Genomic DNA, 57,671 nt, shown 5'->3' with positions numbered 1-57,671 from the left:
CGTTCGAACAATTTGATGCCGCAGCCGGTGTCCGGGGTGTCGTCGCGCAACATACGCGCGCGAATCGCATTGGCCCACGTCGATGCCCAGCGCTTGCTGCTCGAATCCTGTCGCGAGACTCGCCAGCCGGCGAACAATTTGACCTGCGGCGAGGCCGCAGCGCGTGCGCCGAGCAGCTTGGGAATATCGGCCGGGTCGTTCTGGCCGTCGCCATCGAGGGTGGCGATCCACCGCCCGCGCGCGGCCTTGGCCCCATTGCGGACCGCGGTGCTCTGCCCGCTCTGGCTGACATGGTGCAGTACGCGCAGTTCCGGGGTCGTGGCCTTCAGCCCTTCCAGCACCGCCAGGGTGTCGTCACGCGAATGATCATCCACGTAAACGATCTCGAAATCGATCATGCCGCGCAGCGCGGCGAGGATCTCGGCCACCAGCGGCGGCACATTGTCGCGCTCGTTGAACACCGGGACGACAACGGAAAGGGAAAGCTGATTCATGAGGACGGCAAAGTTCGGCAAGAAGTGCGAAGCGTGAAATGCAGACGCCGCCCGTCATGATCCGGCGTGCGGGCCGGGCCGTGGGCGCGGCTCAAGCGAATGCGCCGAAATAGTCCCGGCACCACTGCACCACCTGCGGCAAACCGGTTTCGATCGGGGTAGTGGGATCGAAGCCGAAAGCCGCCTGCGCACGCGCAGTATCGGCCATCGTCTCGATCATGTCGCCAGGCTGCATCGGTCGATACAGTTTTTCGACATGGCGGCCAGCCGCGGCTTCGATCACGCCGATGAAGTGCTCCAGTTCGACCGGCGTATGGTTGCCGAGGTTGAACACGCGATGCGGTACCGCCTCGCCGCAAGGATGATCGAGCGCGCCGAGCACGCCGGCGATAATGTCAGCGATGAAAGTGAAATCGCGACGCATGCGGCCATGGTTGAACACTTCGATCGGGCGCCCAGCCAGTACCGCGCGGCTGAACAACAGCGGCGCCATATCCGGTCGCCCCCACGGGCCATAGACGGTGAAGAAGCGCAATCCGGTCGCGCGCAGTCCATACAACTGCGCGTAGGTGTGCGCCATCAGTTCGTTGGCGGCCTTGGTCGCCGCGTACAGCGAACGTGGTTGATCGATGCGCTGATCCTCGGAGAACGGCGCAGTGGCCGAATCGCCGTACACCGAACTACTGGAGGCATAGACCAAGTGCTGTACACCGCGATGCCGACACAGTTCCAGCATGTTGACGAAACCGACCAGATTACTGTCAACGTAAACGTGTGGGTTTTGCAGCGAATAACGCACACCGGCCTGCGCGGCCAAATGCACCACGCGCTCGGGTCGCGTCTGCTCGAACAGCGCCGATAAGCCCTCGCGATCGGTCAGGTCGAGCGTGCGGATGTCGACCTGCGGACACAGCGCGGCGACGCGATCGCGCTTGAGCTGCGGATCGTAGTAATCGTTGTAGTTGTCCAGACCAATGACCGTCTCGCCACGCTCCGCCAGCGCGCGGCAGGTGTATGCGCCGACGAAGCCAGCCGCGCCTGTCACCAAGACCGTCATTGCGATCTCCGGCAATCCGCGCACGCCAAGCGGCCGCACGAAGACGGCGCATCACCCGTGGCGATGGCAGCGGCGCAAGGCATGGGCCGAGTCGGCGCTGGACTCAGGACACTTTGCCGCGCAGCCGTTCCAGCACACCATCGAGGGTGTCCAGATCGGTGTAGTGAATGACCAGCTTGCCCTTGCCGCCAGCACCATGCGCAATGGCGACCTTGGTCCCGAGCGATTCGGACAACTCGTTCTCCAACGAAGCGATGTCGGCCTGCGGCGCGGTGCGACCCGGTTTAGGCTTGCGGTTGCTCGGCACCTTGCCGGCGGCGAACTGCTGCGCACGATGCTCGACCTCGCGCACCGACCAACCTTGGTCGGCGGCGTCGGCCGCCAGACGGCTGGCCAGTTCCGGCGACAGCGTCAACAGCGCGCGTGCGTGGCCCATTTCCAGCCGCCGCGCCTCCAGCAGCACGCGAATGGCCGGCGGCAATTCCAACAGCCGCAGCAGATTGGACACCGAGGCACGCGAGCGACCCACCGCTTCGGCAGCCTCGGCATGGGTCAGGGAAAATTCGTCGATCAATCGGTGCAGCGCTTGCGCCTCTTCCAGCGGGTTGAGGTCCTCGCGCTGGATGTTCTCGATCAGCGCCATGGCGATGACGGTGCGGTCGTCGAGTTCGCGCACCACCACCGGCACTTCGCTCAGGCCGGCCAACTGCGAGGCGCGCCAGCGGCGTTCGCCGGCGACGATCTCGAAGGTTCCCGGCACCAGCTCGCGCGCCACGATCGGCTGGATCACGCCCTGCGCCTTGATCGATTCGGCCAGTTCCTGCAGCTTGGCCTGGTCCATCTCTTGGCGTGGTTGGTATTTACCCGGCTGCAATTGCCCCACCGGCAACCGGCGCAGACTATCGCCGGGTTGCAGTGTGTCGGCCGTGGGCGCCGACGCGGCGGTCGGCCCCAGCAGCGCCTCCAGGCCACGGCCAAGACCGCGCTTCTTGGCTCCGAGAGCAGGAGTCTTGACGCTCATCAAAACGTCTCCATCACCGGCACCGGCCGATTACGTTGATTGCGGCGGCGCACGACCTCGCCGGCCAGCCCCAGGTAAGCAACTCCGCCGCGCGAGGTGCGGTCGTAGCCGACGATGCTCTGGCCGTGGCTGGGCGCCTCGGCCAGGCGGACGTTGCGCGGCACGATGGTGCGGAACACCTTGTCGCCGAAGTGATTGGTCAGCTCCGCCGACACCGCGTTGGCGAGGTTGTTGCGCACGTCGAACATGGTGCGCAACACGCCTTCGATCTCCAAGCCGGGGTTGAGTTCGGCGCGCAGCGCCTCGATGGTTTCCAGCAACGCGGTCAGCCCCTCCAGCGCGTAGTACTCGCATTGCATCGGCACGATCACCGAATCGGCTGCGGTCAACGCGTTTAGGGTCAGTAGCGACAACGCCGGCGGGCAATCGATGAGGATGAAATCGTACTCCGCGCGCAGCGGGGTCAGCGCCGTCTTCAGCCGCTGCTCGCGCGCCGTCTGGTCCATCAGTTGGATCTCGGCAGCGGTGAGATCGATGTTGCCCGGCAGCAGGTCGAAGCCTTCTGGCGCGGTCACTCGGATCTGCGCAGCGGTGTGCTCGCCGAGCAGGACGTCGCAGGTGGAGGCTTCCAGCTCGCGCTTATCGATGCCGCTGCCCATCGTCGCGTTGCCCTGCGCGTCCAAGTCCACCAGCAGCACGCGTTGGGTCTGGCGCACGAGCGCGGCGGCCAGATTGACCGCAGTCGTGGTCTTGCCGACGCCGCCCTTCTGGTTGGCGATGGCGATGATGCGGGCCATGCGGGAGCCTCGTCGGCGATGGGAGATGACCGGGCATTATGCGGTCACATCCCCCAGGGCGGAAATCCGGGCCGGACACCAACACCGCTCAGCCGCGCTCGACCACCACCAGATGGCGGTCCTCGCCCAGACCCGGGACCTGTAGCCGGTGCACCGTCGGCGCCGTCCAGCCTGACGGCAGGGCGGCGATTTCCGCGTCCGGACGCACCCCCTTCATCGCCAGCAGGCGCCCGCCTGGGCGCAGCAGATGTCCACCAATGGCGACGATGCCGGCCAGGGTATCCAGCGCACGCGCGGTCAACAGGTCGTAGCCACCCGGCTCGTCCAGCGCCTCGGCGCGCGACTCGGCTACCCGTGCATTGTCCAGACCCAACTGGCGCACCGCTTCACGCAGAAAGCGCGCCTTCTTGCCGTTGCTCTCGACCAGGGTCACACGCAAACGTGGCAAGGCGATCGCCAGCGGCAGCCCCGGTAGACCCGGGCCGGTGCCCAGGTCGGCGAGCGCACCCTCGCCAACGAAGGGCTGCATCGCCAGGGAATCGAGCAGATGACGGGTCACCATGTCATGCGGATCGCGGATGGCGGTGAGATTGTAGGTGCGGTTCCAGCGCGCCAGCAGCGTCAGGTAGGCCAGCAATGGCGGCACCAGCGCGGCGGCGTCCAAGGCCTGCGCGCGCAGGCCCTGTTCGAGTGCAGCGCGAACGGATTCGGGAAGGGGAGCGTCGGTCATCGCCGGATTATCGCAGTTGCCGCCAGACATGCTGGCAAGCAACCACCATCATCGTGAGCGACAATACAAAGCTGGCTCCTGCTAATCGCGACAATCGACATGTCGAACTCCGGAAATACCCCCGCCAGCGACACGGCCACCGATCCTGGCCGCCGCCGTGTGCTGACGGGACTGGGACTGCTGGCGGCAACGCCACTGCTCAGCCCGTTTGCCCGTGCCAGTGGCGGCGAGGATCCATTCACCCTAGGCGTGGCGGCTGGCGATCCGCTGCCCGATGGCCTGGTGCTATGGACGCGGCTGGCACCGCAGCCGCTGGCCCCGGACGGCCAAGGCGGCTTGCACGCACCGGTACCCGTGCGCTGGAGCATCGCCACCGATGCGGGCATGACGCAGGTGGTCCAACGTGGCGTGGCGACGGCGCATCCGCGCTGGGGCCATTCCGTGCACGTGGAAGTGAGCGGGCTGCAACCGGGGCGGCCCTATTGGTATCGGTTCCAAGCGCTGGGCGCGCAGAGCCCGCTCGGCTGCGCGCGCACGGCACCGGCACCCGGCCGCCTGGACAGCGCACGCTTGGGCTTCGTGTCCTGCGCGCACTGGGAACAGGGCTACTTCAGCGCCTACCGCCATCTGGCCGCCGAGCAGCCGGATCTGGTGTTCTTCCTCGGCGACTACATCTACGAATACAGCCACAAGGGTGCGGCAGCGGCCAACGTGGTACGCGCGCATGGCAGCGGCGACTGCATGGATCTGGCCGGTTACCGCAACCGCTACGCGCTGTACCGCACCGACCCCGACCTACAAGCCCTGCACGCTGGCTCCGCCTGCGTGGCGACCTGGGACGACCACGAGGTACAGAACGACTACGCCAACCGTTGGTCGCAGGACCCCTCCATTTCCACAGCCAGCTTCCTGCGCCGCCGCGCCGCCGCCTACCAGGCCATGTACGAACACTTCCCGCTGCGCGCCCGACATCGCCCGCATGGGCCGGACATGCCGCTGTACCGTGCGTTGGACTATGGCGCGCTGGCGCGCTTCTTCGTCCTCGACGGTCGTCAATACCGCAGCAAACAACCCTGCCCGCTGCCCAACGGCTGGCGCGGCGGACACATCGCCGCAAGCGATTGCAAGGACATCGACGACCCGGCCCGCAGCATGCTCGGCGCGGCGCAGGAGCACTGGCTGTATGCCGGCTTCGCCCGTTCGCAGGCACGCTGGAACGTGATTGCGCAGGACCTGCTGGTCGCCCCGATCCTGCAACGCGACCGCGACAACAACCAACCCGGCCACTGGACCGATGGCTGGGATGGCTACCCGGCCACGCGCACGCGCATGCTGCAGGCGGTCGCGCGCAGCGGCATGCGCAATCCGGTGTTCTGGGGCGGGGACATCCATTCCTACTGGGTCACCGACCTCAAAGCCGACGCCAGCGACCCGCACTCGCCAACGCTGGCGACCGAATTCGTCGGCACCTCCGTCACCTCCGATGGCCCGTCCCCCGCATCGATCGCGCAGATGCTGAAGGACAACCCGGAAGTCCGCTATGCCGAGAGCCGTTACCGCGGCTACGTGTCGGTCTCTCTGAGTGCGACGCAGATGGAAACACGGCTGCAGACGATCTCCGACCGCCGCGACCGCGAAGCCACGGTCTCCACACTCAAGCGTTTCGTGGTCGAGGATGGCCGCGCCGGCGCGCTGGAGGCGTGATCCCCACGCGCCTCACCCAGTGATCGATCCTACATCACCGGCTTGATGCATCGAGCCGGCGCCAGGCCAGTGCGGCGCGGTAGCCAGGCAGCGCCTGCCATTCGTGTACGTGCCAGCAAGCAACCCTGCCCAGGGCAGGGTCACACCAGGCCAAGTGCAGTCCACCGGCGGCATCTTCGGCAAAACACAACCGATGCAAGCCAAACGCCAGACCATGGCCGTGCGCCTTCAGCAGCGCCTCCTTGGCGCACCACAGACGAAAGAACAGCGCCTCGCGCGCGGGTGCCGCCAGCGCCAGCAGCATCGCCGTCTCGTCCGGATGAAAGAACCGTTGCGCCACTTCGAGCAGACGCGGACGCGGACGCTGGCGCTCGATGTCCACGCCCAGCCGCACATCTGCCGCGACCGCCACCAGCAGGTAATCGCCGCTATGGCTCCAGCCGGTATCCACATGCGCCAGCGGCGCATGCAGGACGGGCCGTCCGCGCGCATCGCGGTGCAGCGGCAACTGCGCCGACGTCACCCCCAGTTCGGCGGCCAGCAGGGACCGCGCGGTCGCCTCACCAGAGGTACGTGGTGGGTGCGACCGCAGCCATAGCGCCACCGGACCGATACGGCAGTCCTGCCACGCTGCCGAGGTCGGCAATGGAATCGGTACGCTCACCTGGCACCCACAGGACACCAGCGCCCCTGCGCGCCAGCCCTGACGTTATACGGTCGCTTCACGGCGAGGCCCCTTAAATGCGTCATGCTCCACCGCTCCTGGTGCGGGCAGAACCGAGGAGTGTCACGCATGGGCATCATCATCTGGTTGATCGTTGGCGGCATCGTGGGCTGGCTGGCCAGCATCATCATGCGTCGCGATGCACAGCAGGGGATCATCATGAACATCGTGGTCGGCATCGTCGGCGCGTTGATCGCCGGCTGGGTGTTCGGCGGCGGGATCAACCAAGCGATCAATCTGTGGACGTTCCTGTATTCGTTGATCGGCGCGGTCATTCTGCTTGCGGTCGTCAATCTGGTCACCCGCGGCCGCGCACGCTGACGCATCACCGCGACACTACGCGCCAACGCCCGGTTCGCCGGGCGTTTTACGTTTTGCGGCCGCATGCGCATCGCATGGCAAGCGAACCGATGAGATTGCCAATCTGCGTGTCGGTCGTCGCCATGACCGGAGGCGATCATGCCTGCGTCGGCTCCAGCGCGATCCAGGCGGGCGCATGATCGCTGGGACGCTCCCAGGTCCGTGGTGTGCGATCGATACCAGCAGCACGTGTGCATGCCTTCAGCGCATCGGACACCAGAGTCAAATCGATACGTAGGCCGAGATCGCGGCGGAAGCCCGCCTGACGATAATCCCACCAACTGAAAATACCGCCATCGTCATGGTGCAGGCGAAAGCCATCATGCAAGCCCAGCTCGAACAACTTGCGCAGCGCGCTACGTTCGGCGGTGGAGGTGAGAATGTGGTCATCGCTCCACACCAGCGGATCGTGTACGTCGCGCGCGTCTGGCGCGATGTTGAAATCGCCCAGCACCAGCAAACGCGGATAGCGTTGCAGCTCGACGGCGAGCCAGGCATGCACGGCCTGCAGCCAGCGCAACTTGTAGCTGTACTTGTCGCTTCCCACATCCTGACCATTGACCACGTACAGGTTGACGATGCGCAGATCGCCCACGGTCGCGGCGATGGCGCGTTTCTGCTCGTCTTCCAGACCCGGCACACCGATCTGCACATCGCGCAGCGGCGTGCGCGACAAGATTGCCACGCCGTTGTAGGTCTTCTGTCCGGCAAATACGCTGCGATAACCGACTTCAACCAGCGCCGCATCGGGAAACTTGTGGTCCTCCAATTTGGTCTCCTGGATGCCCACCACATCTGGCGCGAACGCATCCAGCCACTGTTGCAAGTGCGGCAGGCGCACGTTGAGCGAGTTGACGTTCCAGGAGGCGATTTTCAAAGGAAATCCAAGACGAGGAGCCGGCCACTATTCTGACCGCAGCCGCCGCAACGGCCAAACGCGCAAGCGCCGGGCCGTTCAGTGCCGCGCGCAGCACTGTGCGAACAGCCCAGACGCCAGGCTTAGCGCCTGCTGGCGCTGCGCCTCGTTCAGCCCATCGAGCAGTTCCTCGGCATCGACCAACTGCTCCGGCGGCGGAAATGGCCGATCCGGCGCCTGCCGCGCGGCCAGCTCCCAAGCCGCAGCATACGGGGGGTCGGCCACTGTCAGCCAAGGCGAGGCCAGCAACTGTGCCAACGCATCGATCGACTGGCGATCACCGTTCAATGCGCGGTCTTCCAGTTGCCTGACCACATCCTCGGCATCGTGCTGGTCGGCGGCGGACAGCGGCTTGAGTTGCCCGTCTGCGGCGACCGCCCGCGCAGCCAGTTGCTCCACCCGCCGCTTCAGCAGGTAACGCTGCGCATCGGCGTCGCCGTGCACGGCGGCGGTACGCAGCATCGCCTCGGCCTGCGCGTCATCGATCTGGGCGACACCGCGACAGGCCACGCGCCGCCGCTGTTCCGCCAGACGGTCCGCCTTGGCGTCCTCGTTGTTGGCCTCATCGCTCCCTGGTGTCAGCATCGCGCTGGGGGCAGGCTCTTGCGCGCGCTGCCGGCAGTCCAGAGCCAGCAGCGCGGTGGCGTACAGACGTTGCGTTTGGCTCGCATCCGCCGGCAACCCCAGCGTGGCGGGCGTAGCAGCGGACACGGAGCCGGCTGCAGGCTCCAACGGTGCTCGCACCGCCGCCGCCGTCGTCGGCAACAACAGGACAGCCGCGAGCACAGCGGAGATCGCCGTCGCGACACCGACACCGAGCCATAACAGTGCAGGACGCGGCAACATCGGTCTACTCAGCGCGCGGCGGCGGCGGCGGCGTAGGCGGCGCGGTCAAACGCCATCGGCTGCGCCTGGCGCAACCGCTCCATGGCATCGGCGGCAGCCTGCTCGCGCAGCTGCAGTTCGATCTGCCCGCGCACCGTCTGGAAACGCGCAGCGGTCTTCGTCTCGAGGTAGATCAAATGGTAACCGTCGGTTCCGCGCACCGGCGCGGATACCTGATTCACCGCAAGCTGGTGGATCGGCGCGACGAACGCATCGGCCAAGTAACGACCAAAGGTCGGCGACAACTGCCCGCCATCGCCAGCGGTGGTGGCGTCGTCCGACTCGCGCATCGCCAGGGTGGCGAAATCGGCGCCGCCATCGAGCTGGCGTTTGAGCGCTTCGGCACGCTGCAGCGCCTGCGCATCGGTCAAGACATGTCCGGCTCGCGCACCGTTCTGTGGATGCAGTGCGACGAACAGGTGGCGCAGATCGTATTCGGTGTAGTCATCCGGATGCGCCGCGAACTGCTTGCGCAACATCGCTTCGTCGATCTTCGCATTGGTGACGAGCCGAGCCTGTGCGGCCTCAGCCAGGATCGCGTCGGCAGCCTGGCGCAGGCGCGCGGCCACAACTGGATCATCCTGCAGGTGTTGTTGCTTGGCCTGGTCCAGCAGGATGGCGCGGTCGGCAAAACGGCGGACGACGGATGGATTGTCGATGCCGGCGACGCCGCGCGCGCCTTGGCCTGCCAGGGCGCGGTATTCGCTGGCGGTGAACTGCTGTGCGCCCACCCGCAGCACTACCGGATCAGCGGCAGCGTGCTCGGCGACAGGCGCGGCGAGGGTGGCGAATGCGGTCAGCGCACAGACGGTCAGCGCGGCGGACTTGGCAAAGAAAACGGACATGCGCTTCTCCTGAAAATGGTCCACGCGCGGCGCCGGAGCGCCGCGGTCGGGGGAGGCGGTCGACCGGATGGTCGACCGCCCAGGTCATGCAAAGCAATCAGTCGTGCTTGCCACGCGCTTGCAGGTAGGCGATCGCTCCCTTCGGATCGTCGGTGGTGATCAGGCCGAAGGATTCCTGGTTGACGATGAAGTCGAGATCACCGCGGTTATCAGCGGTATCGCGGCCGCCCGGATAGGAGAAGTACAGGTCAGACAACTGATAGCAGCACGCACCTGTGTTCTTGAAGAACATCCCCTCGCGCGGACCGTCCGGAATCGTCTGGAACACGGACAGACGCGCACCGCTCTCGCGCACCAAATCGGCCTGCTTCTGCAGTAGACCGCCGAGCTGCTTGACGTCGATCTCAATCGGCTCTTTGGTATCCAACCAATCGGCGACGGCTTTGTCGACATCGATCTTCGCCAGCATGTTGGTCGTGAATATCGGGATGCCAACCATCGCGCTGCCATCGACTCTGTAAGCCGCGCGGCTCGGGTACAGGGTGGCGTTGACCTTGGTTGCCACGAAGCTGGGCGACGCCACCGAGAACGCGGCTTCGGCGTCATGCGACACTGCGCGGACCGCGTCAGCGGACTTGATATCGAACACGATCGGCGTATGCAGGCCGTGCTGCTTGTAGTAGGCGAACACGGCAGACACGCTTGGAACTGTATAGTTAGTCGTCGTCCTGCGGTCGGGGGTCAGCAGCAACAGACGCCTCACCACCGGCCACCGAACCATATTGACCCGCGGGTTGTCGCCCTCGTTGGTAATCGGGCTGTACTTGGTTTCGCCGACTCGTGAGGTCCAGATGTTGGTGGTGCGGCCGAGGTTATAGTCGTGCATCAACACTGGCACGCCGTCGCTGGTGATCTTGACGTCCAGCTCCATACCGTCCATGCACTGCGAGTCGGCGGCCTGCATCGAACCGAGCGAGTTTTCCGGCGTGTCGAGCATTCTCTCTCCTGCGGCGCGGCCCCATAGGCCGCGGTGGGCAAGCACGATGACGTCGCCGCTGCTGTCGGGGAACAAAATGTTGCTCATCTTGGTGCCGACGGTGTCGGTGCATTTAGCCAACGCCATCTGCGGCAGGGCCGCCATGACCACCAGGACGCCGAGCACACGGCAGGAACGCGCCAGGGGCGAGGGAACGAATGGGATCTTATTGGGTTGTGTCCGGTTCTGAGGGAAAGGAGAGACACGGGCACGAGCCGCTGTCAGGTCGACGCAGGCGGCAGCTCGTTTGCTGCGCTCCGCACGCACGTTTCGCGCAGGAGCCTGAGCCACCGTGATCGGCGGTGGCATCATAAAAAAACCTAACACCTCGCTATGAATTATTTATTTCCACAAGGAGACGCAAAAAAGAAAATGCTAATGGCCGCATATATTCCGCTACGAAGCCAGTCACACTGGAATCACCGACACGGAATATGAGGCGGAACACGAGCAGGTAAGATGTCGTGAAGCCAATATGCTGCGCACGACGAGCCAGGGACGCCTCTGCGTATCGCGAGCCACTCAATAGCAGCTCAGTAACTACAGCACCTCTGCTGGCGCGGCACTTTGGCTATGTCAGCGTAAAAGAAGCGTGAGCATGCGCGCGATCCGCGCGTAGGGTGGTTTCAGCAGATCGGTACCGGCCCAACGCGACTGCCACAGAATCGGCAAAGCTTTGCTGAAAGCATCGAAGCCGGCGCGGCCATGGTATGCACCCATGCCGCTCGGGCCGATACCGCCAAACGGTAGCGCATTGGCCGCGAAATGCAGCAGGCTGTCGTTGACGGTGACACCGCCAGCGAGCGTGGCATGCAAGATGTTTTCGATCTGGTCGCGGTCATGACTGAAGGGATACAGCGCCAGTGGCCGGTCGCGGCCGTTGATCTCAGCGATGGCGGCGTCCAGCGTGTGATAGCCGCGTAACGGCAGGATCGGGCCGAAGATCTCCTCCTGCATCACCAGTGCATCGTCGCAAGGCTGAAGCACCACGGTGGGCACGATCAAGCGTTCGCGCTCAGCACGAGTGGGATCGATGCTGGCCAGTTCAATCACCTCCAATCCACGCGCGCGCGCATCGTCCAGGTAACCGCGCAGGCGTCGGTACTGACCTTCGTTGACGATGCGCGTGTAATCCTCGGCGTTAGCGAAATCGCCGTAGCGCGCCAGCACCTGCGCACGCAGCGCCTGTACCAGCGCCGCGATGCGATCAGCATCAATCAGCACATAATCCGGGGCGATGCAGGTTTGTCCGGCGTTGAACCATTTGCCAGTGGCCAGGCGCGCGGCGGCCTGTTCCAGCGGATAGTCCGGGCAGACGATGGCTGGCGATTTACCGCCCAACTCCAGGGTCAGCGGCGTCAGATGGGGCGCGGCCGCCGCCATCACCTTGCGCCCGACCGCAGTGGAGCCGGTAAACACCAAATGGTCAAACGGCAAGGCGGCGAACGCAGCGCCTATCTCAACGCCACCCAGCGCCACCGCCACCCGCTGCGGCGGGAACACCTCGGCCAACAGGGATTGCAGAAATTGCGCGGTGCGCGGGGTGTGTTCGGATGGCTTCAGATAAACATGGTTGCCGGCGGCGATGGCGGTGGCCAACGGGATCAGCGCCAGATTGACCGGATAGTTCCACGGCGCGATCACCCCAACCACACCGACCGGCACCAGCCGCACTTCCGCGCGCGCCGGCCACAGCCGCCAGCCGGCACCAATCCGTTGCGGGCGCATCCAGCGGTTGAGGTGACGCAGCAGGTGGTCGATTTCGCCGAGCACGGTCATACCGTCGGCAAGTAGCGACTCGTGGCGCGAGCGGTGGCCGAAATCGGCAGCGATGGCATCGGCCATTTCCGGCAAACGCCGTTTCAGCGCGGCGCGCAGCCTGAGCAGATCATCGCGACGCTGGCTCCGCTCCGGCTTGGCAGCCTGCCAGGCCGCGCGCAGACGTTGCAGGGTGGCTGGCAAGGCGGCCAGCGGCGTGTCGGCGGCATCGGCAACAGGTGTGAGCATGGGCGCACTATACGATGCGCTATCGGTAGAGATGACATGAAGCCGCTGCCATCGTGTTTCCATGCGGACAGCACCGCACACACGACGACGCCGGCGCAAAGGCCGGCGTCGTGTGCAACCACTTTGGCGAAGATCGTGCTTTGGCGCGGGTCAGTGCGCCGATCCGCGCGAAGCGCCCAGACCTGTCTCGGCGCGGACCTGCTGCGCCTTGAATGCCGCACGCTCCTTGGCCGCCTGCGCGCTGCCGTCCAACAACGAGAACAGCCAGATGCCAACGAAACCGATCGTCACCGAGAACAACGCTGGCGAGGTATACGGGAACGGCGCCGAGCCGGTGGCATTGCCCAGCGTGTCCACCCATACCGACGGCGACAGGACGGTCAGCACCAGCGAGGAGATCAGGCCCAGGAAGCCACCGATCACCGCGCCACGGGTGGTGCAGTCCTTCCACAGCAGCGACAGCAACAGCACCGGGAAGTTGGCCGAGGCGGCGATGGCGAACGCCAGCGAGACCATGAAGGCAACGTTCTGCTTCTCGAACACGATGCCCAGCAACACCGCAATCGCGCCCAACGCGATGGTGGTGATGCGCGACACCTTCAACTCCGAACCAGGCGCGGGCTGACCCTTCTTCAGCACCGTGGCGTACAGGTCATGCGACACCGCCGAAGCGCCGGACAGGGTCAGGCCAGCGACCACCGCCAGAATGGTGGCGAAGGCCACTGCGGAGATGAAGCCCATGAACACGTTACCGCCCACCGCATTGCCGACCAGCACCGCCGCCATGTTGGCCGCGCCCTTGCCGCCGTGGATGGTGCCGGTGGCGACATCGGCGAACTGCGGGTTGGTCAATACCAGGGCGATCGCGCCGAAGCCGATGATGAAGATCAGAATGTAGAAATAGCCGATCCAAGTGGTGGCCCACAACACCGACTTGCGCGCCTGTTTGGCGTCGGGCACGGTGAAAAAGCGCATCAGAATGTGCGGCAAGCCAGCAGTGCCGAACATCAGCGCCATGCCGAAGGAGATCGCCGAGATCGGATCCTTGACGAAACCGCCAGGGCCCATGATCGCCAGGCCAGCGCTGGCCGCCTCCTCCGGCGAAGCGCCACCATTGGCCGCCACCGCCGTCTTCACCCGCACGCCCTCGGCGAACAACGCTTCGAAGCTGAAATGGAAGTGCCACATGATCGCCACCGCCATGAAGGTCACGCCGCTCAGCAGCAACACCGCCTTGATGATCTGCACCCACGTGGTGGCAGTCATGCCGCCGAACAACACGTAGATCATCATCAGCACGCCGACCAGGCTGACCGCCACCCAGTAGTCCAAGCCGAACAGCAATTTGATCAACGCACCGGCACCGACCATCTGCGCGATCAGATAGAACAACACCACCACCAAGGTGCCGGCGGCGGCGAAGCCACGGATCGCAGCCGGTGCGAAACGGTAACCGGCCACGTCGGCGAAGGTGTACTTGCCGAGGTTGCGTAGGCGCTCGGCCATCAGGAAGGTCAGGATCGGCCAGCCCACCAAGAAACCGATCGCGTAGATCAGGCCGTCGTAGCCATTGGCCATCACCGCCGCAGTGATGCCCAGAAACGAGGCCGCCGACATGAAGTCGCCGGCAATCGCCAGACCGTTCTGGAAGCCGCTGATACCACCGCCGGCGGTATAGAAATCCGCGGCCGAGCGAGTCTTCTTGGACGCCCACTTGGTGATCCACAAGGTGCAGGCGACGAAGAATGCGAACATCGCAATCGCCACCCAATTGGTCGGCTGCTTGTCGGTCTGGCCAACATCGCCACCAGCCGCCAACGCCACGCCTACTGGCAACAGCGTGGCCAGCAACATCACAGGCATTCGCATAACTCTGTTCATGAGCGGGCGTCCTCAAGGATCTGCGCGGTCAGCCGGTCGTAGTGGCTGTTGGCACGGCGCACGTAGATGGCGTTGATGATGATCGTGAACACCATGACCCCAATGGCAATCGGAATGCCGATGGTGGTGACACCGCTGCCGATCGGCTGTGCCAGGAACGCCTTGTCGAACGCAATCAAGCCGATGAAACCGAAGTAGACCAGCAACATCAGGATGGTCAACGTCCAGCCCAACGCATTGCGCTGGCGCTTGAGCGCGTGGTATTTCGGATCGGCGTCGATCTTCGCAATCAACGCCTCGTTGGAGATGCTCATGTGGTGCCTCCCGGGAAGTGACCACGACAGACGGATCAGACGCTGTACGTGGGTTGGGTAAACCGCAAGTAATGTTCGTCGACTCTACAACCGCACTCGTTTCGCGCTGGCCGCCCCTCCGTTCGGCACCGACACTCCTCCAATGACCGGTTACTAGAGATTACCGTGAATACGCGGCAAACGCCTGGTGCCGACCAGGGCGATTAGAGTGATGCCGTCGATACTATGGATTCTTCAGCGGTAGACAGCCGGGGCCCTGTTGGCCAGTAGAGTCCATTGCGCCGACTAACGCGGTTGACGCGGAATACGTCAGAATGACGTAATTCATTAAGCCGCCCGATATGCGGCGCACACGTTCAATCGCAGAGGGAACCATGGCCGATCTTTATCCCGTCGATCCGCACGTCGCCACCCGCGCACGGGTCGACAAGACTCGATACCAAACCCTGTACCGGCAATCGCTGGAACAGCCAGAGGCGTTCTGGGGCAAGGTAGCCGAGCGCCTGGACTGGTTCAAGACTCCCACCCGGATCAAGGACGTGAACTTCGCCCTGGATGACTTCCGCATCCGTTGGTTCGACGACGGCGAGCTCAACGCCAGTGTCAATTGCCTGGACCGGCAACTGGCCAGACGTGGCGACAAAACCGCCTTGTTGTTCGAGCCTGACAGCCCGGACGTCCCATCCTACCGGGTCAGCTACCGCGAACTGTACGAACGCGTCTGCCGGCTCGGCAACGCGCTGCGCAACCTCGGTGTGCAGAAGGGTGACCGCGTCACCATCTACCTGCCGATGATCCCCGACGCAGCGGTGGCGATGCTGGCCTGTGCACGCATCGGTGCGATCCATTCGGTCGTGTTCGGCGGCTTCGCCCCCAACTCCATCGCCGACCGGGTGATCGACTGCAGCAGCAAGCTGATCATCACCGCCGACGAGGGCCTGCGCGGTGGCAAGAAGATCGCGCTCAAGGCCAACGTCGATGCAGCGCTGAAACTACCCGGCACCACCAGCGTGGAGACTGTCCTGGTGGTCCGCCACACTGGCGGCGCGGTGAACATGCAGGCCCCGCGCGACCGCTGGTTCCACGACGTGGTCGACAACCAGCCGGCCACCTGCGAACCCGAGCGCATGAACGCGGAAGACCCGCTGTTCATCCTCTACACCTCCGGCTCCACCGGCAAACCGAAGGGCGTGCTGCACACCACCGCAGGCTACCTGCTGTACGCGGCCTACACCCACGAGACCGTGTTCGACCTGCGCGAGGACGACATCTACTGGTGTACCGCCGATGTCGGCTGGGTCACCGGCCACAGCTACATCGTCTACGGCCCCCTGGCCAACGGCGCCACCGCGCTGATGTTCGAGGGGGTGCCCAATTACCCGAGCGTGTCGCGCTTTTGGGAGGTCATCGACAAGCATCAGGTCACGCTCTTCTACACCGCCCCGACCGCGATCCGCGCGTTGATGCGCGAAGGCGATGCGCCGGTGAAAAAGACCTCGCGCAAGAGCCTGCGTCTGCTCGGCAGCGTCGGCGAGCCGATCAACCCCGAGGCCTGGCGCTGGTACTACGACGTGATCGGCGACGGTCGCTGCCCGATCGTGGATACCTGGTGGCAGACCGAGACCGGCGGCATCCTGATTACCCCACTGGCCGGTGCCACGGACCTCAAGCCCGGCTCGGCGACACTGCCGTTCTTCGGCGTGCAGCCAGCACTGGTGAGCGCCGACGGCCAAATCCTGGAAGGCGCCACCGAGGGCAACCTGGTGCTGCGCGACTCCTGGCCGGGACAGATGCGCACCGTCTATGGCGACCACCAGCGCTTCATCGACACGTACTTTCGCACTTATCCAGGCACCTACTTCACCGGCGATGGCTGCCGCCGCGATGCCGACGGCTACTACTGGATCACCGGCCGCGTGGACGATGTCATCAACGTCTCCGGCCACCGCATCGGCACCGCCGAGGTGGAAAGCGCGCTGGTCGCCCACCCCAAAGTGGCCGAGGCGGCGGTGGTCGGTTTTCCGCACGACATCAAGGGCCAAGGGATCTACGCCTATGTGACCCTGGTTGCAGACGAGCATCCCAGCGAGGCACTGCACAAAGAACTGGTGGCCTGGGTGCGCCAGGAAATCGGCCCGATCGCCACGCCCGACCACCTGCAATGGGCGCCGGGCCTGCCGAAGACGCGTTCGGGCAAGATCATGCGGCGCATCCTGCGCAAGATCGCCGAGAACGCGCCCGATCAGCTCGGCGACACCTCCACCCTGGCCGACCCCTCGGTGGTGGACTCGCTGGTCAACGAACGCCTGACACGCTGAGCCGCACGCGACGCTAGGACGCGAGAAACGGGGTGCGTCGCACGGCGCCCCCGCTTCCGGGGTTGATGCGTCGCCACTGCGCTCTCTTGCCGATTCTCCCCGCTCATGCCGACCCTGCTGATCGCCGACGACCACCCGCTGTTTCGCGAGGCACTGCGCGGCGCGATAACGCGAGTGATGCCGGGCGTGCAACTGTACGAGGCCGATAGCGTCGAAGCGTTGTATGCGCTGGCCGACCGCCATGCCGATGCGGACCTGTTGCTGATGGATCTCAACATGCCCGGCGCGCAGGGTTTCAGCGCACTGGTGCAGATTCGCGCGCTGCATCCGCAATTGCCCGTGGTGGTGGTGTCCGCGCGCGAAGAGCCGACGGTGATGCGACGCGCGCTGGACCATGGCGCCTTCGGTTTCATACCCAAATCGGCCGACTCGGACACCATCGGTCTGGCCTTGCGCACGGTCCTCGACGGCGAACGCTGGGCACCGCCAGAGGCACACGACGCACCGCCCACCGAGCGCGCCGAACGCGAGGTCGGGCAACGTCTGCGCGAACTGACTCCGCAACAAATACGGGTACTACAGATGCTCGGCGCTGGCCGTCTCAACAAGCAGATCGCCTACGACCTGAGCGTCTCCGAGGCCACGATCAAGGCGCATGTCACCGCGATCCTGCGCAAACTCGGCGTCACCAACCGTACCCAGGCGGTGCTACTGGCCGGCAAGCTGGCGATCGACAGCGACGCCATCGTGCTGCCACCGGAAGAAGATTGACCGCGCTGGCGAAAAGCTAACACGCTGTCTGCGGCGACGACCGCCGTCTGGCCGAAGGCACAAACAGTAAGAGTTACCTCGCAGCGTCGGTCCGGAAAACAGCCTCCTGCTGCACGCGCGGCAACGCAACCATACAGACCGATGGACGGCCAATAGCGTCTGGATCTCCAGCGCACTGGATCTGACCAACGCGGATCCTGCCAGCCCACGGAGGCTCGCCATAACGGCAGGTCCACGACGCGGCAGCGGTCACGATTCACCCCACTGGAATGAGCTGCGAGTCGGCTGCAATAGCGCTCGCACACGGACGCGTTCTATCGCTGCATCCATCGCGGCCTTGAATGGGGCGACTGACCCCACTACGCCATTCACTTCTCGCCCCATGGCGTGTGACGCATCAGGGATAGCGGATTAGGCATATGCCCATGTCCAAGCCACGCCCCGGCCGCTATACCAATCACTCGACATGGATTTTCGGATCAAACCACCTCCATGACATATCCGATTACCACATGCCATGCGACCGCACCTGCTTCTACAATAAATCAAGGGACATAATCAAATGCTAAAAATCAAATGTGGCGCTTTTTTGAAAGCGATAGCTTGTGCCACGGTCTTCCTTCCGCTTGTTTGCCACGCAGACAATATTGCAGCCGTGGATTTTATTCTCAACAAGGACGACAACACGAAGATTGATATGCCATTGACGATAGAGAGCGATCCGGGCGACAGTGCTTCGGTGCGTTGGAGCTATATTTTTACACCATATAGCAACGAAAAATCTGGCGGAGCCACCACAGGCTATATTGGGCTGCAACGCAACAAAGGAATCAAGCAAGTTGAATACGGAATCTACAATGCCAGCAATGCGATTGCAGGATCAGGAGCAAAGATTGCCACACTAGATGAGACTGGTAAAAAGATTTCACTGAACTTCGATTGGAAGTTGCAGAAAAAATATGTTCTAAGGATCGAAAAGGATCAGAATAGCCACGATGCTGCGCTGCAGTGGTGGAAGGCATCCATCATTGATATCCCCGGAGAATCCTCTACATATCTTGGCAGTATCGGTATCGATAAGAGGATGAAAAATACCACGGGTTACATAAACGGAACGTCTTATTCGCTTGATGATAAGGCGGACTGCGAAACCACTCCCTATGCACGCGCAAGATTCGACTCACCCCAATCCGATGATGGCAAGGGCAAGGTCAGGTTTGTCGATCCATGGACCATGTCTGCCAACGAACCTCCATGTGCATTGATGAAAAAATCCGGTGCCATCAAAAATGTAAACGTAGGCGTTCGATCCGACGTCGATGGAAGTGGCGTGGTGCAACAGATCGGACTGAGCCAGGGTCCACAGAAATGGGGATGGTTTGATAAAAAAGGAACCGTCGGTTCCATCTTCAAGACAGACGATAGCAAACCCAGATATTTCCAGTTGCTTACTCCAACTTACTCGGATTACCCGAGCGGCGATTCGAGCAATAAAATTTGGAAGTACCTGAGTACCACTGAGCCTTTCTACAACGGACCCTCGTTCCATACCTGGAGCGAAAACGACCGCAAAGGCAAGCCCGGTGATCTCTATGCATCCTTCATCAATCCCGGAACGACGTATTACTTCACGCGAAAGACCTCCGAAAGCCAGAGGCACTGGTACTACCCAAGCACGCCATCCGACAATGAAGATTGGCATTACGTCGGAACCAATATCAATACATACAAGCCAAATTAATTCAGTCCGTTGATGGGCGCGGGGCGTTTCAACGCCCCGCGTCATTGCGTCTGGATTTTCTCGGGGCAGACAGGGAACCGGATGCATTACCGCACGCATGGCAGCGAACCGCGCGATCGACAGCGTCCAACCGAGTTCCGCCTGCTACCGACAGCAGCAAACAGATCGACGCACTGCCGGGCTCGCACCGTTGCCTGTCGGGGTGCGCTTGAGTCCGCAGACATGGAGATACGACACATCGCTGCCCACCATCGCGCCAACTGCGATGATGCCTTCGTATAGCGATGGCTATAAAAATCAGCGCCAGGTTCGCGTGCATTCGAAGTGTGTTGGATGCTGTTAACCGCTGTTAGACTGCGCGTCCCCTTGGGGAGTAGCCTGCTGTCCGACCTGCGCGGACAGCGCCCGTATCAACATACTCGGCCGTTGCGCCGTGGTGCGGGCAGCCATCTCGGTTGGCGAGACCAGCGGCGAGTGCGCAAGGCGATGGCCGGGCGCGCGCACTCGTCGCTGTCGCCAGTCCCGGTAAGGTCCCCCATGTCGTTTCTTTCGATTCTGTTACTCGGCATCGCCATGTCCACCGATGCCTTCGCCGCCGCCGTCGGTAAGGGCGCGGCCATGCAGCGCCCGTGCTGGCGCGATGCGCTACGCGCGGGCCTGATCTTCGGCTGTATCGAAGCACTCACCCCGGCGCTGGGCTGGCTACTTGGTCAGGCCGCGTCCAAGTACGTAACTACCTTCGATCACTGGATCGCCTTCGGCCTGCTCTGCGCGCTTGGCCTGCACATGATCGTCGCCGGGCTCAGGAAGCAGACACAATCCGCCGTCGATCCCACGCCCAAGCGCCACGGCTTCTGGAATCTTGCCGTCACCGGCTTTGCCACCAGCATCGACGCGATGGCGGTCGGCGTCGGCCTGGCCTTCCTCAATGTCAACATCATCGAGGTCGCCGCCGTCATCGGCCTGTGCACACTGACCATGGTGACCCTGGGCATCATGCTCGGTCGCGTCCTCGGCACGCTGGCCGGCAAGCGTGCCGAAATCATCGGGGGCGTGCTGCTGATCGCGATCGGCTGCACCATCCTCTACGAACATCTGCACGGCGCGGGCTGAGCGTCACGACAGCGGTGCGAGGCGCTCACGCCGGCTTGGCGGTGAATTGGAGGTAGGTGGACAGGATGTCCTTGTCGCCGCTGCGCGGCGGCATCACGGCATGCAGGAACACCCAGTCCGGCGGGAAAATCGGCAGGCTCCCGACGCAATCTTCAGTTCTGATCTCGGCACCATTCACCAATCCAAGGTCATACAGCTCACTTCGAATAAAATACTGGAATTGCTTATGCTAGTAAACTCCCACAATACAGAGCATCACCATTTCCAATTAGAAATAGTAATCCACCATGCCGCCCAGCAACACTAGGTAGCATGGTGGATTCAGTTAAAGAGCATCAATTATGCGGGAAAAATCCATAGATAGTCGTCACTCCACCCGAATCGGCGAAACTTTCGACGAAGTCGACGAGATCACCCCTCATAGAAGCCTCGGCTTGAGCTCTCGCGGGAATAGTTCTAACATCTGAATCCCGAGTAACGCCCATATCATTCAAGTCATCAAAGGATTTAACCGGAAGATTCTTGATCGTGTAAAAATGATCGACGAGAAAGTAACCACCTGGCGTTTGAGTGTATCTTTCAATCTGTACATTATTGCCAATACTGACTGGACCCCAACCATTGCTACTTGCCGCAGATCCGTATGCGGCAATTGCGATTTTTATGTAGCTCAAGGTTGAATCCGCATTTCTGCCAGCAGCGCAGTTGGGGCACTGAATAAATATGGCATCAACCTTGTCGGTTATGATGCCAGCATTTGCACCAGCAGATACGACAGACAGAAAAGCACCCAGAAGACCATATGCAATTTTCATGAACCATTATCCTTGTTTATGTAAAATTAACAAAACCACTTAGGTTTTTCTACCACACCCCAAACGACATAAAATTAAATCACTAAAGCAGAGCTCGCACCCATGCGGGTGCGAATTCATTTCTCAATGATTTTTTATAATTAAGAAGACATTTAAACATCAAAACTTATAGGTGGCACGCATCCAGTAGTAACGGCCAAGCGTGTCGTAGGTGCTCACGTCGGTGTTCGCATTCAACACGTTGTTCTGATACATCACCGGCGGCTGCTTGTTGGTCAGGTTATCCACGCCCAGATCGAAGCGCAGATGCGCATCGGTCATGTCGTAACCCACCTGCAGCGCGTGATAGAACTGGTTGCCGTAGTTCAGCACCACGCCAGTGATCGCGGCATCGGCGGACATGTTCTGCGATGGATCGCCGCTGCCGAGCTGCACCTTGCCAACCCAGCGCGTGGTCCAGCTCGCATCCCAGTTGCCCAGCTTCCAACCGACCAGGGCACGTCCGCGCCAGTGTGCGTAGTTGCCATAAGACGAGTTGTAACGGCCGGCCATGTGCACAATGGAATCGCCGGTGTCGATGTCGTAGCGGTGCAGGTAGGTCGTATCCAACGCCAGGTTGAACTTGCCGAACGCGGTCTCCGGCAACACGTAGTTGGCACCGAAATCGACACCCTGGGTGTTGAGCTTGCCGATGTTGACCACCGGCGTCTGGATGTAATTGATGTTACCGGCGCTGACCGTGTTGGCGGCATAGCGGTGGATGTAGCTGCAGTACGGGCTGTTATCGTCGTTGTAGCAGAGATCGGCCACCGTCTGCGCGGAGATCGGCTGGATCAGGTCGTTGAGTTTGACCTTCCACAGGTCGAGATTGACCGACAAGCCCGGCACGTAGTCGGGGCTGTAGACCAGGCCGTAGTCGAACGAGGTGCCCTTCTCCGGCTTGAGCTGGTAACCCACGTAGCGCGAACCGGAGACGATGCTGTTGGTCTGCGACAGGCCCGAGCCGGTCCAGCCGACCGGCACGCCGGCGCAGGCATTGGCGTGGCCGCTGCCGCTATAGCCGATGCACGGGTCGATGAAATTCGGCGCATTGGCGGTCGGCCCGGTGTAGATGTCGCCAATCGTCGGCGCACGGAACACCTGTGCCGCCGTGCCACGCAGCATCAGGTCGTGGATCGGCCGCCACTCGACCTGGAACGAGGCACTGTTGTTGCTCGAACGCACGCTGCTGTAATCGGAGAAACGGTCGCTCAGGGTAAGGTTGAGCGCGCCGACCGGCGAGGATTGCGCCAGCACCGGCACGAACACCTGCGCATAGGCTTCCTTGACGTCGAAGCTGCCGCTCAATGGCGAGGAGCAGGCCTCGGAGGAAATCGCGCAGGTGTTGTCGCTATTGATCAACGCATTGCTGGACACGGTGTAGTCCAGACTTTGCTTGCGATACAACGCACCGGCGGCCAACTGCGCGCTGCCCGCGGGCAACTCCCACAGGTTGCCGTTGGCGCTGGCTTCCCACTGTCGCATGATCGTGGTGGTGTCCAGGCGCGGGATCGATTGGTGGCTCTGCAGCCACGCCACCGTGTTGGCATTGCTCTGATCGAAGATGTTGACCTGACCGGCATCGATCGCGGTCTGCAAGCTGGCGTAATCCACGTAACCGCGGTCCCAATTGCGCTGGCGATAGTGGCCGTAGTCGAAGTCGACATTCCAGACCCAACTGCTGTCGCCGATGCTACCCTTCAAACCCAGCACGTCCTGATCGGTGGCGGTGTCGAAGAAGCCCTGGCGCTGGCCGAGCTTGGTGAAGCGCGAGCGGAACTCGTAACCGTTGGGACCGAACTCCACACCGAACGGGTTGTAGGGGTTGTCCGCGCCGATGGTGATGCCATCGTTCTGCGCATCGAACGGCAGCGGCGCGATCGCATAATGCGACATGGTGTGGTTGTGGTAGGCATTGACGTAGGCCTGCACGTTGTCGGTCACGTTGAAGCTGCCGAGCACGAAGCCGCCCACGCGCTGCTGCGGGGTCAGCAGCAGGTTCTGCGCCTGGTAGTTATAGGAATCGGAAGACCCGCTGTAGCACTTGTAGCCGCCGTTGCCGTCGCCGGTCAGTGCACCGTCGGGATCGCAGCCGTTGGCGGCCAGGGTCGCGGCCGGCAGCTTGTAATAGCCGCTCGGCGTCCGGCTGGAGCCTCGCTTGACGACGCTGCCGTTAGACAGGTACATCGCGTACTTGGAGAACGCGCGATTGGCCGAGGAGACAGCCCTCTGCTTGTTGTAGTCCACGCCGGCCACCACGTTGCCGCGGTCCCAGGTCTTGCCGAAGGTGAAGCTGGCACCATCGCGCGCACCGTCGCCGCGGCTGGTCTGGCCGTAGTTGACGGCGACTTCGCCGCCTTCGAAGTTCTTGCGCAGGATGAAGTTCACCACGCCGCCGATGGCGTCGGAGCCGTACATCGCCGAAGCGCCGACCTTGAGCACTTCGACGTGGTCGATCATGTTGGTCGGAATCGAGTTGACGTCGTTGTTGAGGACCCGATGACCGTCGACCAACAGCAGCGTGCGCTCTTCGCCGAGGCCGCGCAGCGATACGGTGGAGACACCATCGCCGCCGCCGTTATTGACCTGCGGATTGGTCGCGGCACCGGCGATGCCCGGCAGCGCCTGCAACAGGTCACCCAAGGTCTGCTTGCCGCTCTGCTGGATCTGCTGGCGATCGACCACGGCGACCGGGCTGGCGGTTTCCACATCCACGCGACGCACCAGCGAGCCGGTGACGGTGAGGCGGTCCAGCTCCACCGGCGCTGCGTTGGAATCGCTGCCGGCAGGTGTGGCGCTCTGCGCGTAGAGGGTGGCGGGCAGTGCGGTCAGCGTCAGGCAAACGGCATGCGCGAGTCTGTTCTTTGCTAAGGACATCGGTGGAGACCTCATGTGATAGACAACTAGACAACGGCACGCCCACGCAGCAACGCATGGCGTGAACCGTTGAATCGCACCGCAAGGCGCGAGTGGGGGGAATGGATGTTCAGGCCGGGGGACATACTGCGGACCGCTCAGGCAGCCACCGGGCACTTGTTAGATTTTTATAAGAACGGTGTTGTCTCAGTGTGACGGAGTGCGCCAAGATTTGACAAATTCATCCCGCTAACATGTATCCGGCCGCCGGTATCATTATCCGACGGGGTAATTCCACCGCTGCAGAAACGGCTGCAAGGCCGGCAACACCGGCTCGAACGCATCGCGGTAGGCACGCCAACGATCCAGCCCCTTCCGATTGATCCCCTCGACCACTTGGGCGTAGCTCGGCGTGCTGATGAAGCCCTTGGCACGGGCATGGCGCTGGAACTCCAGCAAACGCTCGGGCTGTTCGAGTTGCAGGAACTGGCCGAGGCGGGCCACCTGGGCCTGCGGATCGGCCACCAGGTCCTCGTAGCGCAACTCCAGCGCGCGTGGCCGTAGCAAGGCGGCGTGATACAACCAGAATGCCATCGCCTCGGCATAGCCCCGCGCCAGGCGCTGCATGCTGGAACACAGCAGCGCGAAGGCCGGCGAACGGAACGCCTGCATGTAGCAACTCAACAGCACATCGCAGGGATGACGCAGCGCCAGGATCACCGGTGCATCGGGAAACAACCGATGGATCAACGGCAGCCGCAGCAGGTTGAGCGGGTTCTTGTCCACCAGGCGCTGACCGGGCGCCAGCCGCACCACCTCCCCCACCGATTGCCAATACTCGGCACGTAATGCAGCGCAATCGGCATCGTCGAGCTCGCCCAGGCCATCCGGCCAGGCCACGCCGCGATGCAGCAGCCGCTCGGCCAGCGCTTGCAAGAATGGCCGCTCGTCCATTGCGCACAACTGCGGATGTGCATCGAGCATCTGCTCCAGCAAGGTCGTACCCGAACGCGGGAAACCCACCACGAAGATCGGCGAGGCCGCCACACCCGGCCCGATCACCGGCCTGGCCGCCGCATAGCGCGCCGGGTCCCAACGGTCTTGCGCGACCGGCAGCGGCGACGCATCGGCAGCAGCCAGCTCCGGCACCAGCGCAGCCAGACTCTCGACCTGGCCAGCATGCCCCTGCGCGCACGCCGCAAGCGCCTCCTGGGGCCGACCCAGGCGGTCGCAGACCCGTGCCAAGGCAAAGAACAGATTGCTCTGCTTGCGTATGTCGATGGCACTGTCCTGCGCAAGCAGGCCGCGCAGCAGCGCATAGGCATCGTCCCAGCGTCCGTCGCGCATTGCCAACACGGCCAATGCGTTGCTGGCGGCCTCGCGCACATCGGCATCGGCAATCAGATCCGATGCAGGCAGTTGCGCGGCGGCCTCGCGCGCCTGCTGCAATCGGTTGGCGCGTTCGAGCACCAGCACCAGCCGCGACCAGGCGCGTACCGATTCCGGCATCGGGCCGCCGGTACACGCCTGCAATAGCGCGCAGGCGCTATCGGTGTCGCCCTCGTGCGACAACAACCAGGCCAGTTCCATTGTGGTGTCCGGCTCCAGCGGCGGCCATTGCCGCCAATTGGCGATCAGCGCCTGTACGCGTTGAAAGTCGCCGCATTCGTGGCAGGCCATCGCCGTGTGCACGCACAGCGGCGGTAGTTGCGGCGCTAACGCATGCGCATCGAGCAGATGCTGGCGGGCAGTCGCGTAGTCGCCACTGTCCATCGCCAAAAGGCCCAAGTTGTGGTGCGGCATGGGGTCCTGCGGCGCCAGTGCGCAGGCGCGCGCATAGGCCTGAAGCGCCTGCGCGTGCTCGCCGCACTCGCGCAAAGCACTGCCCAGATTATTCCAATGCGCCACATCCTGCGGCTGGCGCGTGGTCAGTGCGCGATACAGCGCGGCCGCTTGCGCTGGCTGGCCCTGCATCTGCAGGCTCATCGCCAGCAGGCTGCTGACCAGCGGATCGTCCGGCCGATGTTGCAGATAGCGGCGCGCGCCATATTCCAACTCTTGCGCGTGGCCGGCCTCCAGCGCTTGCAGCAGATCGGTCAGCGGGGGAATCGCGGTGTCGTCCAGGGAGGTCATGCGGGTACGGGTCGGGAAAGTAGCGCAGCCAGGCACCTTAGCCGCAGTAGGACGCAATGCGCCACACCGGCCACGCCACCGATCGCCGTACATTGCGTACAGCGTCGTGACCAATGGCGCGACGGGTACTAGATCGCATCGTGATAGGCACTGAGGAAAGCGCGCAGCGAAGCCGGCTTGACCGGCTTGGTCAACAGGCGATAGCCACGCGCGCGCGCTTGCAGATGGAGTTCGTCGCGGCCATCGGCGGTGAGCAGCGCGCCCCCCACTGGGCCCGACATCACCGCACGCAGCGCGTCCAGCGTGTCCAGTCCGTCGAGGCGGTCATGGAGGTGGTAATCGACCAGCATCACGTGCGGCGCATGTACAGCCTGCGCCAGTGCATCGTCCACCGTGTTGGCGCAGATCACCTCCACTTGCCAGCGGCCCAGCAATGCGCGCATGCCATCGAGGATCTCCGGGTCGTTGTCCACACACAGCACGCGCAGCCCGGCCAATGAATCCACTGCCACCACCGCGCGCTGCTGGCGCTGCTGCGTCGGCGGCGCCACGCGCGGCACGGTGATGGAAAACATGCTGCCACTGCCGACCTGGCTACGCACATCCAGCTCGTGGTCAAGCAGACGCGAGATACGCTGGCAAATCGACAGGCCCAGGCCCAGGCCTTGCTCACCCCAGTCGAACGGCTGCTGATAGCGCTGAAATTCCTCGAAGATCTGCCGCAGATGGTGCTGTGGAATGCCAGGACCGGTGTCCCAGACTTGCAGCTCCAGCGCAGTACCACGCCCACGCATCCCCAGGACGATGCGGCCCTGGCGGGTATAGCGCAATGCGTTGGCGAGGAAATTCTGCAGCACGCGGCGCAGTAGACGGCGGTCGCTACGCACCCAGATCGAGCGCGCGTATACGCGCAAGCGCAAGCTGCGGCCGGCGGCCACCGGAACGTACTGTGCGGCTAATTCGCGCAACAGCGCGCCAGCATCGACCTCCTCGATGGTCGGGTGCAAGCCGCCAGCATCCAGCCGCGATACGTCGAGCAAACCATCCAGCAGTTCTTCGGCAGCGCGCAACGAGGCGTCCACGCGCTCGGCCAGATGGCGCTGTTCCTCGTTCTGGTGAGCCGCCTCGCGCATGGCCGAGGCGAACAACCGCGCAGCGTTGAGCGGCTGCAACACGTCATGGCTGATGGCAGCCAGGAAGCGGGTTTTGGACTGCTGCGCCAATTCCGCTTCGCGCGAGCGCGCAGCCACACGCTGCTCCAAGGTTGCATTGGCTTCCAGCAGGGCCTGTTCGGCGCGCTTGTAGTCAGTGATGTCGTTATAGGTGGTGATGTAGCCACCACCAGGCAACGGCTGGCCACGTATCTCGATCACCGTGCCATCGTGGTGGATGCGCTCGAACACATGCTCAGTGCCGGCACGCATGTGCGCGATGCGCCGCTTGATCTGTTCCTCGACCTGCTCACCCACCAGTTGGCCGCGCTCGGCGTTGTAGCGAATCAGATCCGCCACCGGACGGCCCACGTAGAGCATGCCGTCGGAATATCCGAACAGGTGTTGGTAGCGCCGATTCCACACCACCAAACACATCGAGGCATCGACCACGCTGACTCCGGCGCTGATGTTCTCCAGCGTCGTGGACAGAATCTCGCGGTTGAAGCGCAGTTCCTGACCCGCCTGATCGAGAACCGCCACCACTTCGCCCAGATCCATGCCCGAGCCACGCAACAGGCTGGTCAGCACCAAGCGCGCGGAGGCCGCGCCGATCGAAGCGGCAAGCAGACGCTCGGTGAACTGCACCCAGGCACGGTCGGCCACCGCGTTGGGCGGCGGTTCGCGCCCAAGCAATTGCGCCTGCTCGGCGAAGGCGCGACGCGCGTGGCGTTGGCCGACCATGCGTTCGGCCAGCGCCTGCAGATCCACCAAATACACCTGCCCAAGCCAGTCGCCGGCCACCACCGGACGTTGCGCATACGGCTCCAGGAACGGTGCGGCACGCAGTTGTTCGTCCAGACCCGGACGCCAGCGTGCCGACACCAGCATCAGTGTGCCGACGTTGACCAGCAACGACCAGAACATGCCGTGCGCCAGCGGGTCCCAACTGCGCAAACCGAACAGGTGTTGCGGCCGTAACCACCCGATGCCGAACAGGCCATCGTGCAGCCAGGCCGAGTCCAGCCAGCCGGACTGGGTCAACGCCGGCAGCAGCAGGGTATAAACCCACGTGGCGAAACCCAGCACCATGCCAGCCTCAACGCCCTTGCGGCTGGCCCCGCGCCAGTAAAGCCCGCCGATCACCCCGGGTGCGAATTGCGCCACGGCGACAAACGCCATCAATCCATATGAAGCCAGGGTGCTGTCGTTGCGACTGGTGCGGTAGTAACCGTAGGCGATCAACGCCAACAACAAGATCGCGATGCGGCGGATCCACAACACCTGCGAGGCGACATCGGCGCCGGCAGCCTGATGCCCGCGATGACGCAACAGCAGCGGCATCACCAGATCGTTACTGATCATCGTCGCCAGTGCGATGCTGGACACAATCACCATGCCAGTGGCGGCCGAAAACCCGCCCACATAGGCAACCAGCGCCAGCGCGGTGTGGTTGTAGTTCAGCGGCAGCGCCAACACGATGCTGTCCCCGGCCACGTCGCCACCATCGAACAAAGCCACGCCAGCCGCGGCGATCGGCACCACCATTGCCGAGATCAGCACCAGGTACAGACCGAACAACCAGCGCGCCTTGCGAATGTCGCCGACATCGCTGCATTCCAGCACCGCCACATGGAACTGCCGGGGCAGGCACACCAATGCCAGGAAACTGAGCACGGTCTGCGAGATAAAGCCAACCGGCGGCGTGTTCTGGAACAGCGTGCGCGCAGAATGCAACACCTGACCAGCGTCACGCGCGGATAAGCACACGTAGGCAAATACGCCTACCGCAATGATCGCCAGCAGCTTGACGATCGATTCCAGCGCAATCGCCAGCATCATGCCGTGGCGATGTTCGGTGGCATCCACCTGGCGCGTACCGAACAAGGTGGCGAACAAGGCCATCAGCAACGCCACGTAGAGTTCCGGATCCTCATAAAACGGCGCACCAGCGCTGGACTGGCCGCTGAGCACCTGCAGGCTCATCGCCACCGCCTTGTACTGCAGGGCCAGGTACGGCAACACCCCAACCAAGGCGATCACCGCCACCAGCGCGGCCAGGCGCCGCGAACGGCCGTAGCGCGAGGAGATGAAGTCGGCGATGGACACCGTATTCTGGCTACGCGCGATCAACGCCAACCGCTCGATGATGCGCCAACCGAACAGCAGCAAAAGCAACGGCCCCAGATAGATCGGCAGATAACCGATGCCATGGCGCACCGCACTGCCGACCGCGCCGTAGAACGTCCACGACGAGCAGTACACCGCCAGCGCCAGGCTATAGACCACCGGGCGTAGCCAAGGCCGTTTCGGGTACAGCGGCCGGCGGTCGCCCCACCACGCCACCGCGAACAGCAACGCCGCGTAGCCTGCCGACACCAGCAACAGGATCCAACTCGAAACCAAAGGCCAGTCCCCGCGATGATGCGCGCAGTCTAGCCGCTATGACCCAATCCGCGCACGGTCGGCACAGATGCGATGGCACTGACGCCATGCCGCTACTCCCGCGCAAGCAGGCTTCGGATGGCCGCTGCACCCCGGCCATCGAACGGACAGCGTGACAGCGGCACAACCGTGGCTCGGGCTAAGATGCGTGCGGTGAACGCCCACCTCCACAACCACTGATGTTAAGCCCACCGGCCCAATCGCAAACCGCGCATCTGCAACAGCAGACGCTGCGCCTGCAAACGCAGTTGCAGCAGGCGCAAGCGCGTCAAGCGCAGGCCGAGGCGGAAGTACAGCAGCAGTTGCCGGCGGTGGAGTTGGCGGTGGCCGCGATCCAGCGGCGTTTCGCCACGCATGCCGCGCGCGCCAGAACTGCGGCAATGCAGCGCGCACGCCAACGCGCATGGGTCCCGGCCTTGCTGCTGCGCCCGTTTCTGCCGGATCTGCGCTGGCGCCTGGCCCTGCTCGGTGTGCTGGTGCTGATACTGCCTTGGATGAGCGCACGCTGGTTCGGCGCGAGCCACGCGGCTCTGCAAGGATGGCGTCAGCTCGTCGCGCACGGCCACATCCTGTTGCTGTTGGAATGCGCACTGCCCTCATTGCTGCTGTACACCATGTTGGTGGTGGGGGGCGCGCAACTGCTGGCCTGGCATGACAGCTACGACGAACGCCTGCTGCTACGGCGATTGGCACGCATGCCACTAGCGCTGGCGCAGGTCGGCGAGGTAGCGCAGCGCGCGCCAAAGGCGACTTATCCGGTGACCCGCGCGCCATGGCCGCAATCCAACCTGCACGGACACTGGCAGATTCCCGCCGCGCACGGCGACGTGTCCGGCGCGCGCCTGCTGGCCTTGCACGACGCCGCGATGGAACCGTGCCTGCATGCGCTGATCGTGCTGCCCGACGCCAGCCATGCCGCCGCGTTCATTGCCTTGGACATCGAGCTGCAAACTGCCGCGTCGGCCTCGCTGCACGCCTTGGCGATGGCTCTGGCCAGCGACGCGGTGGCCGAAGCCGCGCCGATCAGCGCACTGCACGCATGCGTGCAAGCATGGGACGCGGCGCGCAGCCAGCACCGCGCGGTGCAACAACGGCTGCAGAGCATGGACGCGGTACAGCGCCACTGGACCGATGTCGCCCTGCCCGACGCCTGCCTGGACGAGATCCTGAAACTGGTGGACCTGTTCGTCTCCGGTCGTGCTCCTGCGCCGAAGGGCATCCTGCTGCACGGGCCACCGGGCACCGGCAAGACCTTGATCGCGCGCAAGCTGGCGCAGCATGCCGGCTGCCATGTCCAAGCGCTGGGCGTGGCCGATCTGAAAGCCGCGCATGTCGGCAACACCGGCCCCAAGGTGCAGGCGATCTGGCAGCGCTGTCGCGACCATGCACCGGCGATCCTGTTCATCGACGAATGCGAAAGCGTGTTCGCACGACGTGGCGGCACCGATAGCGATAGCTTCGGCGCCGAACTGGTGCAGACCTTCCTCGCCGAATGGGATGGCTTCCACGCCGCGCCAGGGCAGGTCTTGGTGATCGGCGCCAGCAACCGTCCGGGACTGCTCGACGAAGCGGTGATGTCGCGCTTCACCGCCAGCATTGCCATCGGCCTGCCCGACGCGGCGGCACGCACCCGCATTCTCGGCAACGAACTGCAACGCGCCGGCTTTGCGCTGACCCTGGACCCGCACGTCATCGCCGACAGCACCGGCCTGTCCGGTCGCGATCTGCAGACCCTGGTCGCGCGGGTGGCGGCCGAATGCGTCGATGGCGTATTGGACAACGCGACGCTGCTGACGCAGTTGCGGGCGCTGCGCGGCAAGGGTTCCACCCAGGTCGCGGCCCTGGACTGGGACGATATCGTGCTGCCACAGGCCGCGCTCGATGAGTTCGTCGCCCTGGGCAAGGAACTGCGCAACGCCGAACAACTCGCCGCACTCGGCGTGCCGGTGCCGCGCGGCATTTTGATGTCTGGCCCGCCGGGGACCGGCAAGACCCAGGTCGCGCGGATCCTCGCCAATCAATCGGGCCTGGCCTTCATCGCCTTGACCAGCGCCGACCTCAAGGCCGGCTACCTGGGCCAGTCCGGCCAGCGCGTGCAGGCGGCATTCGCGCGCGCGCGGACACAAGCGCCGTGCATCGTCTTCGTCGACGAACTCGACATCCTCGCCCCCGCGCGCGGCGCCGAAAGCGACGATGCACTGACCCGGGAAATCGTCGGCCAATTGCTGCAGGAGTTGGACGGCGTCGCTGGTCACACCGGCGAGGTGTTCTTGCTCGCCGCGAGCAATCATGCCGAGGCAATCGATCCGGCGCTGCTGTCGCGGCTGGATCGGCACATCCCCATCGCGCTGCCCGATCACACTGCGCGCAACACCATCGTCGCGCGCCTGTTGCGCGGCAAGCCACTGGCCTTCGATGCCGACGCGGCGGCGGCCTGGGTCGCCGAGCGCAGCGAGGGCCATTCCGGTCGCGACCTGCACACCTGGATCAGCCGCGCGATGCGCTGCGCCGCACGCCGCGCGCTACAGGAGAGCGACGATGTCGCCAGCACTCGGCTGCAATGGGACGACCTGATCGCCACCGCCAACGCCGCAACGATGTAAGCCGCATGGCGTTTCGGTCCTGCGCGATGACAGCGTGCACACGGCCTCACCCAGACGGCAACAGCACCTCGACCACGTAATGGCGGCCAGCCTCGATCCCGACGATCCGTGGCTCCTCCAGCAAGCGCCCATCCACGCGCACCTGCGGCGCGGCGCAGTCGGCGGCACGCTGCATCCGCACCGCGAACAGCGCACCGCGAAAGCGTCGCTGCACGCGCGCCTGCGGCCAATGCGACGGCAACTGCGGGCGCACGCACAGCGCATCGCCCTCGCCCTTCAACCCGAACAAGCCTTCGATCAGGCAGCGATACAACCATGCCGCCGTGCCGGTGTTGAACAGTTGGCTGGAGCGGCCAGCGGTGCGCGGCAAGCTGTGCCAAGCGCCGCGATAGTAGTTGGGGACGAACACCGGCAACTGCCCGCGCTGCAAGTAATCGGCCAGATCCGGGCCCGGAATCATCGCGCGCAACACGCGCCAGGCACGGTCGGCGTCGCCAATGGCATACAGCGCATGCAGGTAGAACGCGGCGGCATGGTTGTAGACCGCACCGTTCTCGGCCGAACCAGGATATTTCTGGGTCAGCCGGCCCACGTCCTCGCGCATCGCCGTATACGGCGGGGCCAGCATGACCGGCCCATAGGGCGTGTCCAACTGCGTGTCGATCGCTTGCAACAGACGTTGCCGCTGTGTCGCATCGGCGGTGCCGGCGAGCAGCGCCCAGCTCTGCGGATTGAGATAGATGCGGCCTTCTTGGTCGTCCTTGATGCCGAAGCGCACGCCATCGTCGGTGATGCCGCGCGCATACCAGTCGCCGTCCCACAATTCACGGTTCATCGCCGCATTGAGTTCTACAGCACCTGCGCGCCATTGCGCCGCCAGCTCGGCGCGGCCATGTTGCGCGCAAATCTGCGCCCAGAGTTGCAGCGCATGCGCGGTGGCCACCGACAACCAACCGGACACGCCACGGCCACGATAGCCGACCATGTTCATCGGATCGCACCAATCGCCCTGCGCGATGTAGCTCAGTCCGCGTGCATCGCGCGCACCGAGCAGCCAGCGCATGGCCGCGTCGATGCGCTCGGCGACGCTGAGGCTGATGCCATCGGCCGTGGTCACGTCCACGTTTAGCAGGGCGCTATCGCCAGTCTCGTCCAGATAGGCCGACAGGAACACCGGCAACCACACGCAGTGGTCGGTATGCGGCACTTGGTTGATGTACTTCAGTTCCGCACCCTCGACCAACAAAATGCCATCGGGCATCGCCCCGCTGCTTTCCTGCTGCGACAGCGCATGCAGCAGCGCGGCGCGCGCCGTGTGCGGGCGCAGATAGCTCATGCCCATGTGGTCCTGCAGATAGTTGCGGGTCTGCGGATCGGTGGCGAGGCGGTTGACGTCGCCGTGATAGAACACTTGTCGCGGCAGCCAATGGTTGACCAAGTTGTCCAGGTGCGGATCGGGCGTGGCGATGTGCAGACATCCGGCCGCCTGGGCCAGATAGGCACGGTAATCCGCCGCCGCCGTGGCAAAGCCCTGCGCCGACAGATAGCGCGCACGCAAGCCGGCGATCTCCGCTTCGTCCGTGGCTGGGCCAAACAGAAAGCGCAGCGTCTGCGTCTGCTGCGGCGCCAAAGTCATGCCGTACTGCAAGGCTGCGGTCGGCAGTTCGTAGTGTGCCTGGCTGCCGCCAAGACACGGCTGCATCACCGCACTCGGCGCATGCAGGCCACCTTCCCCCTCGAACGCGGACTGCCGCGCTTCCCAAGCATCCGGCGTCTGCTCGTGCAGTAAAAAGGTGCAGTCCTTGAAATCGCGATGGCGGAAATAATCCTCCACTTTCTGGTACGCCGTGACGCTACGGCAGACGATGCCGCCCAGCTCGGCGCGATATTCGCCACTCTGATACATCCACGACATGTAGCCGACCGGAAAGTACGCATACAGCGCGAGCCGGCGCGCACGCCCATCCAGATTTCGCACCTGGCACTGCCACAGCTCCACCGGATCGTCCACCGGCAACTGCAAGCGCAGTTCCACTTCGATATCGGCATGGCGCACGTACCAGACCAGGTCGGCTTGACCCGCAGAAAAACAGAACGCCTGCGGCATCGCCCTGACCGGCTCGTAGGGCACCGAATACAACGCGCCACTGTCCTCGTCCTTGAGGTAGAAGAAACGTCCAGGATGATGCGCGTAGTACGGCTGCTCCGGCTGCATGAAGGTCTTCGCCTCCAGGGTCGGGGCATGCGCGTATTTGGTCGGCTCCGGCTGCATGAACTGCGCGGTGGCGTAACCGCGACAGGTCACATGGATCATCATCCGCCGGTTCCACAGGAAACCGCCAGCGTTGGGGAGCGCGGTCGGGCTGTACAGCGCATAGCGCTCGCCATCGGCACTCGGAGCGAGCAGCGTGGTCGTGTCCTGCTGCGGATCGTGCGCGCGATTCATTGCTCCGTCTCCCCCGCCGCACGCGTGCGCGCGGCCAAATCGTGTTGAATGCGGCGTAGCATCGCATCGTCCAATGGATAAAAGCGCATCGTCCACGCCGCCAGCAACGCAATCGCGCCAGGAATCACCGTCAACAACAACACGATGCCCCGTTGCGAAGCATTGCTCTGCGCCTGATTGGCGACATAGCCCATCGCCGCCAGCATCCAGGCAATGCAGGCCGAGGCCAGTGCAGCGCCGAGCTTTTGCGAAAAGATCGCCGCCGAGAACGTCATCGCGGTGGCGCGACGCCCGGTCTTCCACTCGGTGTAGTCAGCACTATCGGCGTACATGGAGAACGCCAATGGCGATTTCGGCCCAAGCGCAAGGCCCACCAGCAGATTGAGCGCGAACAGCGCCCAGATCGCATTACGCGGGACGAAGAACATCGCACAACTGAGCACGCCGACGCTGGTCATCAAGCAAATCATCAAACGTCGCTTGTCACACCAGCGGGTCAACAGCGGCGTGGCCGCCGCGCCCAGTGCCAACGCCAGCGAATAGCTGCCGAGAAACCAACCGGCCAACTCCGGGCGACCAAGGTAATATTTGACGTAGTACACGCTGGCACCACCACGCATGACGATGGTGACCATGATGATTAACGCCAGCGCGAACAACACCCGCCATGGCCGATTGCGCAGCAGATCGGCAATATCCTGCAACACCGGCGCGCGTGGTTGTGGCAACGGTTGCACACGCTCACGCGTGGTCGCGAAGACAATCGCGAACAACGCTGCGGCCACTGTGCCGTATAGCAACATGGTGCACTGCCAGCCACGTGCGTCGTCGCCATTGCCGAACCAGCGCACCAGATCCAGCGTGGCATAGTTGACCAGGCAGGTGCCGACGAATGCCGCGATGAAGCGGATGCTGACCAACGTGGTGCGTTGTTGGCTATCGGCGGTCATCACCCCCGATAGCGCCGAGTACGGAATGCTGAGCACGGTGTACATCAGCATCATCAGCCCGAAGGTGACGTAGGCCCAAAGCAGGCGACCACCGGTATCCAGCGCTGGCGTGGTATAGGCCAGTACCGCACTGCCGGCCATCGGTAACGCCGCGAACAGCAGATAGGGACGGAACTTGCCCCAGCGGGTGCGGGTGCGGTCGGCGATCGCGCCCATCAACGGATCGCACACCGCGTCCGCCAGCTTGGTCACCAACAGCATCGTGCCCACCGCGGCGGCAGGCAGGCCCATGGTGTCGGTGTAGAAGATCAGCAGGAATGCGGAAATGGTGGCCCAGTACAGATTGAACCCCATGTCGCCGATGCCGTAACCGAGTGTCTCGGACCAGCGCAGCTGCGCGTCGGTGCGTTGCGATGAGAGGGACATCGGCGATCCTGGATGGGCGGACATGCGATGATGCGGCGGCACGCGGTAATTCCCGCGATGCGCGACAGCGGCACGACGCTACACCAGCTTGCACGCGCCGCCAACGCATACGGCATAGCAAAGACATCGCCAGGTATAACGACACGTGATGGACACGACATCGCCTCCACCACCACCGGCCGCCGCCATCGTCGTGATGGGCGTGGCGGGCAGCGGCAAGACCAGCGTCGCGCAGGCACTGGCCGCACACTACCGGATGACGTTCTTGGACGCTGACGACGTGCATAGCGCCGAAGCCAAGGCACAGATGGCCCGTGGGATTCCGCTCAGCGACGCGCAGCGTGCGCCTTGGGTCGCGGCGTTGACGACGCGGCTGCGCCAGTCCAACGCGGCCGGCGACGGCATCGTGCTGGCTTTCTCCGGCTTGCGCCGCGCGCACCGTCAACAGCTACGCGACAGCGGAGTGCCGATGCGCTTGGTGTTTCTGCACGCCGCCATGGACGTGATCGCCGCACGTCTGGCTGCACGCAGCGGCCACTTCATGCCGCCGACCCTGTTGCAGAGCCAGATCGACGCACTGCAATCGCCCATTGACGAGGCGGACGTGATCGCGGTGAACGTGGACGCGCCATTTGCCGAGGTGGTGGATGAAGCCATCGCACGATTGGATTCAACCCGGGTCATTGGCTAGCTAAATCGCGCATCCGGAGTCGCTACCCAATGTGAAGATGCTGGTCTGGCGGCGAACAATGGGGTCATAGCAGACCCGTAGTAAATCACTCTGACCTTTTTTTGTTTACGCTGTTTACGCCATGCGTGAACCTTTTTCCAGTCGGTGCGCCGTTAAATGGTTGATCCTGGCCTGGGAAAACGTGGGTATACTTCAGACTCAGAAGCTCCATCCTTGAACCTGCATGAACTGCTCAAGATTCATGCACGGCACACCAAAATGCTGGCAAACGTTCGGAACTTTGGCGGCATTCGGCTTTAGCTCCTCTTCCGTTACGACCGTGGCGCCTTGCGTCTTAGCAAGCGCAATTACGAATGGGTCGGCCACCGGTGTGCCATTCAACTGTTGCTTGGTACCAATCAGCGCTTGGAAGTGGGATATTGCCAGAATATGAGCTACCACCTGCAACTCGGCCGCCTGCGGGACTCGGAAGATATGCTTGTTCTTGTCCAGCCAAGCTTGAACGTGCGGATTCGGCACCCCCAATTGCATTTCGTTCCAAACCTCACGGGTCGAAATCAGGTCGCCGCTCGCAACCAACCCATCCAACCCAGCCCAGATTGACTTGAAGACGTTCGGATAGTAGTGCTTGAGCTTGCTAAGAGAGTTGGTGTCAAACACATAAATCATTGAGCGGTCCTCTTGAGGACACGCTCTTCAAGCCCCGGCAAGTTCTTGGGCGCGACCCCCAGATACTCCGCCGCCTGAACGGCGCTGACTTGATTGCGAAAATACCGGCCAAATACTTCGTTCAGCATACGGTCACTGATATAGGTGCGCGTAGTGGCGTACCAATCACCGCCGCCCTTCGCCTTCTTTAGTTGGCCGGTCCACTCGGCTACCTTCTCTTCATAGAAAGCTTGATCAACGCGGCCAAGGTCCAAGAACCTGCGCAAGATGGCTTCCCGACTTACGCCATAGTGCCGAGCCAGATTAGAGAAGACTGCATCTGATGCATGGGTCAGGTCGCTGGGAAGACTGGCAGCCTGCCTCTCGAAATCGGAGCCAGGAATCAAAACCTCGGACGCCACAGCATTGCAGAAGACCTCAATCTTCCTCTCGTGCTGCGGAAGCTGTCTGACGTAGCTATGGTCAAACTTGCTTAGCCCGTTAACATTGAAAAGCAGGTGGGCCAGCTCGTGTAGCAAGCTGAAAATCTGGCGAGTCTTCGTAGTGCTGTTATTCAAATAAATGAGAGGGAACTCATCGTCCCTCAAGCAGAAACCGGAGATTTCCTTCTGCATGAATGAATTCTTGAAAACGAAGATTCCACGTCGTTCAACGGCCTGACGCCATTGCAGCAATGCATCGGCGTCATCGCCCCATCTTGCTTGCCCTTCAACCGTGATGCCTAGCTCTTGCCTGATTGCAGATGCTGCGTTCGCGGGAGAATCACGCAAGTCTAGCGGACAGTCTTCCCACAGCTTCCGTTGAGCCGGGTTCCTACCGTCAAAAAGCTCTGCAAGGGCAATCTGGTACGCGTGCGCCTTCCGGATATGAAGAAAGGTGTCGCTAGCCAGATTCTTCAGGTCGAACGCCGGGAGGGTTCGGAACTCGCTCTGAGGACGATGCTCCTCCGGTGGCTTCGGCAGGAAAAAGACAGCGATGGGGCGCTTGTAAACCTCGTAGGCAAGCCGCTCCAACTGCACGTAAGTTGGAGCGTCGGTGCCGGACTCCCAGTTGCTGATATCGTCCGGCCGCTTGGAGATTCGCTCCGCAACATCCTCGACAGTCAGACCAATGGACTCTCTAGCCCATTGCATGACCGCCGGCTGGATTCCAACTACTGGCTCGCCCCTCATAAAATACTCTCGGTTGGCCATCCGCGGCTACCCGCTCCCGGCCAAAGATTAGCTAATCCTATCTTAGCCCATGCGCTCGCACCACCTGCGACGCAGCCCAGCAAGCGCGACATCCCCCTCTCATAAACGAAAAAACCGCCATCTTTACAAGGGCGGTTTTTCGGACATTTTTCGTACTGTTGTGCAATCGAACCAGCGACATGCAGCTAAGCCATTGATATAATTGGTGGGAGGTACAGGGTTCGAACCTGCGACCCCTACCATGTCAAGGTAGTGCTCTACCGCTGAGCTAACCGCCCTCTCTGCAACCCCAACAATAGGGCCAGAGTTAATTTTTCGTCAATCGCACGACTTGATTCAACGGGCGTCATCCGCTAACCGACTGCGCATCCCGAGCCGCAGCCATCATCGGGATGAGAGGCGTGTTTGGTAAACTGGCCCTTCGCCCTTAAAAATGAACCGCCGCCAGGGCGATGGCGGCCTGGATGTCTCCAGCGTCGTGAAGCCGATCAGGAAGCGCCTATGAGTAACACACGTGAACAACTTGTCTTGCCTGGTGGCGGCGACCGCCTGCTGCTGCATTCGTGTTGCGCGCCGTGTTCGGGCGAGTTGATGGAAGCGTTCGTCGAATCCGGTATCGATTACACCGTGTTCTTCTACAACCCCAATATTCATCCGGCCAAGGAATACGAACTGCGTAAGCAGGAGAACATCCGCTTCGCCGAGCAACACGGCGTGCCGTTCATCGACGCCGATTACGACACCGATAACTGGTTCGCGCGCGCCAAAGGCATGGAGAACGAGCCCGAGCGTGGCATCCGTTGCACCATGTGCTTCGACATGCGCTTCGAGCGCACGGCGTTGTATGCCCACGAACATGGGTTTCCGGTTATCACCAGTTCGCTGGGGATTTCGCGCTGGAAGAACATGCAGCAGATCACCGACAGCGGCATCCGCGCCGCCGCGCCTTACGATGGGCTGACTTACTGGGACTACAACTGGCGCAAGCACGGCGGTTCCGCGCGGATGATCGAAATCAGCAAGCGCGAGCGCTTCTACCAGCAGGAATACTGCGGCTGCGTCTATTCCTTGCGCGACACCAATCGCCATCGCCGCGAACAAGGCCGCGAGCGCATTCGCTTGGGCTTGGTGTTCTACGGCGACAACGAGGCGGAATCGAAATAATCGGCAATCCAGTGCCAGTAGGCAGGCGCTGACCAATCGTCCGGTCGGCGCTGCCTAGAGACAGTCCCCGCGTGCCGTATCGCGCCAGCCATGAGACTGGCGATGTTCATTCGCCTGCGCGTTTGCCGATGGCGGAAAACGGGACGATACGGGCTTAGTTGGCCGAGGAAAGATGTTCGATTGCGGCGACACTGCCCAGGCGCTCGCTCAAGCGCTTGAGCAGCGCCAGGCGGTTACCACGCAGCGCCGGGTCCTCGGCGTTGACCATCACGCCATCGAAGAACGCGTCCACTTGCGGCCGCAGCCGCGCCAGCACATTCAGCACGCTGACGTAATCGCGCTGACGCAGAGCACCGTCGGTCTCGGCGATTGCCGCTTCCACTGCTTCAGCCAGCGCGCGCTCGGCCGGCTCGCGCAGCAGCGCTGCATCGACCTGCGCGGGAATCGCGTCCTCGGCCTTGCGCAGAATATTGCGAATGCGCTTGTTCGCGGCGGCCAAGGCGTCGGCTTCCGGCAAGGCGGCGAAGGTGCCGATGGCGTCGATGCGGCGGTCGAGGTCGTACAGCGAGGCCACCTTCAGTTCCGCGACCGCATTGAAATGCGTCGCCGGCACACCCTTGTCGGCGTAATAGCCACGCAGGCGGTCGAGGATGAAGTCATAGAGTTCCTCAAGCTCGGCAAGCGTGGTGCCACCCACGTTCGGGATCGCCTGGGCCTGCACGCCTGAAGCACGTGCCGTTGCGGCGGCATGCTCAGCCTGCTTATCTTTTTGTTGCGTTTTTGCAAACGCAACCGCATCCAACGCTTGATTAAGGAACGTGCGCAGGTTGAGATCAAACCCACTCTCAATCACCGTCCGCGCCAAGCCCAACGCATTGCGCCGCAGCGCGAACGGGTCCTTGTTGCCGGTGGGCTTCAGCCCTGCGGCAAACCCACCGGCCAGCGTGTCCAGGCGTTCGGCGATGGCCAGCACCTTGCCCAACGGCGACAGCGCGATAGCGTCGCCAGCGAAACGCGGTTGGTAGGCTTCGTCGATGGCCAGCGCAATCTCACGTGGTTCGCCAGCGGCGATAGCGTAATAACGGCCGGCAATGCCTTGCAGTTCGGGGAATTCGTTGACCATGCGCGATTGCAGGTCGTTCTTGCTCAGTTCGGCGGCGCGGCGCGCCTGCGCCGGATCGGCCCCCACTTGCACGGCAATCGCCTCGGCCAGTGCGGCCACGCGCCGCACCTTGTCGGCCAGGCTGCCGAGCTTGGCCTGATAGGTCACGCCGGCCAGACCCGCACCCATCGCCTGCAGACCTTGCTTGAGGTCTTCGTCGAAGAAGAACTTGGCGTCGGCGAAGCGCGGACGGATCACCCGCTCGTAGCCCTTGGCGACTTCGGCGACGTCGCGCGAGACGATGTTGGCGATGCCGATGAAATGTTCGGTGAGCTTGCCGTCGGCATCCAGCACCGGGAAGAACTTCTGGTTGCTTTCCATCGTTTCGATCAGCGCTTCCTGCGGTACCGCCAGGAACGCCGGCTCGAAGCGGCACAGCACCGCCGACGGCCATTCCACCAGGTTCACCACCTGCACCAGATTGTCCTCGGCGATGCGCGCACGGCCACCAGCCTGACGCGCGGCCTGCTCAACCTCGGCGACGATGCGCGCGCGGCGCACGTCCGGGTCCACCAGCACCTGCGCCGCCTGCAACGCGGCCACGTAGTCGCCCGGCTGCGCCAGCGTCACCGGCGCATCGTGCAGGAAGCGATGGCCACGGCTGTGCCGGTCGGCCTGCACGCCGAGCAAGTGCGCGGGCACCACCTCGTTGCCGAACAACAGCACCAACCACTGCACGGGCCGCGCGAAACCATAGTCGTGATCGCCCCAACGCATTGGCTTGGGGATGGGCATCGCGGCGATTGCCTCGCGGAGGATGTCCGGCAGCAGGGTCGCAGTGCGCGCACCGGGATGCACCGCGCGGTGCACAAAGCGCTCGCCCTTGGCGTCGCGGGTGCGTTCCAACGCGGTCCAGGCAATCCCGGCCTTGGCCGCAAAACCTTCCAGGGCCTTGGTCGGCTGGCCGTCGGCATCCAGGGCGATGTTGAGATACGGGCCAAGCACTTCCGCGCGCTGCTCAGGCTGTTCGGCGGCCACGCCGGGCAGCAGCACGGCCAGCCGGCGCGGGGTGGACAGCGGCTTGGCGTCGCCGCGCTCCACCGCGATGCCGCGCTTGTCCAGCCCGGCGATCACGCCATCGAACAAAGCCTGGGCCAGGCCCGGCAATGCCTTGACTGGCAGTTCTTCGGTACCCAGTTCGATCAGCAGGGGATGCATGCTCATATCACGTCCTTCCGAGGCGTCGGCAGTGCGCCGCGCCCAATCGATTGTGTCGTTCGGCGTACCGCGCGCATCGCGGTCTTCGCCATGGATCGCCAGCCGCCATCGCCAAGCAAGCGGTAGCGCAAAGAAACGTCCGGCAGGCACGCGCCCACGGGACTAGCGCTTTACGCCGGGGAAACCGAGCTTCTCGCGCTGCGCGTAGTAGGCTTTGGCCACCGCTTGCGCCAGCGCGCGCACGCGCAGGATGTAGCGCTGGCGCTCGGTGACCGAGATCGCCCGGCGCGCATCCAGCAGGTTGAACGCATGGCTGGCCTTGGTGACCTGTTCGTAAGCCGGCAATGGCAGTCCCACTTCGACCAGCGTCTGCGCTTCGCGCTCGCAGGCGTCGAAACGGTGGAACAATTCGGCCACGTCGGCGTGTTCGAAGTTGTACGCGCTCTGCTCCACCTCGTTCTGGTGGTAGACGTCGCCGTAGGTGACTGGCGTGCCGTCGGGGCCGTAGGTCCAGATCAAGTCGTACACGTTGTCGCAGTTCTGCAGGTACATGCACAGCCGTTCAAGACCGTAGGTGATCTCGCCCAGCACCGGTTTGCACTCCAGGCCACCGGCCTGTTGGAAGTAGGTGAACTGAGTGACTTCCATGCCATTGAGCCAGACTTCCCAGCCCAGGCCCCAGGCGCCGAGCGTGGGCGATTCCCAGTTGTCCTCGACAAAACGCAGATCGTGTACCAGTGGATCGATACCCAGCGCGCGCAACGACTCCAGGTACAACTGCTGGATGTTGTCCGGGTTGGGCTTCATCGCGACCTGGTACTGGTAGTAGCGCTGCAAGCGGTTCGGATTCTCGCCGTAGCGGCCATCGGTGGGACGGCGGCTCGGCTGCACATAGGCCGCGTTCCACGGCTCGGGACCGAGTGCGCGCAGGAACGTGGCCGGATGGAACGTGCCGGCACCCACTTCCAAGTCCAACGGTTGGATCAGCACGCAGCCGTGCTGCGCCCAGAACTGGTTGAGGGTCTGGATCAAACCCTGGAACGTGATCGGAACGGACCGGGAAACGGACATCGAGCGGGGGGCCGGTTGAGGGGTGCGCTAGTATAGCGACCGACTCGCGGACACTTCCGCGCACCGGAGCACGACCATGGATTCGCGATCCGCCGCGCCGCCGCTCGGCTTGCCCGCATCCAGCCCGGTGTCGTTGCCACCGGGTCGGTTGACCGTCGAGCGTGTGGCCGCCGCCTTACTCGCCGACGGCTTGGTCGCGCCGGAAGAACGCGGCCGCATGCAGTTCTCGGCGCAGACCGCGCGCACGGTCAGCGATGTGCATCCCCTGGTGCTGCTATCCAATCTCAAACTGCCGGCGATCCAGCCGCCGGGCAGCGAACTGAGCCTGGAACGCTTGACCGAATGGCTGGCGCAGCGCTGCGGCCTGCGCTATCTGCGCATCGACCCGACCCGCGTGGACGTGGCCGCAGTGACTGCGGTGGTCTCGCATGCCTACGCGCGTCGCCACCGCATTCTGCCGCTGGCGCTGGAACCGGAACGCTTACTGGTGGCGACCAGCGAACCGCTGGCACTGGACTGGCTCGGCGATCTGCAACACCTGGCGCGTCGCCGTATCGAGATCGCGGTGGTCAATCCGCTGGATCTGCATCGCTACACGATGGAGTTCTTCGGTGTGACCCGCTCGGTGCGCGGGGCCAAGGACGGGCGCGGCGAGCAGAGCAGCAGCCTGCCCAGCTTCGAACAACTGGTGGAACTGGGCCGTGGCGGCGACGTCAACGCCGACGATCACCACATCGTGCACATCGTCGATTGGCTGTTGCAGTACGCCTACGAACAGCGCGCCAGCGACATCCACCTGGAGCCGCGGCGCGAGGCCGGACGCATGCGCTTTCGCATCGACGGCGTGCTGCACAAGGTGCTGGAAGTGCCGCCGGCGGTGATGAACGCCATCGTCAGCCGGATCAAGGTGCTCGGGCGCATGGACCTGGCCGAGCGCCGACGCCCGCAGGACGGGCGCATCAAAACCCGCTCGCCCGGGGGGCGCGAGACCGAAATGCGCCTGTCGACCATGCCCACCGCATTCGGCGAGAAGTGCGTGATGCGCATCTTCGACCCGGACGCAGCGTTCAAGAGCGTGGACCAGCTCGGTTTCAGTCCTCAGGAAGCGGCCGGCTGGAACGCGCTGGTGGAGCGTCCGCACGGCATCGTGCTGGTCACTGGCCCGACCGGTTCGGGTAAGACCACCACCCTGTACTCCACACTCAAGCGTCTGGCCACGGCGGACGTGAACGTGTGCAGCGTGGAAGACCCGATCGAGATGATCGCGCCCGAGTTCAACCAGATGCAGGTGCAGCCCAATATCGACCTGGACTTCGCCAGTGGCGTGCGCACCCTGCTGCGGCAGGACCCGGACATCATCATGATCGGCGAAATCCGCGACCTGGAAACCGCGCAGATGGCGGTACAGGCCTCGCTGACCGGACACTTGGTGCTATCCACCCTGCATACCAACGATGCACCCTCGGCGATCACCCGCCTGCTCGACCTGGGCGTGCCGCATTATCTGGTCGCTTCCACCCTCAACGGCGTGCTGGCGCAGCGTCTGGTACGCACGCTGTGCAACCACTGCAAACGCCCGCACACGCTGGAAGCACACGAATGGGACGCGCTGCGCGAGCCGGGCGAAGCCTTGCCCGAGCAGATGCAAACCTATGCGCCGGTCGGCTGCCTGGAATGCCGCCGCACCGGCTACCTGGGCCGGGTCGGTCTGTACGAACTGCTGCCGATCGGGCCGCGTCTGCGCAGCCTGATCCGCGCCGACATGGACCTGGCCGGCTTCAGCCGTACCGCACAGGCCGAAGGCGTGCGCACCCTGCGCCGCGCGGGCCTGGAAAAGGTCGCCGCCGGCCTGACCACCCTGGAAGAAGTGTTATCGGTATTGCCACCGCGCGAGTGAGCCGGCGGCTCGGGGATTCCGGGCACCGCCCTTGCCGGCACAGTGGCAGGGCCATGGCCTTGATCTTCGCTGTTACTTTGCGACGAGGGGCGTGAGGCCACTCTCCTCGATAGCCTTGGCAGCGTCCTTAGACGCCATGTAATTCAATAGCGCCTGGGCTGCCTCCGGCTGCGTGCTGGACGTAGCGACGGCACCGGAATACAGGGTCATCTTTTGCGCCTGCTGGGGAATCAGGCCAACGATGGTGATGCCAGGCACCGGCTTCAGCTCGCTCAATTGCTGGAACCCGAGTTGCGCCTGGCCGCGCGCGACCACGGCGCCCACTGGCTCGGCGGGAATCATCCGCGCCTTGGCGGCGAAGGCATCGCCGAGCCGCATCCGCGGGAACAGTTCATGCGACAGGTATACGCCACTGGCACTGTCGGAATACGCCACCGACTTGCTGTCCAGCAGGGTCTTGCGGAAAGCGTCCATGCTGGAGATATCCGGCTTGGCCGCGCCCTCTTTGACCGCCATGGCGATATAGGATTTGCCCAAATCCACCCGACTGGCCTTGCGCGCCTGTCCCGTGGCGACCAGCGTGTCGAGCGCCGAACCGACCATCAACAGCACGTCCGCCGGCTCATTGTGGGCGAGGCGATTGGGGATGGCCTGCGGCGTGTCGCCCATCGACGGCGCCGCCTCGATGTGCAGCTTCACCCCGGTCGCCTGTTCGTAGCCCGGCGCGATTGCGCGTATCGCCCCCATGATGCCGCCGGAACTGAGCACGGTGAGGGTGGTGGGCTTGACCGGAGTGACCGCAACGCAGGCGCCGGAGGCGATCAACACCCCAGCGAGCATCAGTGATTTCAAGAGTTTCAGCATGCCGAAGATCCCTGCGATGCCTGACTGCACATGAACGCCGAGTGTAACCAGTCCAGGGACGCCAAGCGAAGTGCTGGGTTTACCCACGTTATATGCTGATGCCGTCGACGCCGGCCGGACTTGAAAAAATGGCCCCGCGGCCATTTAGAATCGATCCATGTCGTTGCCTTGCTGCGTATGTCCGCTGTGCCGTTCCTGATCCTCGAAACTGGCGAGCCAGTGCCCACAATGCGGCGCTACGGTCGCTTTCCGCACTGGATCCGCGTCGCCGCCGGTCTGGCCGAGCGCGATATCGTGGTCGCCAACGTCGCCGCAGGGGCTGCGCTGCCGGATCGCCGCGATTTCGCCGGGGTCATCATCACCGGGTCGGCTGCATTCGTCACCGATCGCGCCGACTGGAGCGAGCGTTCCGCCGACTGGCTGCGCGAAGCCGCCCACGCGGGAATGCCGCTGCTGGGCATCTGTTACGGCCACCAGTTGCTGGCACACGCGCTGGGCGGGGAGGTGGCTTACAACCCAGCCGGACGCGAATCGGGCACGGTGCAGATCGCGTTATCTCCTCAGGCCGCCGACGACCCGTTGTTCTACGGTCTGCCGGAACATTTCCCTGTGCACGCCACCCATCTGCAGACCGTGCTGCGCGCACCGCCCGGTGCCAGCGTGCTGGCGCATTCGGCGCAGGACCAGTGCCAGGCGCTACGCTGGGGCCAGGCAACCTGGGGCGTACAGTTTCATCCGGAGTTCGCCACCCACCATATGCGTGGCTACGTGAAGGCGCGGGCCGACTGTCTACGCCGTGCGGGACGCTGCGCCCGTACCATCGCCCGCGAGGTCAGCGCTGCGCCGTTGGCGCGCAAGCTGCTACGACGCTTCGTTCAGCACGCGCGTGCTCAGTCTTGACGACGACGACCAGGCAAAACCACGATAATCTGCATCTTCGCCGCGCTGTACGGCGTCCCCCACTTCGGATTGGCAATGATCGAAATTCGCAAGCTGCCGGCTTCGGCCGGCGCGGAATGGCTATTGAGCGGGATGTCGCTCCTGCGGCGGGCGCCATGGGCGCTGGGTCGGCTGGGCGCAATCTGGGGATTGGCCATGATAATCGCCGTGTTCATGGGGAGTCTCCACCCGAACCTCGGCATGCTGGCGCAACTGCTGATTGGTCTGGCCGGACCGCTGCTGTTCGGTGGGCTGGTCTGGGCCGCGCGCGAGGTGGACCAGGGCCGCAGCCCACAACCGGCGCACCTGCTGCAAGGCCTGCAGGCGGGGCGCGCGCCGCATTTACTGGTGGCGTTGTTGCCGCAATTGGTCGTCGTCCTGGCACTGGGCATCCTTGCCATGGTGGTGGTGGGGCCGAGCGGATGGCAGCAGCTGGTCACGGTGATGAACAAGCTCAACGAGCTCAGCCAGTCGAATGCGCAACCAGATCCCGCACAGGTGGAGCAACTGGTGCAAACCCTGCCGGCGATGCGCATCCTGCTGTGGGTACTGCTGATGGCGATCGGTTTCGTGATGGTCATGCTGACGCTGTTCCTGTTCGCGCCGCAGGTGATGTTCGATGGCCGCAACGGCCTGACCGCGATGCGCTACAGCCTGCGCGCCTGCCTGCACAACGTGCCGGCGATGTTGGTGTTCTGCGTGCTGGCCTTCATCGCCACCTTTGCGCTGTACTTCGTGCTGGCACTGGTGATGCTGGTGCTCCAGGCCATTGTCGGCGCCATGGTCGCGACCCTGATCACACAGGTGCTGCTCATGGCTCTGGTGATGCCGACGCTGGCCGGCATGGTGTACGCGGCGTGGAAGCAGATGTTCAAGCATCCCGATCATCCCGCAGCGACCGTGCCGCAGCCGCCGTCCAATGTGTTTGTCGCTTGAGAGGCGACTGACCGAATCCCTGAAAAGCCGAGCTGTTCGGGCGGCTCCCCGATCCACTGCTGCCGGCCGTTGCGGCACCTGGGTAGAACAGCTTGGCTGAAATTCCTCAGCTACGCTGTAGAGTGGCTAACAAAACCTCGTAAGTCGCGATCATCGGGTACGACGTGGACAGCGCGCAGGAACCGCAATGGACAGGTGTGAGAATTCCGAACACTGCCCGTGCCTGTCCGGCGGCGACGCAGTCGCTTTGTGAGCTTTAGTCGCGGATCTGCATTTCCGACGGCTTCTTGGTCACTGCGCTGGCGGCGATGATGCCCAACTCGTAAAGCAGACACATCGGAATGGCCAGCATCAATTGCGAGACCACGTCTGGCGGGGTCAACAAGGCAGCCAACACGAAGATGCCCACCACCGCGTAACCACGGCCCTCGCGCAGTTGCTGCGGTGTTACCCAACCGAGTAGGGCAAGGATCACCAGCGCGACCGGCAACTCGAAGCTGACGCCGAAGGCGAAGAAAATCGCCAGGACGAAATCCAGATAAGACCCGGCGTCCGGAGTGAGCTGGATCACGTCCGGCTTGAACGTGGTCAGGAAGTGAAACACCCCCGGCAACACCAGAAAGTAGGCGAACGCGCAGCCGAGATAGAACAGCAGCACCGCCGATGCCAGCAGTGGCAACGCCAGACGCTTCTCGCGCTGGTACAAACCGGGGGCAACGAAGGCCCAGGCTTGGTACAGCAGCCAGGGCACGGCGATGAAGACGCCCAAAAAGAACGCCAATTTGAGCGGGGCAATGACCGCGCCGGCCGGATGCGTGGCAATCACGCTCTGTCCGACCGGCAACTGCGCCAGCATCGGCGCGGCCAGCCAGGTGTAGATGCGCTTGGAGAACGGTAGCAAAACCACCACCACCACGGCCAGACCGATCAGCGCACGCATCAGGCGCGCACGCAGTTCGATCAGGTGTTCGATCAGGCTGCTCTCGGCTTCGGGGTTCATCGCGGGGCTGTCGGGTCAGCGGAAGGAGGCTGGACCGGAGCCGACGGCGCGGTGTCTGCGGTCGGTGGGTGCGCGGCGGTGGTGTGCGGCGTTGCCGACGATGCAGACACCTCGGCAAGTGGCTCGGCTGTAGCGGTCGGCGTTGACGGCAGCGCGGGGCTGGCAGCAAACGGCGGCTCCGAGGCCGAGGCTGTTTCCACGGTCTCGGTGGAGACGGCCGGTGTGGTCGGATCGATCTCGCGGCGCAGGGCTTCGGTTTCGCGTTGCAATTGCTGACCACTGTCGCGTAGTTGGGTCTCGGCTTGGCGCAGCGAGGCTTGCACGTCGCGCAGGCTGCGCTTGAGCTCCTCCGCTTCCAGTTCGCGCTCCAGCTCTTGCTTCACCGAGTCCCATTGCGCGCGGGCACGACGCACCCACAACCCCGCAAAACGCGCCGCCTTAGGCAAGCGCTCCGGGCCGAGTACCACCAACGCCACCACTGCGATTACCAGCAGTTCGCTGAATCCGATATCGAACACGCCACGCCGTCCTGTCAGCGCGCGTCGCGGTCGTGCTCGGCCTGGGTCTGGCGCGACGATTCACTGCTACGCGAGGCGTCGGCGAGCTGGCCGGCGGGTTTGTCGTCGTCCTCGCGCATGCCTTTCTTGAACTCCTTGACCGCGTTACCCAAGTCCTTGGCGCCACCTGTCAGCCGCTTGGTGCCGAATATCAACAGCACGATCAACAGCACGACCAGCCAGTGCCCGATGCTAAAACTGCCCATGATGCGCTCGCAAAAAAAGTCGTTGAGGAACCCGCAGGATAACGCACCGGACGTGGGTACGTTATTTAGCGCACACGCTGCGCATACCCCTGAACAGGCGTCAGCCAGGTGCCCCAGCCGCGAGCGGCGACGCCAAAATCAGTGGCTGCCGTTGAGCGGCTCGGTGCGGACCTCACCGTCGGACACGGGCTGGAAGCCTTGCTTCTGCGGGGCTTGCGACGGTGCTTGCAACGGCGCGGTGCTGGTGTTGTCAGTGGTGTGCGATCCGACCGCCGATTCCGCTGCGGCCTGTCTGGCCGGCGTCGGCGCAGGTACGGCGGACGCCGGGGCTGGGTCGCTATCGTCGCTATCCTTGTTGTTGCGACGGGTTTGCCGTGCGGCGTAGGTGGATTCTTCCAGCTTGTCGCGGAATGCCACGATATCGTTGGACGGCCGGCTGGCGGTACGGCCTTCGAAGATCATCCGTGGGGTGCTGTTGCTGCCATAAGCGTTGAGATCAGCGGCATCGTCGATCTGCAAGTCGGCACCATCCAGGGCGACGCCGGCGAACAGCCCGCGCGCGCGCGACCACGACCAGATCTCGGCCTTGAGCTCGCCGTCGGTGGCCGCAGCGGCATTGCGCCCGACCGGACCGGCGGCGACCCCGGCATCGGCACCCAGGGTGAACTTACCATTGACGATGTTGTCCAGGCTGCGGTCGTTACGGAACACCAGCACCACATCGGAGGACTGCACGCCAATCTGTAACCCGACGCTGCCGCCGGTCAGCTTGACGAACACTGGATTGGACCAAGTGCCATCGGGGCGCTTGACCGACATCAAGCCGTGGCCGCGACGTCCACCGAACACCATGCCGACCTTGAGCGTGTCGGGAATGACCACGATGGCGCGGCCCTCGTCGAGCAACCTGTCGGGAATGGCTTGCTCCGGGATCTTCTGAATCTCGCTCAGCACGCGCAGGGCGTTGCGGGCGCGCTCGTCCTCTTCGGGACCGGCCATGGCGTGGCCGGCGAACAGCAGGGTACTCAGCAACAGGGCGAGGCGCGGCAGGCGGGGCATTGAGGGTGGGCTCCAAGATCGATCCGCAGCTAAGATACTGCGGCTTCCCGAACTTACTCATCGCCCGATGAATCGGCTATGAGCGATGCCACGACTCACCGATGCCGCACCCATCACTGCCATAGAAACGCGTCAGACTGCGGCACCGAGTCTCTGCCACAATGCGCCCATGTCCAACGCACCCGAGACCGCCATCCTGGTGGTGAACCTAGGTACGCCCGAGGCGCCCACGGCACCTGCGGTCGCCCGTTATCTGGCCGAATTTCTCGGCGACAAGCGCGTGGTGGCGATTCCGCGCCTGTTCTGGTGGCCGCTGCTGCACTGGATCATCCTGCCACGGCGTTCGCCGAAATCGGCTGAAAAATACGCGCAGGTCTGGCTGCCGGACGGATCGCCGCTGGCGGTGTACACGCGGCGTCTGGCCGAAGGCATGCAACGCGCATTGCCCGACCACAAGGTGGCCTGGGCGATGCGCTACGGCACACCTGCGCTGGCACCGACGCTGGACGCGCTACGCGATGGCGGCGTGCGCCGGATCGTGGTGCTGCCGCTGTATCCGCAATATTCGACCACCACCACCGCTTCGATCGAGGACGTGGTGGAGGCCTGGAAGGCGCGCAATCCGCAGTTGCCGGTGCACTTGATCGAGGACTACCCAACCGATCCGGCCTGGGTCGAGGCGGTAGCCGCCAGTGTGCGGGCGCACTGGGCGCAGCATGGCCGTGGTGAAATGCTGTTCTTTTCCTTCCACGGCTTGCCGCAACGGGTGGCCAACAACGGCGACCCGTATCCGCAACGCTGCGAGGCCAGCGCCCAGGCGATTGCCACGGCCCTGGGCCTGGACGCCAGCCAATGGCAACTCGGTTATCAGTCGCGCTTCGGCGCCGAACGCTGGCTGCGACCCTATGCCGAACCGCGCCTGTGGGAACTGGCCGCGCAAGGCATGCAACGCGTGGACGTGCTCTGCCCAGGCTTCGCCACCGACTGCCTGGAAACCCTGGAGGAGGTGGCGATGGGTTTCGTCGAGACCTGTGCCGAGCGCGGCATGCAGGTGCGTTACATCCCCTGTCTCAACGACACGGCGGCCCACGCCCACGCCCTAGCGCAGCTCGCCATTCGCGCCGCATGAGTCCGCGCGCCTTTACCTGTCCATCGCGAGTGGGCATGCTCGCCGGCTTGCGCAGCGGCGATCCGCAGGGGCCGAAAGTGCTGGCCTTGCACGGTTGGCTGGACAATGCCGCCAGCTTCGTGCCACTGAGCGCGCATCTGCCGCAACTGGATCTGGTCATGCTGGACATGCCCGGACACGGCTATAGCGCCGCGTTGCCGGAGGGAAGCGAGTACCTGTTGTTCAGCAGCCTGCATCCGGTCTTGGACGCTGCCGATGCGCTGGGTTGGGAGCGTTTCGTGCTGATCGGCCACTCGATGGGCGCGGCAATCGCGAGCCTGCTGGCTGCGGCGATGCCGCAGCGGATCGAGAAGCTGGTGGCGATCGAGATGCTCGGCGGTCTGTCCGAAAGCGAAGCCGACGCTGTACAGCGCTTGCGCGACAGCGTGACCACGGGCCGCCAGGTCAATGCGACGCCGTTGCGGGTGTTTCCCGATCTGGCCACCCCCGTGCGTGCGCGCATGTGGGTCAACCAACTCAGCGAACCCGCAGCGCGGCTCCTGGTGGAGCGTGGATTGCGCGAGGTGGATGGCGGCTATGTCTGGCGCAGCGATCGCCGGCTGACCCAGTCCACCCCGATACGCCAGACAGAATCACAAGTACTCGCCTTGCTGACCGGCATCGACTGCCCGACGCTGGTGATATTCGCCGATCCCGCACAGGCCATGCTGCCCGAGCCAATGCGCCTGCAACGGGCGGCACAGCTACGCGATGGCCGCGTGCATACGCTGCCCGGCACCCATCACCTGCACATGGAACAACCCGCGGCGATAGCCGCGTTGCTGCACGCGTTTCTATGAATTAACGCCGTGCGTGCACAGGATTATCCGCAGCGCATGTCTGACTCCGCGCATCGGAGGTGAAATTTATATGCGGCACTATTTTTTCTTACGGCGCACGCACGCCTGCGGTCAACAGGCGTGGAGGCGATCCGTCACGTCGTTCGCGGTGCGATCCCGGCGTCCGACATGCCGGCATCGCACTCCCACCCAGGACCGTCACGGCTCGCTGACGCGGGAGATCGCATCGGGTTTTTACCGCAGGCGAGGAGAGGCGGCATGCGGGGCGCTGGATGGAGTTCTGTCTGCGCAGCACTGAGGCGAAGCGGTCGGCATCTCCATGCCAGGACGCCGCCGTGCCAATGACGAACGACGCATGTACCTTGGACCGGTACAGCGCAGGCGCTAACCCAGCAAGCGTCGCAACTGCGCCTTCAGGCAGCGCCCATGTGTGTGGAAGTAACTGCGCTCGGCTTTCCACTCCGGGAACCGCGCTTCCACTTCGCGCCAGAATGCTGGCGAATGATTGGCCTGCAGCAGATGGCACAACTCGTGGACCAGCACGTACTCGAACGCCGATGAGCGACCCAGCACCAGCGCCAAGTCCAGTGCCATGGACCCGTCCGGGGCCAGCGAGCCCCACTGCGAGGACATCACCTTGAGCCGGATCCGCGCTGGCGCGCGCGGTAGCGATGGCAAGTACATCGGCAACCAGCGACCCAGATCGACGCGCGCCTGCGCTTCGTAGAATTCGCGCAGCGTGCGTGCAATCACCGCGTCGCTGGCGCGTGCTGGGATCTGCAATTGCGCACCCTGGGCATCGACTTGCAAGCGCGCGTAACGACCCTCGCTCCAACGCAAGGGTAGGCGCTCGCCGCGCAACGGCAGCCAACCAGGAACACCGCGTTGCAAACCAGGCGTGCTGTCCTCGTCGCGGTAGCGCGCCAGTTGCGTATCCAGCCACTGTCGGTGTTCGAGCAGAAAACGCTCGCCGGCGACCAGACTGGCGCGCAGCGGTAAGGTCAGCCGCGCGCCGCGTTCATCCACGCTGAGTTTGATCCGCCGAGCGCGCGGATCACGCACGCGCAGTACCTCGATCTCGCGCTCGTCCAATCGCAGACGGACGAGGTCGCGTTCGACCGCCGCAGGCGGCGGGGCGAGCAAGCGACGGAGAAAAGTAGGCATGCAGACAGGATAACTCTCCGATCACCAACACATCGTGACAAAGGCACGCTCTGGCGCATTGTGACGCCGCTTGATTTCAGGTCTCGGCCTTGCTCAGCTTCAACGCCTCTTCCAGCAGCAGGAACAGCCGTCGCACTTCACCGCTCATCAGTGCGAAATGCGCATCCAGTTCGGCGCGCACGCCATCGTGATCGGCATGCTCAAGCTGGTCGAGCGCCCCGTCGAGGAACTTCAGCTTGCGGATCACCAGATCGTCGCCGAGAACAAAGGACACGTGGTCGTCCAGCACCAGCGCCAGCTTGGTGACCTGTTTGCCAGCTTCCAGGTGTTTGTCGATCTCGTCGCAGCGCAGTTCCTGATGCTGGCACTTGACCACCGCGCCACCTTCGATGGGGTCCTTCATCTCGCACTCTTCGCCCAGACTCAATCCTTCCGGTAGCGGCTCGCCGGCGATCCAGCCGGTGAGGATCGCGCGCGGGGCCACCTCGGCATTCAATGGCAGCGCCGGAAAGCTGCCGAGCAGGCCACGGATCTCCGACATCACGGTTTCTCCGCTCTTGCGGCTGGAGGTGTCCACGGCGACGTAGCCGTGCTGCAGATCCAGCATCGCGTCGGTGCGCGAGGATTTGACGAAGGCGCGCGGCAGCAGTTCGTGGATCAGGTCATCTTTCAAGCGTTTGCGCGCGCGACCGCCAGGCCGGCGCCCTTCCTTTTCCTCGATTTCGGCGACCTTGCGCGCAAGCAGGTCGTTGACCACCGAACCGGGCAGGATCTTGTCCTCCCCGCCCACGGTGAGCCAGAGAAAATCGGCGATGCGGTGCGACAGCGCTTCCTGCTCATCGCGACCGAACGGGGAGATGAAACCACGCGAACTCATTTCCAGCGGGCCAACCGATTTGAGCCGGGCCTCCGGCAGGTGCGTATCGACCTCGGAAAAGTCCAGCGTCGTAGGGAAGCGGAACAGCGTCAGATTGCGAAAGAACATCGAGCATCCAGCAGAAGGAAACGGAACGATCCGGCGCCATTGCGCGCGGCGATAGACGACATTGTCGCATCGCGTCGGCCGGCTTACCGCATCGAACGGTTCAGCGAAGCGCGTTCAGGCTGGACTCTCGTCTGCCCAGGCGGTTGCAGGCGCGCCGCCGCCGAGCGCGGCGAAATCGAACAATGCGCGGTCGGCCAGTTGCGATGGCTGCACGTTACCCATGGCCCGCGCGATTTGCTCCACCCGTCCCGGGTGCTCGCGATCCCACTGTTGCAACATCAGCCCGACCTGGCGCCGTTGCAGCGTCTCCTGGCTGCCGCACAAGGTGCAGGGAATCAGCGGGAAATTTTGTGCCTGCGCATAGGCGGCGATATCGTGCTCGCGCACGTAAGCCAGCGGCCGGATCACCACGTGCTGGCCGTCGTCGCTGCGCAGCAGCGGCGCCATCGCCGCGAGTTTGGCGTGGAAGAACAGGTTCATGAAAAACGTCGCGACGATATCGTCGCAGTGGTGGCCCAAGGCGATCTTGCTGATGCCGTGTTCGGCGGCGTAGCGGTATAGCGCGCCACGACGCAATCGCGAACAGAGCGAGCACAGGGTTTTGCCCTCCGGCACCACCCGGGTAACCAGCGAATAGGTATCCTGCTCGATCACATGCCAAGCCACGCCGCGCTTGCGCAGGTAGTCCGGCAGCACGTCGGCGGGAAAGCCCGGCTGTTTCTGGTCCAGGTTCACCGCGACCAGTTCGAACGGCACAGGCGCCTTGCGCTGCAATTGCAACAAGATCTCCAGCAACGTGTAGCTGTCCTTGCCGCCGGACAGGCACACCATCACTTTGTCGCCAGCGGCAATCATGCCGAAGTCGGCAATGGCCTGACCCACCTGCCTGCACAGGCGCTTCCCCAACACCGAGGATGGGGAACGCGCGGGCGAGGCGGGATCGGCAAGACGCTGCGGCAAGGGCAGGGAAGAAGACATGACGGTGCATTGTAGTCGTCGCATCGGCGTGGATGCGCTGCTGCCGAATGCGCTGCCGCGTCCGGACATTGCACGCTGTGTCTTGCGATGGCGCATCGCAGCAAGCGTTTCGCTCGCAGGCTGGGTAAAGTTCGCGCGTCCCGGCTTGCGAACCGCATCCAATGCATGCGTCGGTTTTCTTCGGCAGTGGCGCTTTTTCCACTCCGTCCATGATAGCGCTAACATCGTTGGTCACGCTGGCGCGTCTGCGCTCGTGTCGCTACCGCGCAGCGCGAACGCTGCGCGTGGTCCATACCCAATGTCTGCCGCCGCTGCATCTGCGCGACGCAACGGCGGCATTGCGTGCCCCTGCCACGCACGCGCCTGCGCCAATCGACATGGCAACGGTCTGCACACCGATGACGCCGTGCCGACCATCGTTCTCCCACTCGATAGGAATCCGTTTCTCATGAGCAACTCCGTCTACATCGGCGCCAAGGAATATTTTCCGGGCATCGGCCGCATTCCGTTCGAAGGCAAGGCCTCGGACAACCCGCTGGCGTTCAAGGTGTACGACGCCGACAAGCAGATTGGCGGCAAGTCCATGGCCGCGCACCTGCGTTTTGCGGTGGCGTATTGGCATAGTTTCTGCGGTAACGGCGCCGATCCGTTCGGCCCGGGCACGCGCGCCTATCCGTGGGACGCCGGCAGCGACGCGCTGGCGCGGGCCGAGGCCAAGGCCGATGCGGCGTTCGAGTTTTTCACCAAACTCGGTGTTCCGTATTACTGCTTCCACGACGTGGATCTGGCCCCGGACGCGGAGGCCATCGGCCAGTACGAGACGAATCTGCAACACATGGTCGGCATCGCCAAGCAGCGTCAGGCCGACACCGGCATCAAGCTGCTGTGGGGCACGGCCAATCTGTTCTCGCATCCGCGCTACATGAATGGCGCGGCGACCAACCCGGATTTCGACGTGGTGGCGCGCGCGGCGGTGCAGGTCAAGGCGGCGTTGGAGGCGACGGTGGCGCTGGGCGGGGAGAACTACGTGTTCTGGGGCGGTCGCGAGGGGTATGCGTGCCTGCACAACACGCAGATGCGGCGCGAGCAGGAGCACCTGGCGCGCTTCCTCACCCTGGCGCGCGACTACGGACGCAGCATCGGCTTCAAGGGCAATTTCCTGATCGAGCCCAAGCCGATGGAGCCGATGAAGCACCAGTACGATTTCGACAGCGCCACGGTGGTGGGTTTCCTGCGTCAGCACGGGCTGGAGAAGGATTTCAAACTCAATATCGAGGCCAACCACGCCACGCTGTCCGGGCACAGTTTCGAGCACGATTTGCAGGTGGCCTCGGATGCAGGGTTGCTGGGCAGCATCGATGCCAATCGCGGCAATCCACAGAACGGCTGGGACACCGACCAGTTCCCGGTGGATCTGTACGACACGGTGGGG

The 57,671-nt window shown here is 63.7% G+C and carries 48 protein-coding genes and 1 tRNA gene (1 of these 49 running past the window's edge); 15 read left to right on the top strand and 34 right to left on the bottom strand.

Annotated elements, in window-relative coordinates; all coding sequences use genetic code 11:
* From XALGPE39_RS00775 to rsmG, 5 genes are all read right to left on the bottom strand, one after another.
* Positions 1-494, bottom strand: the 5' portion of a protein-coding gene (locus tag XALGPE39_RS00775; RefSeq protein WP_045726582.1) for a glycosyltransferase family 2 protein. The gene continues 229 nt to the left of window position 1, outside the view; 494 of the gene's 723 nt are visible here — the first part of the coding sequence; its start codon is at positions 492-494; its stop codon lies off the left edge, out of view.
* A 91-nt stretch (positions 495-585) separates the two neighbouring features.
* Positions 586-1,551, bottom strand: a complete 966-nt coding sequence (locus tag XALGPE39_RS00770) for an SDR family NAD(P)-dependent oxidoreductase (protein ID WP_045726581.1) — start codon at positions 1,549-1,551, stop codon at positions 586-588.
* Positions 1,552-1,654: 103 nt separating this feature from the next.
* Positions 1,655-2,572 carry a ParB/RepB/Spo0J family partition protein gene (locus XALGPE39_RS00765; RefSeq protein ID WP_045726580.1) on the bottom strand — a complete coding sequence of 306 codons (918 nt, stop codon included), beginning with the start codon at positions 2,570-2,572 and terminating at the stop codon, positions 1,655-1,657.
* Positions 2,572-3,369 (bottom strand): AAA family ATPase, encoded by a 798-nt coding sequence (locus XALGPE39_RS00760; protein ID WP_045726579.1) that lies wholly within the window; start codon positions 3,367-3,369, stop codon positions 2,572-2,574. Before XALGPE39_RS00760 ends, XALGPE39_RS00765 begins: the two co-directional genes overlap by 1 nt.
* 88 nt (positions 3,370-3,457) lie before the next feature.
* The gene (gene rsmG, locus XALGPE39_RS00755) at positions 3,458-4,099 is read right to left on the bottom strand and encodes a 16S rRNA (guanine(527)-N(7))-methyltransferase RsmG (protein ID WP_045728852.1); all 642 of its coding nucleotides are present in this window, start codon (positions 4,097-4,099) and stop codon (positions 3,458-3,460) included.
* Between the two features lie 99 nt (positions 4,100-4,198).
* Here rsmG and XALGPE39_RS00750 point away from each other — a divergent pair, with 99 nt between their 5' ends.
* Positions 4,199-5,803 carry an alkaline phosphatase D family protein gene (locus tag XALGPE39_RS00750; protein WP_152624788.1) on the top strand — a complete coding sequence of 535 codons (1,605 nt, stop codon included), beginning with the start codon at positions 4,199-4,201 and terminating at the stop codon, positions 5,801-5,803.
* Between the two features lie 34 nt (positions 5,804-5,837).
* On the opposite strand, the gene XALGPE39_RS00745 is transcribed toward XALGPE39_RS00750, so the two are convergent.
* Positions 5,838-6,449, bottom strand: a complete 612-nt coding sequence (locus XALGPE39_RS00745; RefSeq protein ID WP_045726577.1) for a 4'-phosphopantetheinyl transferase superfamily protein — start codon at positions 6,447-6,449, stop codon at positions 5,838-5,840.
* A 147-nt stretch (positions 6,450-6,596) separates the two neighbouring features.
* Here XALGPE39_RS00745 and XALGPE39_RS00740 point away from each other — a divergent pair, with 147 nt between their 5' ends.
* Positions 6,597-6,848: a GlsB/YeaQ/YmgE family stress response membrane protein gene (locus XALGPE39_RS00740; protein WP_045726576.1), complete on the top strand. Its 252-nt coding sequence runs from the start codon at positions 6,597-6,599 to the stop codon at positions 6,846-6,848.
* A gap of 136 nt (positions 6,849-6,984) precedes the next feature.
* Here XALGPE39_RS00740 and xth read toward each other — a convergent pair whose 3' ends face one another.
* The 7 genes from xth to XALGPE39_RS00705 form a co-directional block, all read right to left on the bottom strand.
* The gene (xth, locus tag XALGPE39_RS00735) at positions 6,985-7,764 is read right to left on the bottom strand and encodes an exodeoxyribonuclease III (protein WP_045726575.1); all 780 of its coding nucleotides are present in this window, start codon (positions 7,762-7,764) and stop codon (positions 6,985-6,987) included.
* Positions 7,765-7,842: 78 nt separating this feature from the next.
* Positions 7,843-8,649 (bottom strand): hypothetical protein, encoded by an 807-nt coding sequence (locus XALGPE39_RS00730; RefSeq protein WP_052689946.1) that lies wholly within the window; start codon positions 8,647-8,649, stop codon positions 7,843-7,845.
* Between the two features lie 8 nt (positions 8,650-8,657).
* On the bottom strand, positions 8,658-9,533 hold the full coding sequence (locus XALGPE39_RS00725; protein WP_045726574.1) for a peptidylprolyl isomerase: 876 nt from the start codon (positions 9,531-9,533) through the stop codon (positions 8,658-8,660).
* 97 nt (positions 9,534-9,630) lie between these two features.
* Entirely contained in the window at positions 9,631-10,674 is a 1,044-nt protein-coding gene (locus XALGPE39_RS00720) for a glycerophosphodiester phosphodiesterase family protein (RefSeq protein WP_152624933.1), read from the bottom strand.
* A 471-nt stretch (positions 10,675-11,145) separates the two neighbouring features.
* Positions 11,146-12,576 carry a coniferyl aldehyde dehydrogenase gene (locus XALGPE39_RS00715; protein WP_045726573.1) on the bottom strand — a complete coding sequence of 477 codons (1,431 nt, stop codon included), beginning with the start codon at positions 12,574-12,576 and terminating at the stop codon, positions 11,146-11,148.
* 150 nt (positions 12,577-12,726) lie between these two features.
* Positions 12,727-14,457 (bottom strand): cation acetate symporter, encoded by a 1,731-nt coding sequence (locus tag XALGPE39_RS00710; protein ID WP_045726572.1) that lies wholly within the window; start codon positions 14,455-14,457, stop codon positions 12,727-12,729.
* The gene (locus XALGPE39_RS00705) at positions 14,454-14,771 is read right to left on the bottom strand and encodes a DUF485 domain-containing protein (protein ID WP_045726571.1); all 318 of its coding nucleotides are present in this window, start codon (positions 14,769-14,771) and stop codon (positions 14,454-14,456) included. The genes XALGPE39_RS00710 and XALGPE39_RS00705 overlap by 4 nt, the downstream gene beginning before the upstream one ends.
* 374 nt (positions 14,772-15,145) lie before the next feature.
* Between XALGPE39_RS00705 and acs the strand changes: the two genes are divergently transcribed.
* The 4 genes from acs (at position 15,146) to mntP (ending at position 20,714) form a co-directional block, all read left to right on the top strand.
* Entirely contained in the window at positions 15,146-17,089 is a 1,944-nt protein-coding gene (gene acs / locus XALGPE39_RS00700) for an acetate--CoA ligase (protein WP_045726570.1), read from the top strand.
* Positions 17,090-17,194: 105 nt separating this feature from the next.
* A complete protein-coding gene (locus tag XALGPE39_RS00695; RefSeq protein WP_045726569.1) occupies positions 17,195-17,860 on the top strand; it encodes a response regulator transcription factor in 666 nt (221 codons plus the stop codon).
* Between the two features lie 562 nt (positions 17,861-18,422).
* Positions 18,423-19,601: a hypothetical protein gene (locus XALGPE39_RS00690; RefSeq protein ID WP_045726568.1), complete on the top strand. Its 1,179-nt coding sequence runs from the start codon at positions 18,423-18,425 to the stop codon at positions 19,599-19,601.
* Positions 19,602-20,138: 537 nt separating this feature from the next.
* The gene (mntP, locus tag XALGPE39_RS00685) at positions 20,139-20,714 is read left to right on the top strand and encodes a manganese efflux pump MntP (protein ID WP_045726567.1); all 576 of its coding nucleotides are present in this window, start codon (positions 20,139-20,141) and stop codon (positions 20,712-20,714) included.
* A gap of 25 nt (positions 20,715-20,739) precedes the next feature.
* Here the strand turns inward: mntP and XALGPE39_RS15385 are convergent, their stop codons facing one another.
* The 5 genes from XALGPE39_RS15385 to XALGPE39_RS00670 all read right to left on the bottom strand — a co-directional run bounded on the left by XALGPE39_RS15385 (position 20,740) and on the right by XALGPE39_RS00670 (position 30,114).
* Positions 20,740-20,892 (bottom strand): 2OG-Fe(II) oxygenase, encoded by a 153-nt coding sequence (locus XALGPE39_RS15385; protein WP_235429722.1) that lies wholly within the window; start codon positions 20,890-20,892, stop codon positions 20,740-20,742.
* A gap of 157 nt (positions 20,893-21,049) precedes the next feature.
* Complete coding sequence (locus XALGPE39_RS15380) at positions 21,050-21,529, bottom strand: hypothetical protein (protein WP_152624787.1); 480 nt, start codon at positions 21,527-21,529, stop codon at positions 21,050-21,052.
* 159 nt (positions 21,530-21,688) lie between these two features.
* Positions 21,689-24,445 carry a TonB-dependent receptor gene (locus XALGPE39_RS00680; RefSeq protein WP_045726566.1) on the bottom strand — a complete coding sequence of 919 codons (2,757 nt, stop codon included), beginning with the start codon at positions 24,443-24,445 and terminating at the stop codon, positions 21,689-21,691.
* 255 nt (positions 24,446-24,700) lie between these two features.
* Positions 24,701-26,557 carry a tetratricopeptide repeat-containing sulfotransferase family protein gene (locus tag XALGPE39_RS00675; protein ID WP_045726565.1) on the bottom strand — a complete coding sequence of 619 codons (1,857 nt, stop codon included), beginning with the start codon at positions 26,555-26,557 and terminating at the stop codon, positions 24,701-24,703.
* A 128-nt stretch (positions 26,558-26,685) separates the two neighbouring features.
* The gene (locus XALGPE39_RS00670) at positions 26,686-30,114 is read right to left on the bottom strand and encodes a PAS domain-containing hybrid sensor histidine kinase/response regulator (RefSeq protein ID WP_045726564.1); all 3,429 of its coding nucleotides are present in this window, start codon (positions 30,112-30,114) and stop codon (positions 26,686-26,688) included.
* Positions 30,115-30,332: 218 nt separating this feature from the next.
* Between XALGPE39_RS00670 and XALGPE39_RS00665 the strand changes: the two genes are divergently transcribed.
* Positions 30,333-32,756: an AAA family ATPase gene (locus tag XALGPE39_RS00665; protein WP_045726563.1), complete on the top strand. Its 2,424-nt coding sequence runs from the start codon at positions 30,333-30,335 to the stop codon at positions 32,754-32,756.
* Between the two features lie 46 nt (positions 32,757-32,802).
* Here the strand turns inward: XALGPE39_RS00665 and XALGPE39_RS00660 are convergent, their stop codons facing one another.
* Together XALGPE39_RS00660 and XALGPE39_RS00655 are read right to left on the bottom strand one after the other, a co-directional pair.
* Positions 32,803-35,202 carry an NdvB protein gene (locus tag XALGPE39_RS00660; protein WP_045726562.1) on the bottom strand — a complete coding sequence of 800 codons (2,400 nt, stop codon included), beginning with the start codon at positions 35,200-35,202 and terminating at the stop codon, positions 32,803-32,805.
* Positions 35,199-36,602 (bottom strand): MFS transporter, encoded by a 1,404-nt coding sequence (locus XALGPE39_RS00655; protein ID WP_045726561.1) that lies wholly within the window; start codon positions 36,600-36,602, stop codon positions 35,199-35,201. The genes XALGPE39_RS00660 and XALGPE39_RS00655 overlap by 4 nt, the downstream gene beginning before the upstream one ends.
* A gap of 124 nt (positions 36,603-36,726) precedes the next feature.
* On the opposite strand from XALGPE39_RS00655, the gene XALGPE39_RS00650 reads away from it, so the two are divergent.
* Complete coding sequence (locus XALGPE39_RS00650; RefSeq protein ID WP_045726560.1) at positions 36,727-37,269, top strand: gluconokinase, GntK/IdnK-type; 543 nt, start codon at positions 36,727-36,729, stop codon at positions 37,267-37,269.
* Between the two features lie 198 nt (positions 37,270-37,467).
* Here the strand turns inward: XALGPE39_RS00650 and XALGPE39_RS00645 are convergent, their stop codons facing one another.
* From XALGPE39_RS00645 to XALGPE39_RS00635, 3 genes are all read right to left on the bottom strand, one after another.
* A complete protein-coding gene (locus XALGPE39_RS00645; RefSeq protein ID WP_045726559.1) occupies positions 37,468-37,938 on the bottom strand; it encodes a PIN domain-containing protein in 471 nt (156 codons plus the stop codon).
* Entirely contained in the window at positions 37,935-39,110 is a 1,176-nt protein-coding gene (locus XALGPE39_RS00640) for an ImmA/IrrE family metallo-endopeptidase (protein WP_045728849.1), read from the bottom strand. Before XALGPE39_RS00640 ends, XALGPE39_RS00645 begins: the two co-directional genes overlap by 4 nt.
* Positions 39,111-39,334: 224 nt before the next feature.
* Positions 39,335-39,409, bottom strand: a tRNA-Val gene (locus XALGPE39_RS00635).
* 223 nt (positions 39,410-39,632) lie between these two features.
* Here XALGPE39_RS00635 and XALGPE39_RS00630 point away from each other — a divergent pair.
* Entirely contained in the window at positions 39,633-40,295 is a 663-nt protein-coding gene (locus XALGPE39_RS00630; RefSeq protein ID WP_012914645.1) for an epoxyqueuosine reductase QueH, read from the top strand.
* 154 nt (positions 40,296-40,449) lie between these two features.
* Here XALGPE39_RS00630 and glyS read toward each other — a convergent pair whose 3' ends face one another.
* The gene (gene glyS / locus XALGPE39_RS00625; RefSeq protein WP_045728848.1) at positions 40,450-42,621 is read right to left on the bottom strand and encodes a glycine--tRNA ligase subunit beta; all 2,172 of its coding nucleotides are present in this window, start codon (positions 42,619-42,621) and stop codon (positions 40,450-40,452) included.
* 156 nt (positions 42,622-42,777) lie between these two features.
* A complete protein-coding gene (glyQ, locus tag XALGPE39_RS00620) occupies positions 42,778-43,686 on the bottom strand; it encodes a glycine--tRNA ligase subunit alpha (protein ID WP_045726558.1) in 909 nt (302 codons plus the stop codon).
* Positions 43,687-43,762: 76 nt separating this feature from the next.
* Here glyQ and XALGPE39_RS00615 point away from each other — a divergent pair, with 76 nt between their 5' ends.
* Entirely contained in the window at positions 43,763-45,583 is a 1,821-nt protein-coding gene (locus XALGPE39_RS00615) for a GspE/PulE family protein (protein ID WP_045726557.1), read from the top strand.
* A 72-nt stretch (positions 45,584-45,655) separates the two neighbouring features.
* Here XALGPE39_RS00615 and XALGPE39_RS00610 read toward each other — a convergent pair whose 3' ends face one another.
* On the bottom strand, positions 45,656-46,447 hold the full coding sequence (locus XALGPE39_RS00610) for a substrate-binding domain-containing protein (protein WP_045726556.1): 792 nt from the start codon (positions 46,445-46,447) through the stop codon (positions 45,656-45,658).
* Positions 46,448-46,624: 177 nt separating this feature from the next.
* On the opposite strand from XALGPE39_RS00610, the gene XALGPE39_RS00605 reads away from it, so the two are divergent.
* Positions 46,625-47,347, top strand: coding sequence for a glutamine amidotransferase (locus XALGPE39_RS00605; RefSeq protein ID WP_045726555.1), 723 nt, complete (start codon positions 46,625-46,627; stop codon positions 47,345-47,347).
* Here XALGPE39_RS00605 and XALGPE39_RS16300 read toward each other — a convergent pair.
* Complete coding sequence (locus XALGPE39_RS16300) at positions 47,338-47,562, bottom strand: hypothetical protein (protein WP_235429922.1); 225 nt, start codon at positions 47,560-47,562, stop codon at positions 47,338-47,340. The genes XALGPE39_RS00605 and XALGPE39_RS16300 overlap by 10 nt on opposite strands.
* On the opposite strand from XALGPE39_RS16300, the gene XALGPE39_RS00600 reads away from it, so the two are divergent.
* Entirely contained in the window at positions 47,480-48,322 is an 843-nt protein-coding gene (locus XALGPE39_RS00600) for a BPSS1780 family membrane protein (protein WP_235429845.1), read from the top strand. The genes XALGPE39_RS16300 and XALGPE39_RS00600 overlap by 83 nt on opposite strands.
* 256 nt (positions 48,323-48,578) lie before the next feature.
* Here XALGPE39_RS00600 and tatC read toward each other — a convergent pair whose 3' ends face one another.
* The 4 genes from tatC to XALGPE39_RS00580 form a co-directional block, all read right to left on the bottom strand.
* Positions 48,579-49,322 carry a twin-arginine translocase subunit TatC gene (gene tatC, locus XALGPE39_RS00595; protein ID WP_045726553.1) on the bottom strand — a complete coding sequence of 248 codons (744 nt, stop codon included), beginning with the start codon at positions 49,320-49,322 and terminating at the stop codon, positions 48,579-48,581.
* Entirely contained in the window at positions 49,319-49,840 is a 522-nt protein-coding gene (gene tatB, locus XALGPE39_RS00590) for a Sec-independent protein translocase protein TatB (RefSeq protein WP_045726552.1), read from the bottom strand. Before tatB ends, tatC begins: the two co-directional genes overlap by 4 nt.
* 14 nt (positions 49,841-49,854) lie before the next feature.
* Positions 49,855-50,085, bottom strand: a complete 231-nt coding sequence (gene tatA / locus XALGPE39_RS00585; RefSeq protein ID WP_045726551.1) for a Sec-independent protein translocase subunit TatA — start codon at positions 50,083-50,085, stop codon at positions 49,855-49,857.
* A gap of 138 nt (positions 50,086-50,223) precedes the next feature.
* Complete coding sequence (locus XALGPE39_RS00580; RefSeq protein WP_045726550.1) at positions 50,224-51,144, bottom strand: YSC84-related protein; 921 nt, start codon at positions 51,142-51,144, stop codon at positions 50,224-50,226.
* Positions 51,145-51,313: 169 nt separating this feature from the next.
* Between XALGPE39_RS00580 and hemH the strand changes: the two genes are divergently transcribed.
* Positions 51,314-52,273, top strand: coding sequence for a ferrochelatase (hemH, locus tag XALGPE39_RS00575; protein ID WP_045726549.1), 960 nt, complete (start codon positions 51,314-51,316; stop codon positions 52,271-52,273).
* Complete coding sequence (locus XALGPE39_RS00570; RefSeq protein ID WP_045726548.1) at positions 52,270-53,112, top strand: alpha/beta hydrolase; 843 nt, start codon at positions 52,270-52,272, stop codon at positions 53,110-53,112. The genes hemH and XALGPE39_RS00570 overlap by 4 nt, the downstream gene beginning before the upstream one ends.
* Positions 53,113-53,496: 384 nt before the next feature.
* On the opposite strand, the gene XALGPE39_RS00565 is transcribed toward XALGPE39_RS00570, so the two are convergent.
* The 3 genes from XALGPE39_RS00565 to ttcA form a co-directional block, all read right to left on the bottom strand.
* The gene (locus XALGPE39_RS00565) at positions 53,497-54,276 is read right to left on the bottom strand and encodes a SprT family zinc-dependent metalloprotease (protein ID WP_045726547.1); all 780 of its coding nucleotides are present in this window, start codon (positions 54,274-54,276) and stop codon (positions 53,497-53,499) included.
* Between the two features lie 76 nt (positions 54,277-54,352).
* Entirely contained in the window at positions 54,353-55,261 is a 909-nt protein-coding gene (rdgC, locus tag XALGPE39_RS00560; RefSeq protein ID WP_045726546.1) for a recombination-associated protein RdgC, read from the bottom strand.
* Between the two features lie 114 nt (positions 55,262-55,375).
* On the bottom strand, positions 55,376-56,239 hold the full coding sequence (ttcA, locus tag XALGPE39_RS00555) for a tRNA 2-thiocytidine(32) synthetase TtcA (protein ID WP_045726545.1): 864 nt from the start codon (positions 56,237-56,239) through the stop codon (positions 55,376-55,378).
* Positions 56,240-56,687: 448 nt separating this feature from the next.
* Between ttcA and xylA the strand changes: the two genes are divergently transcribed.
* Positions 56,688-57,671: xylose isomerase (xylA, locus tag XALGPE39_RS00550; protein ID WP_045728847.1), on the top strand; the 984-nt coding region annotated here is incomplete at its 3' end.

The organism is Xanthomonas sp. GPE 39, from assembly GCF_000963005.1.
Classification (GTDB): domain Bacteria; phylum Pseudomonadota; class Gammaproteobacteria; order Xanthomonadales; family Xanthomonadaceae; genus Xanthomonas_A.
The sequence above is the reverse complement of the archived record's forward strand: the minus strand, read 5'-3'. Positions and strand labels throughout refer to the sequence as shown.

Bases quoted from the DNA above. Each gene is read 5' to 3' on its own strand.
- XALGPE39_RS00770 (WP_045726581.1), bottom strand. From the start codon at position 1,551: ATGACGGTCTTGGTGACAGGCGCGGCTGGCTTCGTCGGCGCATACACC.
- XALGPE39_RS00765 (WP_045726580.1), bottom strand. From the start codon at position 2,572: ATGAGCGTCAAGACTCCTGCTCTCGGAGCCAAGAAGCGCGGTCTTGGC.
- XALGPE39_RS00760 (WP_045726579.1), bottom strand. From the start codon at position 3,369: ATGGCCCGCATCATCGCCATCGCCAACCAGAAGGGCGGCGTCGGCAAG.
- rsmG (WP_045728852.1), bottom strand. From the start codon at position 4,099: ATGACCGACGCTCCCCTTCCCGAATCCGTTCGCGCTGCACTCGAACAG.
- XALGPE39_RS00750 (WP_152624788.1), top strand. From the start codon at position 4,199: ATGTCGAACTCCGGAAATACCCCCGCCAGCGACACGGCCACCGATCCT.
- XALGPE39_RS00740 (WP_045726576.1), top strand. From the start codon at position 6,597: ATGGGCATCATCATCTGGTTGATCGTTGGCGGCATCGTGGGCTGGCTG.
- XALGPE39_RS00730 (WP_052689946.1), bottom strand. From the start codon at position 8,649: ATGTTGCCGCGTCCTGCACTGTTATGGCTCGGTGTCGGTGTCGCGACG.
- XALGPE39_RS00725 (WP_045726574.1), bottom strand. From the start codon at position 9,533: ATGTCCGTTTTCTTTGCCAAGTCCGCCGCGCTGACCGTCTGTGCGCTG.
- XALGPE39_RS00720 (WP_152624933.1), bottom strand. From the start codon at position 10,674: ATGGCGGCCCTGCCGCAGATGGCGTTGGCTAAATGCACCGACACCGTC.
- XALGPE39_RS00715 (WP_045726573.1), bottom strand. From the start codon at position 12,576: ATGCTCACACCTGTTGCCGATGCCGCCGACACGCCGCTGGCCGCCTTG.
- XALGPE39_RS00710 (WP_045726572.1), bottom strand. From the start codon at position 14,457: ATGAACAGAGTTATGCGAATGCCTGTGATGTTGCTGGCCACGCTGTTG.
- XALGPE39_RS00705 (WP_045726571.1), bottom strand. From the start codon at position 14,771: ATGAGCATCTCCAACGAGGCGTTGATTGCGAAGATCGACGCCGATCCG.
- acs (WP_045726570.1), top strand. From the start codon at position 15,146: ATGGCCGATCTTTATCCCGTCGATCCGCACGTCGCCACCCGCGCACGG.
- XALGPE39_RS00695 (WP_045726569.1), top strand. From the start codon at position 17,195: ATGCCGACCCTGCTGATCGCCGACGACCACCCGCTGTTTCGCGAGGCA.
- XALGPE39_RS00690 (WP_045726568.1), top strand. From the start codon at position 18,423: ATGCTAAAAATCAAATGTGGCGCTTTTTTGAAAGCGATAGCTTGTGCC.
- mntP (WP_045726567.1), top strand. From the start codon at position 20,139: ATGTCGTTTCTTTCGATTCTGTTACTCGGCATCGCCATGTCCACCGAT.
- XALGPE39_RS15380 (WP_152624787.1), bottom strand. From the start codon at position 21,529: ATGAAAATTGCATATGGTCTTCTGGGTGCTTTTCTGTCTGTCGTATCT.
- XALGPE39_RS00680 (WP_045726566.1), bottom strand. From the start codon at position 24,445: ATGTCCTTAGCAAAGAACAGACTCGCGCATGCCGTTTGCCTGACGCTG.
- XALGPE39_RS00675 (WP_045726565.1), bottom strand. From the start codon at position 26,557: ATGACCTCCCTGGACGACACCGCGATTCCCCCGCTGACCGATCTGCTG.
- XALGPE39_RS00665 (WP_045726563.1), top strand. From the start codon at position 30,333: ATGTTAAGCCCACCGGCCCAATCGCAAACCGCGCATCTGCAACAGCAG.
- XALGPE39_RS00660 (WP_045726562.1), bottom strand. From the start codon at position 35,202: ATGAATCGCGCGCACGATCCGCAGCAGGACACGACCACGCTGCTCGCT.
- XALGPE39_RS00655 (WP_045726561.1), bottom strand. From the start codon at position 36,602: ATGTCCGCCCATCCAGGATCGCCGATGTCCCTCTCATCGCAACGCACC.
- XALGPE39_RS00650 (WP_045726560.1), top strand. From the start codon at position 36,727: ATGGACACGACATCGCCTCCACCACCACCGGCCGCCGCCATCGTCGTG.
- XALGPE39_RS00645 (WP_045726559.1), bottom strand. From the start codon at position 37,938: ATGATTTATGTGTTTGACACCAACTCTCTTAGCAAGCTCAAGCACTAC.
- XALGPE39_RS00640 (WP_045728849.1), bottom strand. From the start codon at position 39,110: ATGAGGGGCGAGCCAGTAGTTGGAATCCAGCCGGCGGTCATGCAATGG.
- XALGPE39_RS00630 (WP_012914645.1), top strand. From the start codon at position 39,633: ATGAGTAACACACGTGAACAACTTGTCTTGCCTGGTGGCGGCGACCGC.
- glyS (WP_045728848.1), bottom strand. From the start codon at position 42,621: ATGAGCATGCATCCCCTGCTGATCGAACTGGGTACCGAAGAACTGCCA.
- glyQ (WP_045726558.1), bottom strand. From the start codon at position 43,686: ATGTCCGTTTCCCGGTCCGTTCCGATCACGTTCCAGGGTTTGATCCAG.
- XALGPE39_RS00615 (WP_045726557.1), top strand. From the start codon at position 43,763: ATGGATTCGCGATCCGCCGCGCCGCCGCTCGGCTTGCCCGCATCCAGC.
- XALGPE39_RS00610 (WP_045726556.1), bottom strand. From the start codon at position 46,447: ATGCTGAAACTCTTGAAATCACTGATGCTCGCTGGGGTGTTGATCGCC.
- XALGPE39_RS00605 (WP_045726555.1), top strand. From the start codon at position 46,625: ATGTCCGCTGTGCCGTTCCTGATCCTCGAAACTGGCGAGCCAGTGCCC.
- XALGPE39_RS00600 (WP_235429845.1), top strand. From the start codon at position 47,480: ATGTCGCTCCTGCGGCGGGCGCCATGGGCGCTGGGTCGGCTGGGCGCA.
- XALGPE39_RS16300 (WP_235429922.1), bottom strand. From the start codon at position 47,562: ATGAACACGGCGATTATCATGGCCAATCCCCAGATTGCGCCCAGCCGA.
- tatC (WP_045726553.1), bottom strand. From the start codon at position 49,322: ATGAACCCCGAAGCCGAGAGCAGCCTGATCGAACACCTGATCGAACTG.
- tatA (WP_045726551.1), bottom strand. From the start codon at position 50,085: ATGGGCAGTTTTAGCATCGGGCACTGGCTGGTCGTGCTGTTGATCGTG.
- XALGPE39_RS00580 (WP_045726550.1), bottom strand. From the start codon at position 51,144: ATGCCCCGCCTGCCGCGCCTCGCCCTGTTGCTGAGTACCCTGCTGTTC.
- hemH (WP_045726549.1), top strand. From the start codon at position 51,314: ATGTCCAACGCACCCGAGACCGCCATCCTGGTGGTGAACCTAGGTACG.
- XALGPE39_RS00570 (WP_045726548.1), top strand. From the start codon at position 52,270: ATGAGTCCGCGCGCCTTTACCTGTCCATCGCGAGTGGGCATGCTCGCC.
- XALGPE39_RS00565 (WP_045726547.1), bottom strand. From the start codon at position 54,276: ATGCCTACTTTTCTCCGTCGCTTGCTCGCCCCGCCGCCTGCGGCGGTC.
- rdgC (WP_045726546.1), bottom strand. From the start codon at position 55,261: ATGTTCTTTCGCAATCTGACGCTGTTCCGCTTCCCTACGACGCTGGAC.
- ttcA (WP_045726545.1), bottom strand. From the start codon at position 56,239: ATGTCTTCTTCCCTGCCCTTGCCGCAGCGTCTTGCCGATCCCGCCTCG.